This is a genomic window from Sphingobacterium faecale (genome assembly GCF_016746095.1).
In the GTDB taxonomy this organism is placed as follows: Bacteria; Bacteroidota; Bacteroidia; order Sphingobacteriales; family Sphingobacteriaceae; genus Sphingobacterium; species Sphingobacterium faecale.
Genome location: NZ_JAERTY010000002.1, coordinates 173,015 through 230,685, shown reverse-complemented (window position 1 = coordinate 230,685; position 57,671 = coordinate 173,015). Strand labels below are relative to the sequence as shown.

The 57,671-nt window shown below is 40.3% G+C and carries 58 protein-coding genes (1 of these 58 cut by a window edge); 29 read left to right on the top strand and 29 right to left on the bottom strand.

The window, feature by feature from the left end; all coding sequences use genetic code 11:
- Positions 1–75: 75 nt before the first annotated feature.
- The 4 genes from bshA (at position 76) to JKG61_RS03950 (ending at position 3,755) form a co-directional block, all read left to right on the top strand.
- Positions 76–1,209, top strand: coding sequence for an N-acetyl-alpha-D-glucosaminyl L-malate synthase BshA (gene bshA / locus JKG61_RS03965; protein ID WP_202101697.1), 1,134 nt, complete (start codon positions 76–78; stop codon positions 1,207–1,209).
- A gap of 143 nt (positions 1,210–1,352) precedes the next feature.
- Positions 1,353–2,057, top strand: a complete 705-nt coding sequence (gene pyrH / locus JKG61_RS03960; RefSeq protein ID WP_021068832.1) for a UMP kinase — start codon at positions 1,353–1,355, stop codon at positions 2,055–2,057.
- A gap of 18 nt (positions 2,058–2,075) precedes the next feature.
- Entirely contained in the window at positions 2,076–2,639 is a 564-nt protein-coding gene (gene frr / locus JKG61_RS03955) for a ribosome recycling factor (protein ID WP_202101696.1), read from the top strand.
- A gap of 132 nt (positions 2,640–2,771) precedes the next feature.
- Entirely contained in the window at positions 2,772–3,755 is a 984-nt protein-coding gene (locus tag JKG61_RS03950) for a sugar phosphate isomerase/epimerase family protein (protein ID WP_202101695.1), read from the top strand.
- Positions 3,756–3,791: 36 nt separating this feature from the next.
- Here the strand turns inward: JKG61_RS03950 and purE are convergent, their stop codons facing one another.
- The 9 genes from purE to JKG61_RS03905 form a co-directional block, all read right to left on the bottom strand.
- Complete coding sequence (gene purE, locus JKG61_RS03945) at positions 3,792–4,298, bottom strand: 5-(carboxyamino)imidazole ribonucleotide mutase (RefSeq protein WP_202101694.1); 507 nt, start codon at positions 4,296–4,298, stop codon at positions 3,792–3,794.
- 9 nt (positions 4,299–4,307) lie between these two features.
- Positions 4,308–5,450, bottom strand: a complete 1,143-nt coding sequence (locus tag JKG61_RS03940; protein WP_202101693.1) for a 5-(carboxyamino)imidazole ribonucleotide synthase — start codon at positions 5,448–5,450, stop codon at positions 4,308–4,310.
- A gap of 15 nt (positions 5,451–5,465) precedes the next feature.
- On the bottom strand, positions 5,466–5,969 hold the full coding sequence (locus tag JKG61_RS03935) for an NADH-quinone oxidoreductase subunit B (RefSeq protein WP_202101692.1): 504 nt from the start codon (positions 5,967–5,969) through the stop codon (positions 5,466–5,468).
- Positions 5,966–6,559 carry an NADH-quinone oxidoreductase subunit A gene (locus JKG61_RS03930; protein ID WP_202101691.1) on the bottom strand — a complete coding sequence of 198 codons (594 nt, stop codon included), beginning with the start codon at positions 6,557–6,559 and terminating at the stop codon, positions 5,966–5,968. Before JKG61_RS03930 ends, JKG61_RS03935 begins: the two co-directional genes overlap by 4 nt.
- 130 nt (positions 6,560–6,689) lie before the next feature.
- Positions 6,690–8,033 carry a signal recognition particle protein gene (gene ffh, locus JKG61_RS03925; RefSeq protein ID WP_202101690.1) on the bottom strand — a complete coding sequence of 448 codons (1,344 nt, stop codon included), beginning with the start codon at positions 8,031–8,033 and terminating at the stop codon, positions 6,690–6,692.
- 365 nt (positions 8,034–8,398) lie between these two features.
- Positions 8,399–9,085: a zinc metallopeptidase gene (locus JKG61_RS03920; protein WP_202101689.1), complete on the bottom strand. Its 687-nt coding sequence runs from the start codon at positions 9,083–9,085 to the stop codon at positions 8,399–8,401.
- Between the two features lie 313 nt (positions 9,086–9,398).
- Entirely contained in the window at positions 9,399–9,989 is a 591-nt protein-coding gene (locus tag JKG61_RS03915; protein ID WP_202101688.1) for an RNA polymerase sigma factor, read from the bottom strand.
- Between the two features lie 308 nt (positions 9,990–10,297).
- Positions 10,298–11,569 carry a serine hydroxymethyltransferase gene (locus tag JKG61_RS03910; protein WP_202101687.1) on the bottom strand — a complete coding sequence of 424 codons (1,272 nt, stop codon included), beginning with the start codon at positions 11,567–11,569 and terminating at the stop codon, positions 10,298–10,300.
- A 164-nt stretch (positions 11,570–11,733) separates the two neighbouring features.
- Positions 11,734–12,261 carry a DUF7935 family protein gene (locus tag JKG61_RS03905; protein WP_202101686.1) on the bottom strand — a complete coding sequence of 176 codons (528 nt, stop codon included), beginning with the start codon at positions 12,259–12,261 and terminating at the stop codon, positions 11,734–11,736.
- 103 nt (positions 12,262–12,364) lie between these two features.
- Here JKG61_RS03905 and JKG61_RS03900 point away from each other — a divergent pair, with 103 nt between their 5' ends.
- The 7 genes from JKG61_RS03900 (at position 12,365) to JKG61_RS03870 (ending at position 19,909) form a co-directional block, all read left to right on the top strand.
- The gene (locus JKG61_RS03900) at positions 12,365–12,718 is read left to right on the top strand and encodes a HesB/IscA family protein (RefSeq protein WP_202101685.1); all 354 of its coding nucleotides are present in this window, start codon (positions 12,365–12,367) and stop codon (positions 12,716–12,718) included.
- A gap of 215 nt (positions 12,719–12,933) precedes the next feature.
- Positions 12,934–16,347: an isoleucine--tRNA ligase gene (gene ileS, locus JKG61_RS03895; RefSeq protein WP_202101684.1), complete on the top strand. Its 3,414-nt coding sequence runs from the start codon at positions 12,934–12,936 to the stop codon at positions 16,345–16,347.
- A gap of 3 nt (positions 16,348–16,350) precedes the next feature.
- Positions 16,351–16,737: a TraR/DksA family transcriptional regulator gene (locus tag JKG61_RS03890; RefSeq protein WP_202101683.1), complete on the top strand. Its 387-nt coding sequence runs from the start codon at positions 16,351–16,353 to the stop codon at positions 16,735–16,737.
- Between the two features lie 61 nt (positions 16,738–16,798).
- A complete protein-coding gene (locus tag JKG61_RS03885; RefSeq protein ID WP_202101682.1) occupies positions 16,799–17,449 on the top strand; it encodes a lipoprotein signal peptidase in 651 nt (216 codons plus the stop codon).
- 76 nt (positions 17,450–17,525) lie between these two features.
- Positions 17,526–18,467, top strand: a complete 942-nt coding sequence (locus JKG61_RS03880) for a M20/M25/M40 family metallo-hydrolase (protein ID WP_202101681.1) — start codon at positions 17,526–17,528, stop codon at positions 18,465–18,467.
- 5 nt (positions 18,468–18,472) lie between these two features.
- A complete protein-coding gene (locus JKG61_RS03875; RefSeq protein WP_237249368.1) occupies positions 18,473–19,384 on the top strand; it encodes an SDR family oxidoreductase in 912 nt (303 codons plus the stop codon).
- Positions 19,385–19,909, top strand: a complete 525-nt coding sequence (locus JKG61_RS03870; RefSeq protein WP_202101679.1) for an acyl-CoA thioesterase — start codon at positions 19,385–19,387, stop codon at positions 19,907–19,909. It begins immediately after the preceding gene.
- A gap of 45 nt (positions 19,910–19,954) precedes the next feature.
- On the opposite strand, the gene JKG61_RS03865 is transcribed toward JKG61_RS03870, so the two are convergent.
- The 4 genes from JKG61_RS03865 to JKG61_RS03850 are packed head-to-tail and all read right to left on the bottom strand — an operon-like array spanning position 19,955 to position 22,306.
- Positions 19,955–20,362 (bottom strand): EVE domain-containing protein, encoded by a 408-nt coding sequence (locus JKG61_RS03865; RefSeq protein ID WP_202101678.1) that lies wholly within the window; start codon positions 20,360–20,362, stop codon positions 19,955–19,957.
- A 1-nt stretch (position 20,363) separates the two neighbouring features.
- Entirely contained in the window at positions 20,364–20,714 is a 351-nt protein-coding gene (gene gldC / locus JKG61_RS03860; RefSeq protein ID WP_202101677.1) for a gliding motility protein GldC, read from the bottom strand.
- Positions 20,714–20,953, bottom strand: coding sequence for a hypothetical protein (locus tag JKG61_RS03855; RefSeq protein WP_202101676.1), 240 nt, complete (start codon positions 20,951–20,953; stop codon positions 20,714–20,716). The genes gldC and JKG61_RS03855 overlap by 1 nt, the downstream gene beginning before the upstream one ends.
- Before the next feature lie 3 nt (positions 20,954–20,956).
- A complete protein-coding gene (locus JKG61_RS03850) occupies positions 20,957–22,306 on the bottom strand; it encodes a DEAD/DEAH box helicase (protein WP_202101675.1) in 1,350 nt (449 codons plus the stop codon).
- 113 nt (positions 22,307–22,419) lie between these two features.
- Here JKG61_RS03850 and JKG61_RS03845 point away from each other — a divergent pair, with 113 nt between their 5' ends.
- Both JKG61_RS03845 and JKG61_RS03840 read left to right on the top strand, forming a co-directional pair.
- On the top strand, positions 22,420–24,558 hold the full coding sequence (locus JKG61_RS03845) for a S46 family peptidase (RefSeq protein WP_202101674.1): 2,139 nt from the start codon (positions 22,420–22,422) through the stop codon (positions 24,556–24,558).
- A 120-nt stretch (positions 24,559–24,678) separates the two neighbouring features.
- Entirely contained in the window at positions 24,679–24,861 is a 183-nt protein-coding gene (locus JKG61_RS03840) for a hypothetical protein (RefSeq protein ID WP_021068808.1), read from the top strand.
- An 82-nt stretch (positions 24,862–24,943) separates the two neighbouring features.
- On the opposite strand, the gene JKG61_RS03835 is transcribed toward JKG61_RS03840, so the two are convergent.
- Positions 24,944–25,729 (bottom strand): GLPGLI family protein, encoded by a 786-nt coding sequence (locus tag JKG61_RS03835; protein WP_202101673.1) that lies wholly within the window; start codon positions 25,727–25,729, stop codon positions 24,944–24,946.
- An 8-nt stretch (positions 25,730–25,737) separates the two neighbouring features.
- Complete coding sequence (locus JKG61_RS03830; protein WP_202101672.1) at positions 25,738–28,443, bottom strand: outer membrane beta-barrel protein; 2,706 nt, start codon at positions 28,441–28,443, stop codon at positions 25,738–25,740.
- Between the two features lie 185 nt (positions 28,444–28,628).
- Between JKG61_RS03830 and JKG61_RS03825 the strand changes: the two genes are divergently transcribed.
- The 14 genes from JKG61_RS03825 to JKG61_RS03760 all read left to right on the top strand — a co-directional run bounded on the left by JKG61_RS03825 (position 28,629) and on the right by JKG61_RS03760 (position 41,514).
- Complete coding sequence (locus JKG61_RS03825; RefSeq protein WP_021068805.1) at positions 28,629–29,999, top strand: dipeptidase; 1,371 nt, start codon at positions 28,629–28,631, stop codon at positions 29,997–29,999.
- Positions 30,000–30,050: 51 nt separating this feature from the next.
- Complete coding sequence (locus tag JKG61_RS03820; protein ID WP_202101671.1) at positions 30,051–30,938, top strand: LysR family transcriptional regulator; 888 nt, start codon at positions 30,051–30,053, stop codon at positions 30,936–30,938.
- Positions 30,939–31,038: 100 nt separating this feature from the next.
- Positions 31,039–32,016 carry a c-type cytochrome gene (locus JKG61_RS03815; RefSeq protein WP_202101670.1) on the top strand — a complete coding sequence of 326 codons (978 nt, stop codon included), beginning with the start codon at positions 31,039–31,041 and terminating at the stop codon, positions 32,014–32,016.
- Positions 32,017–32,033: 17 nt separating this feature from the next.
- Positions 32,034–32,510, top strand: coding sequence for a DsrE family protein (locus JKG61_RS03810; protein ID WP_202101669.1), 477 nt, complete (start codon positions 32,034–32,036; stop codon positions 32,508–32,510).
- Positions 32,511–32,533: 23 nt separating this feature from the next.
- Positions 32,534–33,445, top strand: coding sequence for a substrate-binding domain-containing protein (locus JKG61_RS03805; protein WP_202101668.1), 912 nt, complete (start codon positions 32,534–32,536; stop codon positions 33,443–33,445).
- Between the two features lie 222 nt (positions 33,446–33,667).
- Complete coding sequence (locus JKG61_RS03800; protein ID WP_237249367.1) at positions 33,668–34,366, top strand: lysophospholipid acyltransferase family protein; 699 nt, start codon at positions 33,668–33,670, stop codon at positions 34,364–34,366.
- A 122-nt stretch (positions 34,367–34,488) separates the two neighbouring features.
- Positions 34,489–34,710, top strand: a complete 222-nt coding sequence (locus JKG61_RS03795; protein ID WP_002996718.1) for a DUF2795 domain-containing protein — start codon at positions 34,489–34,491, stop codon at positions 34,708–34,710.
- Positions 34,711–34,815: 105 nt separating this feature from the next.
- Positions 34,816–35,271, top strand: a complete 456-nt coding sequence (locus tag JKG61_RS03790; protein ID WP_202101666.1) for a hypothetical protein — start codon at positions 34,816–34,818, stop codon at positions 35,269–35,271.
- Positions 35,272–35,506: 235 nt separating this feature from the next.
- The gene (gene trpD / locus JKG61_RS03785) at positions 35,507–36,496 is read left to right on the top strand and encodes an anthranilate phosphoribosyltransferase (RefSeq protein WP_202101665.1); all 990 of its coding nucleotides are present in this window, start codon (positions 35,507–35,509) and stop codon (positions 36,494–36,496) included.
- A gap of 102 nt (positions 36,497–36,598) precedes the next feature.
- Positions 36,599–37,243 (top strand): phosphoribosylanthranilate isomerase, encoded by a 645-nt coding sequence (locus JKG61_RS03780; RefSeq protein ID WP_202101664.1) that lies wholly within the window; start codon positions 36,599–36,601, stop codon positions 37,241–37,243.
- Complete coding sequence (gene trpB, locus JKG61_RS03775) at positions 37,218–38,402, top strand: tryptophan synthase subunit beta (RefSeq protein ID WP_021068796.1); 1,185 nt, start codon at positions 37,218–37,220, stop codon at positions 38,400–38,402. Before JKG61_RS03780 ends, trpB begins: the two co-directional genes overlap by 26 nt.
- Before the next feature lie 75 nt (positions 38,403–38,477).
- Entirely contained in the window at positions 38,478–39,248 is a 771-nt protein-coding gene (gene trpA, locus JKG61_RS03770; protein ID WP_237249366.1) for a tryptophan synthase subunit alpha, read from the top strand.
- Between the two features lie 101 nt (positions 39,249–39,349).
- A complete protein-coding gene (gene asnS / locus JKG61_RS03765) occupies positions 39,350–40,795 on the top strand; it encodes an asparagine--tRNA ligase (RefSeq protein ID WP_031301323.1) in 1,446 nt (481 codons plus the stop codon).
- 98 nt (positions 40,796–40,893) lie between these two features.
- A complete protein-coding gene (locus JKG61_RS03760; protein WP_202101663.1) occupies positions 40,894–41,514 on the top strand; it encodes an L-threonylcarbamoyladenylate synthase in 621 nt (206 codons plus the stop codon).
- On the opposite strand, the gene JKG61_RS03755 is transcribed toward JKG61_RS03760, so the two are convergent.
- The 8 genes from JKG61_RS03755 to tilS all read right to left on the bottom strand — a co-directional run bounded on the left by JKG61_RS03755 (position 41,509) and on the right by tilS (position 47,342).
- Positions 41,509–41,970 (bottom strand): SRPBCC domain-containing protein, encoded by a 462-nt coding sequence (locus tag JKG61_RS03755; protein ID WP_202101662.1) that lies wholly within the window; start codon positions 41,968–41,970, stop codon positions 41,509–41,511. The two genes, JKG61_RS03760 and JKG61_RS03755, sit on opposite strands and share 6 nt — an antisense overlap.
- A 71-nt stretch (positions 41,971–42,041) precedes the next feature.
- Positions 42,042–42,635 carry a Crp/Fnr family transcriptional regulator gene (locus tag JKG61_RS03750; RefSeq protein ID WP_237249365.1) on the bottom strand — a complete coding sequence of 198 codons (594 nt, stop codon included), beginning with the start codon at positions 42,633–42,635 and terminating at the stop codon, positions 42,042–42,044.
- Entirely contained in the window at positions 42,605–43,516 is a 912-nt protein-coding gene (locus JKG61_RS03745; RefSeq protein WP_202101661.1) for an EamA family transporter, read from the bottom strand. Before JKG61_RS03745 ends, JKG61_RS03750 begins: the two co-directional genes overlap by 31 nt.
- 82 nt (positions 43,517–43,598) lie before the next feature.
- Positions 43,599–43,913 (bottom strand): DUF721 domain-containing protein, encoded by a 315-nt coding sequence (locus tag JKG61_RS03740; protein ID WP_202101660.1) that lies wholly within the window; start codon positions 43,911–43,913, stop codon positions 43,599–43,601.
- Positions 43,906–45,009, bottom strand: coding sequence for a DNA replication/repair protein RecF (recF, locus tag JKG61_RS03735; RefSeq protein ID WP_202101659.1), 1,104 nt, complete (start codon positions 45,007–45,009; stop codon positions 43,906–43,908). The genes JKG61_RS03740 and recF overlap by 8 nt, the downstream gene beginning before the upstream one ends.
- Positions 45,010–45,351 (bottom strand): DUF4834 family protein, encoded by a 342-nt coding sequence (locus tag JKG61_RS03730; RefSeq protein WP_021068789.1) that lies wholly within the window; start codon positions 45,349–45,351, stop codon positions 45,010–45,012.
- Between the two features lie 177 nt (positions 45,352–45,528).
- On the bottom strand, positions 45,529–46,014 hold the full coding sequence (locus JKG61_RS03725) for a hypothetical protein (RefSeq protein ID WP_202101658.1): 486 nt from the start codon (positions 46,012–46,014) through the stop codon (positions 45,529–45,531).
- Between the two features lie 2 nt (positions 46,015–46,016).
- Complete coding sequence (gene tilS / locus JKG61_RS03720) at positions 46,017–47,342, bottom strand: tRNA lysidine(34) synthetase TilS (RefSeq protein WP_202101657.1); 1,326 nt, start codon at positions 47,340–47,342, stop codon at positions 46,017–46,019.
- Between the two features lie 765 nt (positions 47,343–48,107).
- Between tilS and JKG61_RS03715 the strand changes: the two genes are divergently transcribed.
- Complete coding sequence (locus tag JKG61_RS03715; RefSeq protein ID WP_317192379.1) at positions 48,108–50,504, top strand: OstA-like protein; 2,397 nt, start codon at positions 48,108–48,110, stop codon at positions 50,502–50,504.
- Positions 50,505–50,577: 73 nt separating this feature from the next.
- On the opposite strand, the gene JKG61_RS03710 is transcribed toward JKG61_RS03715, so the two are convergent.
- The 6 genes from JKG61_RS03710 to JKG61_RS03685 all read right to left on the bottom strand — a co-directional run bounded on the left by JKG61_RS03710 (position 50,578) and on the right by JKG61_RS03685 (position 56,133).
- A complete protein-coding gene (locus tag JKG61_RS03710; RefSeq protein WP_202101656.1) occupies positions 50,578–51,561 on the bottom strand; it encodes a TapB family protein in 984 nt (327 codons plus the stop codon).
- Positions 51,562–51,581: 20 nt separating this feature from the next.
- Positions 51,582–52,328 (bottom strand): hypothetical protein, encoded by a 747-nt coding sequence (locus JKG61_RS03705; protein WP_202101655.1) that lies wholly within the window; start codon positions 52,326–52,328, stop codon positions 51,582–51,584.
- Positions 52,329–52,368: 40 nt separating this feature from the next.
- Positions 52,369–53,712 carry a hypothetical protein gene (locus tag JKG61_RS03700; RefSeq protein ID WP_202101654.1) on the bottom strand — a complete coding sequence of 448 codons (1,344 nt, stop codon included), beginning with the start codon at positions 53,710–53,712 and terminating at the stop codon, positions 52,369–52,371.
- A gap of 44 nt (positions 53,713–53,756) precedes the next feature.
- Positions 53,757–54,854, bottom strand: coding sequence for a hypothetical protein (locus tag JKG61_RS03695; RefSeq protein WP_202101653.1), 1,098 nt, complete (start codon positions 54,852–54,854; stop codon positions 53,757–53,759).
- An 88-nt stretch (positions 54,855–54,942) separates the two neighbouring features.
- Positions 54,943–55,572, bottom strand: coding sequence for a hypothetical protein (locus tag JKG61_RS03690; protein ID WP_202101652.1), 630 nt, complete (start codon positions 55,570–55,572; stop codon positions 54,943–54,945).
- Between the two features lie 15 nt (positions 55,573–55,587).
- Positions 55,588–56,133, bottom strand: coding sequence for a hypothetical protein (locus JKG61_RS03685; RefSeq protein WP_202101651.1), 546 nt, complete (start codon positions 56,131–56,133; stop codon positions 55,588–55,590).
- Positions 56,134–56,370: 237 nt separating this feature from the next.
- Between JKG61_RS03685 and JKG61_RS03680 the strand changes: the two genes are divergently transcribed.
- Positions 56,371–57,671: the 5' portion of a histidine kinase gene (locus tag JKG61_RS03680; protein ID WP_202101650.1), read on the top strand. The gene runs 256 nt beyond the window's last position; the window shows 1,301 of its 1,557 coding nt (coding positions 1–1,301); the start codon lies at positions 56,371–56,373; the stop codon falls past the right edge of the window.

Below are 57,671 nucleotides of genomic sequence, written 5' to 3'. Positions count from 1 at the left end.
TGAGTAAACCACGTGCTAAACACACGTCTGATACACTCCTGATAGCTTCGTCACGTTAAACTAAAGAGAAAATTGATGAAAATAGGAATAGTTTGTTACCCCACATTTGGTGGTTCAGGAGTAGTTGCTACAGAATTAGGGAAAGGGCTTGCTTCCGAAGGGCACCAAGTACATTTCATTACCTACAGCCAACCAGCACGTTTAGATTTTTTCTCAGAAAACCTGTTTTACCATGAGGTTGCTGTATCTCAATATCCGCTTTTCGATTTTCCTCCATATGAATCGGCACTCGCCAGCAAACTTGTCGATGTGGTTCGTTTCGAAAAACTGGATGTGCTACATGTTCATTATGCAATTCCACATGCTTCAGCAGCCTACTTGGCCAAACAGATACTACGTAGCTATGGCATCGATATTCCCGTAGTTACGACATTACACGGTACGGACATCACCTTAGTAGGCAAAGATAAAAGTTTCAAACCGGTAGTTCAATTCTCTATCAATGAATCAGATGGCGTCACTACTGTATCCGAAAGTCTAAAAAAGCAAACCTTAGAATTTTTTGATATCACGACAGATATTGAAGTTATCCCCAACTTTATTGACCTCGATAGATTCTACAATAAAAAGAGAGAACACTTCAAAAAAGCTATAGCACCAGACGACGAGCGTATCATGATACATACGTCAAATTTTAGAAAAGTTAAAAACACAATGGATGTGGTACGTATATTCTATCAGGTAAACCAGAAAATCCCGAGCAAACTATTGATGGTAGGCGATGGTCCGGAACGTACCAATGCCGAGGAGCTCTCCCGTCAACTGGGGATTTCCAATTGTGTACGTTTCCTCGGAAAGCAAGATGCTATCGAGGAAATCCTATCCGTTTCTGATCTATTCATTATGCCTTCTTCGTCTGAAAGTTTTGGACTTGCTGCTTTAGAAGCTATGGCCTGTAGTGTACCTGTCATTTCTTCCAACACAGGTGGCCTGCCCGAACTTAATGTTAACGGAGTAACCGGTTTTTTAAGCGATATAGGAGATGTCGATGATATGGCAAAAAATGCCATCTACATTCTAGAAGATTGTGCCCGTCTTGGAGAATTTAAAAAAGCGGCATATGCCCGTGCGAAAGACTTTGATATTAAGCAGATCTTACCCGTATATGAGAGATATTACCAAAAGGCAATTAACAAGGTTAAAAAGTAATCTTGATTCTAAATAATACTGTTTTTTTATCAGCTATAAGGACATGCACCTATAGAAAAAAGAAAACAAATCATTTTAAGTCCCTAATAGGCGGAAAAAAAATTATATCTTTGACTTTTGGAAGTATTCCAAAAAAATCAAGCATGAAATATAAACGTATCCTACTAAAACTCAGCGGTGAAGCTCTAATGGGAGAGCAGAATTATGGTATTGACATCAATAGAGTAGCTCAATATGCCAGTGACATTAAAGAAATTCATGAACAAGGTTTAGAAATTGCTATTGTCATTGGAGGTGGAAATATCTACAGAGGGCTGAGCGCGGAAAAAGCAGGGATGGACAGAGTTCAAGCGGACTATATGGGTATGTTGGCGACAGTGATCAATAGTATGGCGCTACAGGATGCCTTAGAAAAAGTAGGCTTAAAAACGAGATTACTTACAGCTATCAAAATGGAACAAATCTGTGAACCATTTATCCGTAGAAGAGCCGTCAGACATTTGGAGAAGGGCAGAATTGTAATCTTCGGTGCAGGTACTGGCAATCCATACTTTACAACAGATACCGCGGCTTCGCTAAGGGCTATTGAAATCAATGCAGACGCCGTATTAAAAGGAACCCGTGTAGATGGCATTTATTCCGCAGATCCAGAGAAAGATCCTAATGCAACTCGCTTTGACAATATTTCTTTCACGGAGGTCTATCAAAAGGGATTGAATGTAATGGATATGACGGCCTTTACGTTATGTCAAGAAAACAACCTCCCAATTATAGTTTTTGACATGAATAAACCAGGTAACCTGAAAAAACTAGCAGAAGGAGAGCACATTGGAACTGTCGTTAGCTAAAAACAAAACTACAAACATATGAACGAACTGATATCTATAGAATTGGATGACTGCAAAGAGAAAATGAAGAAAGCCGTGCAGCATGCCGAATCAGAACTCACAAAAATTCGCGCAGGAAAGGCTACGCCATCTATGTTGGATGGAATCCATGTAGACTACTACGGATCTTCAACTGCGCTTTCTCAAGTTAGTAACATCAATACTACGGACGCTCGTACCATCGTAATCCAACCTTGGGAGAAAAACATGTTAGGTCCAATTGAAAAGGCGATTATAGATTCGAACATCGGCTTAAATCCACAAAACGATGGCTCTATTATACGTTTGGTTGTGCCCCCTCTAACTGAGGAGAGAAGACGTGATCTTGTAAAAAAGGCAAAAGAAGAAGCTGAAAAAGGACGCGTAACAGTACGAAACATCCGTAAAGACACAAATGAATCCATCAAAAAATTAAAAAATGATGGTGCATCTGAAGATGAAATTAAAATTGGTGAAGCCGAAGTTCAAAAATTGACAGACAACTATATTGTAAAAGTTGATCAGCTGGCGGAACTTAAAGAAAAAGATATTATGACTGTATAGTCTTTATATCCTAATAACATTAAAGCCATCTTACCGATGGCTTTTTTTGTATCTCCCCCTATCATTCCTTGAACTTTCATTCGTATTTGTCAATTGCATTTCCTAAATTTATTACACTGTAAAACTTAAACTATGAAGACTACGAGACGCAACTTTATAAAAAAAACAGGTTTTGGGTTAGCCGGAGCATATTTCGGATCCTCACTCCTCCAGGCATGTACTGTGAGTAAACAAAAAGGAGATGGCCCCTTCGCCAATATAGGTCTACAGATATATTCACTACGTGATTTATTGATCCAAGATCCTAAACTGACTTTACAAACGGTTGCTAAAATAGGTTATAGTCACATCGAAACTTTTGGCATTGATCTCACCAACAATACTTTTTGGGGCCTTAGCATCCCTGAACTCAAGAAAATAATGGCAGATACAGACCTAAAAACCTATAGCGGTCACTATGATATGAGTAAATATTTAAGTCGACATCATACGGTAGATAAAGAAGATATTGAAAAATATATAGAGACCGCTCATGAACTTGGTCAGAAATACGTTATAGCCCCAGTTACTCCAATGGAAGATCTTAATAATTTAACAGTAGAAGATTATCAATATGCCGCAGAACAATTAAACAAAGCAGGAGAATTAGCTAAGAAAGCTGGTATTAATATAGGGTATCACAATCACTTTTGGGAATTTAGAAATTTTGCCAATGGGACAAAAGGACTAGATATCATGATTGCTTTTACAGAACCAGAACTAGTCTCTTTTGAATTGGATATATATTGGATCGAAAAATCGGGGCTGAATCCTCAATCTTATTTTCAAAAGTATCCTGGCCGTTTTCCAATGTGGCATATAAAAGATATGGACAAGAACTATGCAGAGCCAATAGTAGGAAAAGACTTTGACAGCTTACCATTCGACTCTATACAAAACCAAGTCCGTTTCACAGAAGTGGGAAGTGGACACATTGACTATATCAATATTGTGCAGGGTGCTAAACAAGCAGGATTGGAATTTGCATTTGTAGAACAGGATGACATTTATCTGCCCAACAAATTTGAAAGTGTCAAAAAGAGTTATGAATATGTTCAGAAATTCCTAACAAAGTGATTAAAAACAAAGGGCTATAAATATAGCCCTTTGTTTTTAAAACTTCATAGCCTCTACCTCTGAGGCTGTCTCTTCTACTTTATCTTTTAAGATCTTCTTAAAAGCCAATAGGTTTTCAGCTATTTCGGGATCATGTGTTGCGATAATCTGAGCAGCCAATATTCCAGCATTTTTTGCTGCATTCAAAGCCACTGTAGCAACAGGGATACCGTTAGGCATCTGTAAGATGGAAAGTACAGAATCCCAACCGTCTATAGAATTAGACGATTTTACAGGAACCCCGATTACTGGCAGATGTGTTATCGACGCTACCATCCCTGGAAGATGCGCTGCGCCGCCCGCTCCGGCAATAATGACTTTGATGCCTCTAGCTGCAGCCTCTTCCGCATATGAAAACATACGATGTGGAGTACGATGTGCTGACACAATCGTTACTTCAAACCCAACACCTAACTCTTTCAACACTTCTACTGCATCTTGCATAACAGGGAGATCAGACTTACTCCCCATGATAATTCCTACTTGAATTGATTGTACGTTCATTATTTCTATTTATGCTATTACTTTCAATATTTCCTGTACATTACGAGCATTACTTATAGCGATCTCCCGATCTACATTTACAATACAAACATGCCCCATCTTACGGAAAGGCTTTGTATATTTCTTACCATAAAGATGCAGATATACTCCTTCCATAGCCAGGATTTCTTCAATGCCCTCATATTTAGCCAGGCCTTCATACCCTTCCTCTCCCAACAAATTGATCATTACAGCATTTGAACGCGCTTCTGTATTTCCAAGAGGCAGATTGAATATCGCCCTAAGGTGTTGACCAAACTGTGATGTAAAATTACCTTCGATAGTCTGATGTCCAGAATTATGAGGCCTTGGAGCCAGTTCATTGACTAAAATATCGCCTTCCTCTGTCAAAAACATTTCAACAGCCAAAAGTCCGACAATCTGCAGGTCATTCGCTATTTTTTTAGCCAATTCTTCAGCCTTCTGCTGTATCTCAAAACTATAAGTCGATGGCGAGATTAAAAATTCCACCAGATTAGCTTGTGGATTGAACTCCATTTCTACCATAGGAAAAGTTTTCACTTCGCCACGGTCATTACGTGCTACAATAACGGCTATCTCTTTCTGAAAACGTACGATCTCTTCAATTATACTCGGCTCTTCAAAAGCCGCTAACAGATCATTTTCTGTGTGAATCATCTTAACACCTTTACCATCATATCCATCTTTACGGAGCTTCTGTACATAAGGTAACGAAAGATTGGCATTGCGAAGAGACTCCTTATTCGAAATAAATTGAAAAGCCGAGGTAGGAATATCATTCTGCTTGAAGAATTGCTTCTGCAACCCCTTGTCCTGAATCAAACGAATTACGCGTGATTGCGGATACACCATCACTCCTTTGTCTTCCAATGCTTCCAAAGCATCAACATTCACTTTCTCAATCTCTATAGTAATCATGTCTAGGTCTTTTCCAAAATTAAAGACCGTATCATAATCACTTAGCGATCCACATTCAAAATGATCACACAGTTTACGGCAAGGTGCATTTTTATCTGGATCTAGCACATGCACATTTACATTATAACTTATTGCTTCTTGAATTAGCATACGTCCTAACTGACCACCGCCAAGAATTCCTAATTGCAACTCACCATAAAAATCTTTTCCCATAATTCATTTATATGCTCAAACAACTTCTTCAAAGTACTTCTGATGAAGAATATGCTCTTTTTCTATCTTTTTTTGTAACTCTAAAAATGCACCAATAAGTGCCTCTGGCCGTGGAGGACATCCCTGAACATAAATATCCACCGGAATAATTTTATCAACCCCTTTCACAACATGATAACCATGCTGCCAATAGGGACCACCACAATTCGAGCAAGACCCCATCGAAATCACATAACGAGGTTCCGGCATTTGTTCATACAGTCTCTTAATTCGATCTGCCATTTTAAAAGTAACCGTTCCCGCAATAATCATTACATCCGATTGCCTCGGCGAAGGACGTGGAAACACCCCCAAACGATCAAGGTCATAAGTCGCTGCCATCGCTCCCATCATCTCAATAGCGCAACAAGCAATACCAAAACTGACAGGCCACATCGAAGACAATCTTGCCCAATTCAATAGATCATCTATCTTTGCAACAATAACACCGTCAGACCTTAACTGTTCTTCTATATTCATGACTTCTTGAATTTAGGTTTAAATCCAATGGACGGCTTAACTACATTTGTTTCAGCAGTATCATTATACTTCTCATCAACTATGGCTTTACTCTCCCGATAATCTCTAACAGCATAAACTGCATTGTTTAAATGTTCATACGCTTCTCTTGGTATATTCACACCAACAGTAGGTTTTATATGATTTGGCTTAATCCAATTGAGATCCCCTCTAGACCAGACATAGACCAGCCCGACGATTAGAATCGCTAAAAAGATAGCCATTTCTATCATAGTAAACCATCCCCATCGCTCGTCAGCAGTAATCAGTGCCTCATTTCCAAATATCACCGACCAAGGGAAAATAAAGATAAGTTCGACGTCAAAAAGCAAAAACACAAGTGCGATAACATAGAATCTTGGGTTAAATTGAACCCAAGCAGTCCCAATGGTTTCTTCACCACACTCATATGTACTCTCTTTGATGGAATTTGGTTTGTGGGGAGCGATTAATTTGGCTAGAAAAATCGTAACACCTACTAACAGAGCACCAATAATCCCCATAAGGAGAATGTATCCATAAACTGACAGTTGGGTGGGATGATCGTCCATAAACGCAAAATTAACAATAAATTCTATTCTTTCTAAAAATAAGCATCAAATTTCGATCTAAAAGCAAACGGAGGCTCAAGTAAAAAACATACTTGAGCCTCCGCTTCTCTATTTTTCTTATTGTTTCTTCTTAGAACGGTTTACCCGGCATTTTCGGCATATTACGCATCATTTTCGCTGCCATAGCCGGATTAGACATCTGCTTCATCACTTTCCGCATATCCATAAACTGCTTCAGCAACTTATTAACCTCATTAATATCAGTACCAGATCCCTTAGCGATACGCATTCTTCTTTTTTGATCGATCGCGTCTGGATTCTCTCGTTCAAAAGGTGTCATCGAATCGATGATAGCTTCAATCGGTTTGAATGCATCATCTTCAATCTCCACATCTTTAAGCGCTTTACCAGCACCTGGAATCATACCGATCAAATCCTTCATATTACCCATTTTCTTGATCTGTTGAATCTGGGATCTAAAATCATTGAAATCAAACTTATTTTTGCGAATCTTTTTTTGAAGTTCGGCTGCTTGTTTCTCGTCAAATTGTTGTTGTGCGCGCTCGACTAAGGACACTACGTCACCCATCCCTAAAATCCGGGATGCCATACGATCTGGATAGAAAACATCCAAAGCATCCATCTTCTCCCCTGTACCGATAAATTTGATAGGCTTGTTTACAACTGACTTTATAGACAATGCAGCACCGCCACGTGTATCACCATCCAATTTCGTCAATACGACACCGGTAAAGTCTAAACGATCATTGAAAGTTTTTGCTGTATTAACCGCATCCTGTCCAGTCATAGCATCTACTACGAATAAAATCTCATTCGGCTGTGTTGCATCCTTTACAGCAGTAATTTCTGTCATTAATGCCTCATCGATAGCTAGACGTCCTGCTGTATCGATAATAATCACATTATTACCATTTTTCTTTCCCTCTTCCACACCTGCTTTGGCTATAGCAATAGGATCGGTAGAGTTTCTATCCGTATATACCGGTACCCCTACCTGCTCAGCTAAGACCTCCAGTTGATCGATTGCCGCTGGACGATATACGTCACCTGCGACCAAAAGAGGCTTTTTACCTTTCTTATCTTTCAAAAAACTAGCCAGTTTACCTGTAAAAGTAGTTTTACCGGCACCATTCAAACCTGCGATAAGAATAACCGTTGGATTTTTCACCAAATCCAACTCAGTCACGGAGCCCCCCATGAGATTAGTCAGCTCATCATTCATGATCTTGGTAAGCAACTGCCCCGGAGAAATGCTACTTAACACATTTTCGCCTAAAGCCTTTTGCTTCACATCATCCGTAAACGTCTTTGCCGTTTTATAATTCACATCGGCATCCAATAATGCTTTGCGAATTTCCTTCATCGTCTCAGCGACGTTTATTTCGGTAATATTTCCCTGACCTTTTAATACCTTAAAGGCTCTATCTAACTTATCCTGAAGATTTGAAAACATAGTTAATTTTTTGAAATTCTTATGCTAAGTTGCAAAGTTAATAATATTTTGCTTTTTCTCAACTTATCCTACGTACGGAAATATCATCTTCTTTACAAATTGATACTTCCACTACCTCGTAAATCTAGGGGAACATGTTTTGAGCTATATAATAGGTTATAAGGATATTATTCGGACTTAACAGGGACTTTATTCGGACTTTGTTCGGAATAAAGCGAATAAAACACGAAGCATCTCCCTTTAATATTCGTTTATTATACATATAAAATAATAACCACTCACCTAGTTGATAATTATCAGGGGCACAACAAAAAAGCCGAAGCAGTAAAACTACCTCGGCCTATAATACTATATATTCTCTTTTCTTAGTCCCTCCGGCCTAAAAGAATCGAAGCGTAATAAAGCAAAGTAACAAGTGCAGACAAAGCGGCAATCACATAAGTCATGGCAGCCCATTTCAAAGCATCTTTAGCACCATCATGCTCCTCTAAATCATGCGTTACATTGGCTCTTTCTAACCAGACCAAAGCGCGCTTAGAAGCATCAAACTCTACTGGCAACGTAATAAAACTAAACACCGTAGTCACAGCTAAGGCCGCTACCCCAATCTGCAATAAAAGGTAGCTCTGTGAAAACACAGCCAACATGACACCAATCATCAAAGTAAAAGAAACAATCTTTGATGAAAAGTTAACAATTGGCACCATTGATGAGCGAAATTGCAACCAGGAGTAAGCAGTTGCATGCTGTACAGCATGGCCGCACTCGTGTGCAGCTACAGCAGCTGCCGCCACACTACGCCCATGGTATACTTCTGGGCTTAAATTGACCGTCCTATCCGATGGGTTATAATGGTCAGTGAGCTGGCCTTCCACCGACACAACATTGACATCGTAAATATTATTATCATGAAGCATCTTTTGTGCAATCTCCGCCCCAGACATTCCAGAGGTCAAGGGCATCTCCGAATACTTTTTAAACTTATTTTTAAATCTTGTCTGGACAATCATGCTGACAATCCCAATAAAAATCAATAAAATCCAAATTCCCATATTTTTTTATTTAAATTTCAATTACCATTATGTATTTCTTACTATCAAAACCAATTCCAAAGGTTTCACAGCAACAAATAAACATAAATTCCCTGTCATTTTGACAACAATTAAGACTTCAAAACTCACATTTCCGTCAAAAACACCTTAAGAACCTGGCAGCGCTTCTACCAAAACGTAGACAGTTCTAAAAAACATGGCAAATGAAAGATGGGCTTTGGCTATAAGCCCAAAGCCCATCAAACACATCTATGCTTAACCCCACATAAATCCTTGAATCCATATAGTTTTTTTTATAGCAGAGGTAGGGAACCTAATTAAACTGAAACGTCATATTATGATCCTCAATCATCTTGCGCAAATTACTCAGGGCATAACGCATACGCCCCAAGGCTGTATTGATACTCACTTCGGTGATCTCAGCGATATCTTTAAAACTCATATCGCAGAAATGACGCATGATCAATACTTCCTTTTGATCATCAGGAAGGAGCTGTATCAACTTTTTCAAATCTACATCTACCTGATTACGCACGAGTTTAGATTCCGCATTATCATCGGCGAAATTAAGCACTTCAAAAATATCATAACCATCACCATTAACTACCGAAGGGCCCCTTTTTTCTTTACGAAAATGATCGATAACCATGTTATGGGCAATACGAATCACCCAAGGTAAAAACTTACCTTCCTCATTATAACGACCAGCCTTAATAGTATTGATTACCTTAATAAAGGTTTCCTGAAAAATATCCTCTGCAAGGAACTCATCCTTAACGCGAACAAAAATAGAAGTATATATCTTAGTCTTGTATCGATCTATCAACAATTTCAATCCCATCTCATCGCCTTCAATGTAGGCACGGATTAACTCTTGATCTGTTTTGCTTTTCAATAGTTTCATAATAATTCCCCTAATATTTATAAGTATAGAGCATGTAAGCAATTCATTTTTAGAGTAACCGTGTTTCGATAGGCTTTAATTTTAATTGTTTTAAATCTTATTATTTAACCCAAAGTAGCTGAAAAAAATTGATCTTTCAAATTAACCACTTGACTTTTAACATTAATTCACAGTTATCTAATTACAATAACTATACCATAACAATGCACAGTAGAGAGATGATTAATCTAACCACGACACATTCAAAAAAATAAACAAGAAAGCCCCGAAACTACTTTCGGGGCCTTATCTCAAGATGATGAAAATTCTTATTTGTAAAGAGGAAACCGAGCCATCATAGCTTTCACTTTGTCATGAATCTTTGCTAATTGCCCTTCATTTCCACGGTTTTGCAACGCCTCATCAATTAATTCACCAATCTGTACCATCTCGGCCTCTTTCACGCCTCGACTTGTAATTGCAGCTGTTCCGAAACGAACTCCTGAAGTTACAAAAGGTGAGCGTGTATCAAACGGAACCATGTTCTTATTCGTTGTAATACCAGCCAGCCCTAATACTGCCTCCGCTTCCTTACCGGAAATATCTTTGTTACGCAAGTCAACTAACATCAAGTGGTTATCTGTCCCACCAGAGATAATCTTATAATCGCGATCCACAAAAAACTTAGCTAGAGCCTGTGCATTGCTCTGTACCTGCTTTATGTATGTCAGATAGTCATCCGTCAAAGCTTCACCGTAAGCAATTGCTTTTGCAGCAATAGTATGTTCCAAAGGACCTCCTTGAGTACCTGGGAATACCGCCAAATCCAATAATTGTGTGATGGTACGAATCTCTCCTTTTGGTGTCTTGATACCCCAAGGGTTTTCGAAATCTTTGCCCACCATAATCATGCCTCCGCGAGGGCCACGCAATGTTTTGTGCGTAGTGGTCGTTACGATATGACAGTGAGGAAGAGGATCGTTCAACAATCCTTTAGCAATCAAACCTGCTGGGTGAGAAATATCGGCCAACACTATAGCTCCTATCTCATCTGCTACCTTACGGATACGTGCGTAATCCCAATCACGCGAATAAGCAGAGGCTCCACAGATAATCATCTTTGGTTTTTCACGGAGTGCAGTTTCCTCTAATTGCTCATAATCGATCAAGCCAGTATCCTCTTTCACACCGTAAAACACCGGTTGATAGATTTTTCCCGAAAGATTGGCTGGAGAACCATGTGTCAAGTGTCCTCCATGAGACAAGTCAAGACCTAAAATCTTATCTCCTGGCTTAATCGTTGCCAGAAAAACAGCTGCATTAGCTTGAGCACCGGAGTGAGGTTGAACATTCACCCATTCCGCACCAAAAAGTTTTTTAGCACGTTCGATAGCGATTGTCTCTATTTCATCGACAACTTCGCATCCACCATAATAACGTTTTCCCGGAAGTCCTTCAGCATATTTATTGGTCAATACAGAACCTGCTGCTTCCATTACTTGTTTGCTCACAAAGTTCTCTGACGCGATTAATTCAATGCCTTCTTCCTGGCGTTTTAGCTCATCTGCGATTAGATTAAAGATAGCTTGATCTCTTTCCATTCTTGTGTATATTATTGTTGGGGTATTAGAATAATTTATTTTTGTCGCAAATATACGATTATCTTATCTTTTAAAGGAATTCTTTACCGTATCTTTTATAGAACAAAATGTATTTTAAATATTTATCAATATAAACAGTGTTCCAATACACAAAAAGCACAATACTAGTCTATAAGCTCTTTCTTCAGCAATGTCTGTGCTGCCTCATAAGGGTTTATATCCAGCCCTTTCATATGCTTTAGCACAGCTTCCACATAGCTATCGATAAGACTATCCTCATTCAATCCTTTTCCGGCATTGCGCAACAAGTCCATCGTATTATCCTTGAGGTCTTTTACGATTGTCCAGGCAGCATCCGAAACATACAATTGCTGCGTAAAGTTATGCTGAAACTCAGATTCAATATCAGCAAGAACAGCTTGCTTGAACTGCCCTGCTGTAATTCCAGCTACATGATGCCTGATCATAACTTGCTCTGGAGACAATCGATGCACAAATAGTAATAGCCTTTCATAAGCTGCAAATTGCAGTTGCCTCTTGTCTTTCACGAATTCTCTATTTTGGGCGATACTCCCCATTTTAAAAAAATGGTTCTCTATTTTTGGCCAAATAATGTAGAAAGCTAATACCAAAGCGCTAAACACGCCAAACGTTAAAACAAAAAGTTCTTTAAAAAATTCAATATACTCCATTCTTAAGTCTTGTTTATATAGTGTCAAAAAAAAACACACCATCTTATTTCGGCTAAAAATATGTATTTTTGTTCAACTATCAATAATAGGGAAAGGTAAGAAAATGAGTATCGAACATACAACTAACACAGCCCCCGTAAAAATGACAGACGGAGCTGTTACAGAATTGAGAAAACTGATAAGCCAACAAGAAATAAGCAGTGACTATGGCCTACGCATAGGTGTAGAAGGAGGTGGCTGTTCTGGCATGAACTATATCCTTGGTTTTGATCAGAAAAAAGAGGGTGACTCGGAATACGAAGTCGAGGGGATCCGTGTTTTCATGAATAAAGCACATGGGATGTACCTTGCAGGCATGGAAATAGATTTCAGAAATGGTCTAGATGCCAGAGGCTTTACATTCAACAATCCGAATGCCACCAGCACCTGCGGTTGCGGCTCTAGTTTCTCCGCTTAGATCAAACTAGCTGCCCTATATAACCTATTAATCAGCATAGTATGTAGGGCGGCTTTTCGTTTTTCAACTCGCCCTAGACTCCCCTCTTCTCTTTTTAATACCTTCCTCTGCCTCTTTAGAATACAGAGATCCTCAATATTATCTATCTGTGACTTTTACCTTTCCTTAATATTCGTTAAATTAGCGACCTTTAAAATTTGATTTATAAATACGTAATGTACAAGGAATATAAGCAGTTAAATTTACCCGAAATCGGCAAAGAAGTATTAAAACGTTGGGAAACAGAAAATATATTTGAAAAAAGTATTTCCAATCGTCCAGCGAGCAAGCCCTACACTTTTTATGAAGGTCCTCCTTCTGCAAATGGAACCCCTGGTATCCACCATGTGATGGCGCGTGCTATTAAAGATATTTTTTGCCGTTATAAGACTCTAAAAGGGTTTCAGGTAAAACGTAAAGGGGGCTGGGATACCCACGGTCTTCCGATCGAATTGGCTGTGGAAAAATCCTTAGGCATTACAAAAGAAGATATCGGCGTCAAGATCTCTGTAGAAGAGTACAATGATGCCTGCCGTAAAGAGGTAATGAAATATACGGACCTCTGGAACGGCCTTACCGAAAAAATGGGATATTGGGTAGATCTGGACAATCCTTATATCACCTATGAAAATGAGTATATAGAAACCTTGTGGTTTTTATTGAAAGATCTATACAAAAAAGGTCTTCTTTATAAAGGCTACACCATACAACCTTACTCCCCTGCAGCCGGCACAGGGCTGAGTTCGCATGAACTCAATCAACCCGGCACTTACAAGGACGTAAAAGATACAACTATTGTTGCGGAGTTCCGTTTGGACAAGAAACAACTCCACCCGATGGTCAATAGCCTAGTGGAAACCCCAGATGAAGATGTTGTTTTTATCGCTTGGACAACGACTCCATGGACCCTTCCTAGTAATACGGCGCTCGTGGTAGGCAAAAACATTGACTATGTCAAAATAAAGACATTCAATCAATACACAGGCGAGCCGGTCTCGGTCATACTAGCCAAAAATCTAATCAGCAAACATTTCAAAGCTGAGGGAGAAAATGCATCATTCCAAGAATATAAAACCGGAGATAAGATTGTTCCGTGGGAAAGAGCGGCTGAATTTAAAGGCGAAGAGTTAGTAGGTCTTCGTTACCACCAACTATTACCATATATCACATCCGAGGAGTTATTAGAAAAAGCATTCCGCGTTATACCTGGCGACTTCGTCACTACAGAGGATGGTACGGGTATCGTACACGCGGCTCCAACCTACGGAGCGGATGACTTTAGAGTAGCAAAAGAGAATGGAGTACCAGCCATCTTGATTAAAGACGAAAATGGCAAGGACGTTCCGACTGTGGACCGCACCGGCCGTTTTGTAAAAGAGATTACTGATTTTGCAGGTCGATTTGTAAAAGAAGAGTACTATACAGCTGAAGAGCGTGCAGACAAAGACTTTCGACCGACAGATGTTCTGATTGCTATCAAATTGAAGGAAGAGAACAAAGCCTTCGACGTAAAGAAATACGAACACACCTATCCACATTGTTGGCGTACAGACAAACCTGTATTATACTACCCATTGGATAGCTGGTTTATCAAAACCACTGCTGTAAAAGAACAATTGGTGGCCTTGAATAAAACCATCAACTGGAAACCAGAAGCAACAGGTACAGGACGATTTGGAAACTGGTTAGAAAACCTTGTTGACTGGAATCTATCCCGCTCTAGATATTGGGGCACTCCCCTGCCTATCTGGCGTTCGGACGATGAAAATGAAGAGATATGTATCGGTTCCATGTCAGAGCTAAAATCATATTTAGAAGCATCTCTTGCTTCCGATATTCTTACAACAGAAGAAAAAGCAGTAAACAAAGCCTATCTTGATAAATTTGGAACCGAAAAACTAGATTTGCACCGTCCGTATGTAGATCATGTCGTCTTAGTATCCGAAGCAGGCCAAAAACTGTTCCGGGAACCTGACCTTATCGACGTATGGTTTGACTCCGGTGCCATGCCTTATGCACAGTGGGGATTAGATTATGACAAACTTGCAAAAGGTGAAGCACTTCCATTTAAAAACGAATATAACAATGCCTTTCCCGCAGACTTTATCGCTGAAGGTGTAGATCAGACTCGTGGATGGTTTTTCACACTCCATGCGATCTCAACCATGGTTACAGGTTCTGTTGCGTTCAAGAATGTCGTTTCTAATGGTCTTGTCCTAGACAAAAATGGCAATAAAATGTCCAAACGCTTGGGTAATGGTGTCGACCCTTTCGCTACAATAGAAAAATACAGTGCTGATGCCACTCGCTGGTATATGATCAGTAATGCAGCACCTTGGGACAATTTAAAATTCAACGAAGAGAGCCTGGATGAGGTACGCCGTAAATTCTTCGGCACGCTATATAATACGTATGCCTTCTTCGCCCTTTATGCTAATATCGACAACTTTAGCTATGCGGAATCAGAAATAGAATTGGCCAATAGACCTGAAATTGACAGATGGATACTTTCGTTACTAAACAGCCTTAGCCAAGAAGTAGACGGTTATTATGCGGATTACGAACCGACAAAAGCTGCACGAGCGATTCAAAACTTTGTGGATGAACATCTGAGCAACTGGTACGTACGTCTGTGCCGTCGCCGGTTTTGGAAAGGTGATTATACGGAAGATAAAATTTCTGCTTACCAGACATTATACACTTGCCTGGATACGATTGCAAAATTAATGTCTCCGATATCGCCGTTCTTTGCTGACCAGCTCTATCTTGATCTTAATGCAGCTACGGGCAAAGAGTCATTCGAATCTGTCCATTTGGCTGACTTCCCTGTTTATCACGCTGATTTGGTAGATAAAGCACTCGAAGAGCGTATGGCTTTAGCGCAGGACATCTCTTCGCTTACACTATCACTTCGTAAAAAGACGAGCATCAACGTACGTCAACCATTAAGCAAGATATTGATACCGGTATTGGATACATCTTTCCAGACTAAGGTAGAGAAGGTAAAAGACTTGATCCTTTCTGAAACAAACATTAAGAATATTGAGTTTATAACAGATACGGCAGGCATCATCAAGAAAAAGATAAAACCTAACTTCAAAGCTCTGGGCGCAAAAGTAGGAAAAGACATGAAGACCGTTAGCGCTGCAATACTGGCTTTCTCTATGGAACAGATCGCAACACTGGAACGAGTAGGAACTATAGTATTGGAGGGAACTTCATATAGTATCGGCTTGGAAGATGTGGAGATCATTGCAGAAGATGTCGCTGGTTGGCAGGTAGCCAACCTAGGCAATCTCACGGTAGCTTTGGATATACAGATAAGCCCAGAACTGAAACAAGAAGGTGTTGCAAGAGAACTTATCAACCGTATACAGAACTTACGGAAAGAAAAAGGTTTTGAGGTAACCGACAGAATACGAGTTCAGTTGACACAAAATAATGAGATTGAAGAAGCCGTCAAGAATAATTTATCGTATATTTGCACGGAAATATTAGCTGATTCATTGAATTTTGAAAAACAACTGACAGAAAGTGACAGTATCGAAATCAATGATATTAAACTTGAGGTATTAATTGAAAAAAACTAGAGTATGGGAGAAAACACAGAAAAAACTCGCTATAGTGATGCTGAATTATTAGAATTCAAAGCCATTATAATGGAGAAGTTAAGAATAGCCAGGGAGGAGCTCCTAGCCTTAACAAAGACTTTGAGTGGAGGGAACGCTAATGGAACAGACGATACAGCTGGTACCTACAAAACACTAGAAGACGGTTCAGCGACATTGGAGAAAGAACAAACCAATCAATTGGCTGCCCGCCAAAAGAAGTTTATTGACAATTTAGAAGCTGCTTTGGTTCGCATCGAGAACAAGACGTATGGAATCTGCAGAGAAACGGGAAAATTGATCCAAAAAGAACGCCTTAAGGCTGTTCCGCATACGACATTGAGTATCGAAGCGAAAAACAAACAATACTAAAAAAAGTGACGAATAGCCTTTGCATAATTTTAACTTGTAAAGGCTATTTCATGAATTGACTATGAAAGGCTACACTAGACCTATTACATTAATTTTTATTGTTCTATTAATAGATCAACTTTCCAAATTTTGGATCAAATTGAATATGACGATCGGGCAAGACTTCAAAGTACTCGGTGATAAGTTCCTTATTCATTTTATCGAAAATCCTGGTATGGCTTACGGAATGGAATTTGGAGGAGAATATGGAAAACTCTTCTTAAGTGTATTTCGGATCATTGCAGTCTCAGGAATTGGCTATGGTCTTCATTACATGGTCAAAAACAAATATAATCGAGGTTTCATTTTGAACGTAGCATTAATCTTTGCTGGAGCCTTAGGCAATATTATAGATTCTGCATTCTACGGTCTGATCTTCAGTGAGAGTACATTTTACGAAAAAGCTGTTCTCTTTCCTGAAAGTGGAGGCTATGCCTCTTTCCTACATGGAAAAGTTGTTGATATGCTTTATTTTCCATTGATCGAAGGGAATTTTCCCGACTGGTTCCCAATATGGGGAGGAGAACATTTCTTGTTTTTCCGACCCGTGTTTAACATTGCGGACTCTGCGATTTCTGTAGGTGTCTTCTTAATTCTAATCTTTCAAAAGCGTTACTTTAAAGAAGAGCATAAAGAAAAAGATAGTATCCATAGCGAAGTCCTCGAAGACTAAAAAAGAGAAGAGCGGAATATTTCCGCTCTTCTCTTTTTATACTATTTTTGTAATTAACAATATCCTATCCATACGTATGAAGTTAGTCAAGTTCTTATTACTATTTATCTTTAGTATTTCCACAGTCTTTTGTAAAGCACAAGATATCAACCTGGACTACTTAAAAAAACACCTGTACTACCTCTCATCCGACCGAATGAAAGGACGGGCGACCGGAAGCAAAGAATTAAAGAAAGCAGCGGCTTATATTGAAAAAGAATTCAAAAAACACAAACTATCTCCAAAAGGGACCAAAGGATACCGCCAGGCATTTCAAGCCAAGATACGCCGTGTGGTTGTTTCCGACAGTATTCGCTATGCGGAGAATATTATTGGTTTTCTAGACAATGGAGCTCCCTATACTATAGTCATAGGTGCACACTACGATCATCTCGGCTTAGGAGATTTCGGAGGTTCTAAAGATCCAGATAACATAGGCAAAATACATAACGGAGCTGATGATAATGCATCAGGTGTCGCAGGCTTATTGGAGTTGGCTCGATATTATTCCAGCAATCAAGTTCAAGAGGATTTCAATATACTTTTTATAGCATTTAGTGCGGAAGAACTCGGTCTACTAGGCTCAAAATATTGGACAGAAAACCCAACTCTTCCACTAACAGATATTCATTGGATGTTGAATATGGATATGATCGGGCGCTACAATCCTAACAATGGACTCGCCGTTATAGGGTACGGCACCAGTCCACAGTTTCCTGCAATCTTTGAAGGCATACAAAGCGACATCAAATTCAACCTAAGTAAAGACGGGAATGGTGGTTCCGATCAGACCTCTTTTTATAAAAAGGACATTCCAGTCCTATTTTTTCACACCGGAGGTCATGAAGATTATCACAAAACCGGTGATGATGCTGAAAAAATTGACTATCCCGCTCTAAAGAGTATTCTCCAATTGGAAGTCAACGTCATTGACCGCTCTATGAAACAGAAAAAAATGGATTTCACCTGGACAAACTAATGAAGATGCGTATATTATTGACAGGTTCTAACGGCTTTGTAGCTCAAAAGTTCTGCGAGCAATGGTATGACAAGGAAATAGATGGAGCACTATTAGGAATATCAAAATCCACTAATAGGAACAGCTATCTCGCTACATCTTCTTTTGTACAGTGCGATTTAGCAGAACCAGTGCAGCTGGCAAAGCTGCTTGCTGAATTTAAGCCTACACATATCCTACATACTGCCGCACTAAGTAGCGTAGAGTCCTGCGGCAGTAATCCAGACTTAGCACAACGAATCAATGTTGATTTAACAAAATTTCTGGGAGAATATGCCGTAGAAAACAACATCCATCTAACCTTTCTATCAACAGATTTTGTATTTGACGGAAAAAATGGTCCCTACAGGGAAGATGATGCCACGGCACCTGTTAATGCCTACGGACAGAGTAAGATCAATGCTGAACAGCAACTTACAGCTCTAAATGGAAATATTGCAATATTGCGCACTATATTGGTCTATGGTTGTATCCCGGACACCGGTCGAAGCAATCTTATATTATGGGCGAAAAAACAATTAGAACAAAATCACCCCATACGCGTTGTCAATGACCAATGGCGTATGCCTACTTGGGTAGATGATTTAGCACAGGCTTGCCTATTATCTATGCAGACAAGAGCACAAGGAATATTCCATATATCAGGCTCCGAGATGTACAGCATTGAGGAGATCGTACACAAGGTCGCCGCTTATTGGGAACTTGACACGACCTTAATCAGTTCAATATCTGCTCAAGAGATCGGGCAAGCGATGAACCGTCCTGCCAAAACAGGGTTTATTCTTGACAAAGCCAAGACGGTTTTAGGCTTCACCCCTACTCCTTTTGTCGTATCTTTGCAAAGGATAAATGAACAGTTAAAACATTACGATCAATAGATGCAAGCAAAAATAGCAAAGGATTCCTACACGGAAATGAATGAATTAGTACTCCCCAATGACACCAATACCTTTGGAAACCTGATGGGAGGACGATTATTGTATTGGATGGATATCTGTTCGGCAATGGCTGCACAGAAACATTCAAACAGCCCTGTTGTAACTGTATCTGTAGATAATGTTTCTTTTACAAGACCCATTAAACTTGGTGAAGTTGTTACGATACAGGCCAAAGTTTCACGTGCCTTCAGCTCTTCGATGGAAGTGCGGATGGAGATTTTTGCCCACAACCTACCCCAAGGGACCAAGGTAAAAACGAACGAAGCCTACTATACCTTTGTTGCTATTGATGAAAACACAAAACCTCGACGGGTTGCAGAATTACTTCCCGAGACAGAAGAAGAGATGCTACTTTTTGAAGAGGCCTTACAGCGTCGCGAATTACGATTGATCTTAGCAGGTAAGATGGAAATGAAAGACGCAAAGAGTTTAAAAAAGCTCATAAACCATGCAAAGAATCATTAATAAAGCTTATAACAAAAAGGTTCCGCTTCTAGCGGAACCTTTTTGTTACCTATTACCCAATTCGAGTATCCGGTCAAATTCTTCCTGCTTCAAGGGCATAACCGACAAACGGCCTTGTCGTACCAAAGCAATATCCTGTAAAAACTCATCGGCTTTTACCATCTCCAATGTTACTGGCTTTTTTAATGTCTCGACAGGAGCTAGATCAACGACAACCCATTTCGGATCTTCTGTTGTTGGATCTTGATAGAATTCCTTGACGACCTTAGCAACCCCAACTACTTCTTTACCTTCATTGCTGTGATAAAACAGGACTAAATCCCCCATTTTCATCGCCTTCATATTATTCCGAGCCTGATAATTGCGCACACCATCCCAAAAGGTTTGGCCATCCTTATTAAACTGCTCCCAGCTATATTTAAAAGGTTCGGATTTCACTAAAAAATAATTCATACTATCCCTCCTCTTCCAGAACTTCCATTTTATCACCAAAGTGTGCACAATAATCACGGAGATCACCAATTACTTTTTCAGCCATTGGATCACCTCCCGATGCTCTCAAAAAAGAATCCCCCATCGTCTGCAAGGTCTCATAGAAGAAACGCTTCATTTCGTCATAAGGCATATCTTTAGTCCATAGATCAATACGTAAGGAATTCTTATATTGTGCATCCCATAGGGCTAAAAACATAGCCTTAGCTGGCAGCGCGTCCGATGTTTCTCCGTCTGTAGAGGACCAATGAATTACTTCTGGAACATTATTTTCGTCCAACTCGACGTTTAATTTTATTTCTGCTTTTTTCATTACTGTATTTTCAATATAACCATCAGTATACCTACAAGTAGTATAAAACCGATCTGTAGGATCCAAATTCTTTTTAAGTCTTTAAAAAATAAACGAAAACCAAGATCAATCAAAGCTAAGAAGATTGTCAGTGCAAGCAACCATGCCCAAGACATAATCTGCTCCTGCTCACTTCCCCACTCGGATATCACCCATACCAAGACGCATGCCAAAGCAATATTTAATGGTGTCAGTTTCACAGATTAGCTGTTTTTAAACTTCTTTCCTTTTTTCTTTGCCCCTGTCGGCTTGCCAGACGTCTTTTTGGACTTATATCCAGACTTTGCTGCAGCTTTCTGTTGAATAACGAACTTTTTCTCATGAAAAGCACCTTTAAAATCAGGATTATCCTTCTTCTTTTGGTTATCAATTTCACGGGCAATAGCCTGTCGTTCATCATAAGGCGTCTTTTCCACAAATACACCTTCAGGAACTTCGGTCACAGGTATAGATTGGCGAATCAACTTTTCAATTTTAGCCAGATAGTACTCCTCAGCAGGATTTGCAAAAGTGATTGCGTCCCCCTTACTAAAAGCCCGCCCTGTACGTCCTATACGATGCACATAATCTTCGATCACTATAGGAACATCAAAATTGACAACATGACTCACATTAGAAACGTCCAAGCCCCTCGCTGCAACATCTGTAGCCACCAAAAAACGGATATCACCAGACTTAAATGCATTAATAGAGTTGATACGTGTATTCTGCCCCTTATTCGCATGGATCACGCGAACATTATCTTCGCCATATTTTCGTTCTAGAAAACCAAAAACATTATCAGCGACCTCTTTGGTCTTGCAAAATACAATCACACGGTGAAAAGCTTCATCATCCATAAACAGATGTTGAAGTAAGTTAATCTTCGTCTTGAGATTAGGAACATGATACAACGTCTGCGTTACCGTCTTAGCCGGTGTTGCCTGCTCCGTAACTTCGATTACTGTGGGGAATGCCAAAAAATCACCTGCTATCTTACGGACCAACTCGCTCATTGTTGCCGAGAAAAGTAAGTTCTGACGTTTCCTTGGAACAACCTCCAAGATGCGGTGAATCTTGCTAATGAACCCCATATCCATCATCTTATCCGCCTCATCCATAACGAGAAACTTCAAAGATTTCGTATTAATATATCCCTCTAGGTAGAGATCTAAAAATCGCCCCGGAGTCGCCACGATGATATCACAGCCTTTTTCTAATTGTTCCTTTTGCGTCTTGGGTCCCAATCCTCCATACAGCAGAACAGTACGTAAGTCCAAATAGCTGGAAAAAATACGTATATGCTCCTCAATCTGTATTGCTAATTCTCGGGTTGGGCTCAATATTAATGCCCGGGCATCCATCCCTTGCGCATATTTTAGTTTCATCAGCATAGGAAGTACAAAGGCGGCTGTTTTCCCGGTTCCAGTCTGTGCAATCCCCATCACATCTTGCCCTGCAAGAATAGGTGTGATTGCCTTCTGCTGAATCTCAGTAGGCTTGTTATAACCTGCTTCCGCAATTGCGTCTAATATCTGCTTATTAAGTTTAAAATCTTCGAACGATGCCTGCATCTTACAAAGATAGGGAAAATAGATTGGAGTATTAATATTTACATATTCGCGGATTTACAGATTTGCAGATATGCATATTTTAAAGCAATTTTGTTGTAGAAAAAATGATTAGAATGAAGAAAATAGTATCGTTAATGGTGCTGTGTGTCGTCAGTTTGACAACCATGGCAGATGAGGGAATGTGGTTCCTCATGCATTTGAAGCGCCTAAATGAGGCCGATATGCAAAAAAAAGGTCTTAAATTGACCGCAGAAGAAATTTATAGCATCAACAACTCCAGTTTAAAAGATGCTATTGTACAGTTTGCCGGAGGCTGTACTGCTGAGATCGTATCTGGTTCGGGGCTCGTCATGACCAACCACCACTGTGGCTATGGTGCGATAGCAGAGCTGTCTTCACCAGAGCACGACTACCTTACCAATGGTTTTTGGGCTAAAAATCACAGTGAAGAATTGAAACCAAAATCTCTTTCAGTGCGCTTTTTCGTACGTATGGATGACGTTTCTAAACGCATACTCAGTTTAGTAAACGATAAGATGCCTGAAAAAGAAAGAGAAAAAATCATTAACCAGGAGATTGCTAAGATTGAGAAAGAAAACAGTGAAAATGGCAAGTACATTGTTTCCGTCAAATCATTTTACAACGGTAATGAATACTACTACTTCGTATATCAAGACTATGAAGACGTACGTCTGGTAGGAACGCCGCCAAATAGTATTGGCAAGTTTGGTGGAGATACCGACAACTGGGAATGGCCACGTCACACGGGTGACTTTTCTATTTTCAGAGTGTATGCAGACAAAGATGGAAATCCTGCACCATACTCCACAACAAATGTCCCGTTAAAACCTAAATACTACTTACCTATCAGCATAAAAGGCATCAAAGAAGGTGACTTTTCCATGATTTTGGGTTACCCAGGACGCACCAACCGCTGGATGCCGGCTGCAGGAATCGATCAAAATGTTAAGTACGCTTATCCTGCTTGGGTAGAAGCATCTAAGACAGGTATGGACGCCATGAAAAGATACATGGAGAAAGATCAGGCTGTCAACATCAATTATGCGTCACAATATTCGGGTGTTGCCAACTATTGGAAAAACCGTCAAGGTATGATCGATGCTCTATCGCAGCACCAAACAGCCAATGCAAAGCGTAAATTAGAAAACAATTTCGAAAAATGGGCCAATAAAAAAGAGAACAAACACAAGTATGGTGATGTGATCAAAACTATCAACGATTACTATACTGCGACCAATGCAAAGGCACGTCATGACAACTACCTTATTGGCATGCTACGCTCCTCTACTTTTGCAGCTCTACCTTTTAGTCTAGGGGGTGCCTTACAACAGTATGCAGAAGCCAATGAAGCGGCACGTCAGCAGATGCGTGTAAGATTTGAATCCGCCATTCAAGAGAACTATGAAAAAGCCTACATTCCACTAGAGATAGATGTATTGGCAGACGAATTAAATCTTTACAGTGCAAAAGCCGGACAGATTGCTCCTTACATCGCTGAATTAGCCAAACAGAATAACGGAAACTTTAACGACGTTGTTAAATCCGCGTTTGAAAACAGTATTTTTGGATCAGCATCAAAACTAGAAGCTTATCTGGCAAATCCAGTAGCGACACAAGTAAAAGAAGATCCTTTATTTAAGATCTCGGAAGCATTGATGACCAAGTATCGTGAGCGCACAGTGGAACAAAGTCAACAAGAAGACAATTTCCAAGCTGCATTCCGTAAATACATTGCAGGTTTCTTAGAAATGAATCCAAAAGGCAAATATTATCCAGATGCAAACAGCACATTACGCCTGACTTATGGAAGCATAAGAGGATTACCAGCAGACCCTAGAAACGATGCAAAAGTGAATAATTACACTACGTTAAAAGGTACTATCGCGAAGTATAAACCAAACGATGAAGAATTTGATTTACCAAAGAGACTCATCGAATTGTATAAACAAAAAGACTATGGTCGTTATGCAGACAAAGAGGGATACATGCCCGTCAACTTCTTAAGCGATCAAGATATTACAGGAGGAAACTCAGGCTCTCCAGTATTAAATGCTAAAGGCGAATTAATTGGCTTGGCTTTTGATGGTAATATTGAAGCTATGGCCGGCGATGTGATCTTTGACCCTAAACTGCAACGGACTATTTCTGTCGATATCAGATATGTCTTGTTTGTCATTGATAAATTCGCCGGTGCAAAAAATATCATAGACGAACTCACAATTGTAGAATAATCGCTATCAAATTGTTTTTTTCGACAAAAAAATAGGATTTAATTACTTTTGTATTTGTTGTTTTTGTATATTTATTACATCTTAGTGCAAATATTTAGAAACTAAATTATATTAATTAAAATGGAAAACTACACTAAATTAAAAGAACTAGTTGCTTCAATCGAAGCTGATGCTGAAAAATTCTTCAACAATGGTAACTCTGCAGCAGGTACTCGCGTACGTAAAGGATTGCAAGATATCAAAACTTTAGCTCAAGACATCCGTAACGAAGTTACTGCAAAGAAAAACGACGGAAAAAAATAATCTATACTAGATTATACAATAAAAAATCCCGTTCTGAATTGCTCAGAACGGGATTTTTTATTTTTGAGAACGTGTCCCCTAGCTACATCAGTGCCAACTTGATGACATAATCTATCGTCGCTTTATTTAAAAAACTACCGAAAGTTTCCGTCATCATTTTGGCGATATCAGTCCTATTCATCCGTTTTGTCTTCGCATTATTAAATAGCTTTTTATCTAACACTACATTGTCCATAAGCTCTACTTTCGTTGCAAAGTAAGAAACATGTTGGCTAGGTACGACCAGACCCAAGATCAGCCCAGGTAGACCATTAATAGATTCCGGCCCCCCGTCCGTCAAAAGCTCGTTACTATAATAACCAATTACATACGTCGAGTCTGGCGTGATGCCATTGGCTCGTCGACAATTGTAACCTGCAATCTCTCTATACTCATCGGTTACCTTCCATTCAATCGTCTTGACAGTGTCCTGTATAATTATCTTTTGTCCGATAATATCGTTGTATCGTTTATAGTCTTTTGTCTTCAAATCAGACAACGTAGTCGCGTCAAAGTCTAAAGCCAACATCATAATAAATTGCTTGATTTCCGCATCCAGATCCTGTTTAATAGGTTCGAACAAAGTTTCATCCCCATTAAATTTCAAGGTCTTTTTCAAAACTAGATTCTCAGGAGCATTGGGTATCATCGACTCAAACTGAGCTCTAGAACGATCATCCGATTTATCGAGGTACTGCTTACGCATGATGTTCTTAATGTACATGGTTTTATCATAAGTCACCACCCCTGATTTCCCAAACATGGCAAACTGTGCTGTCGCTGTACGCCCCAGTACAAAAAAGACCAACAGCATTATTATATTCTTCATAATCATCATTATTTCACAAACATTTTATTAAAATCCCAAGATAACTTCAACATGTAGTACCGTCTTATCGTATCAAATCGCCTTTGTGTGAACACAGAGTTTGATTGGGTTCTAGAATATCCTAAGTTCTGATTGAATACGTCGTTGACTGTAAAATCCAACATAAGCGATTCATTCTTAAAGAATTTCTTACTGACTCCTGGATGCACCAAAAATCTTTCTAACTTCTGGTCAAACGCATCCGTAGGTGCCTCGTAGGAATAGTCATAATTAGTGTATATTTTGAATGAGCTTGACAAGAAATACTCAATACCACCGGATACACCAAACACAAAACCACTGTTATCCCGTTCAGGACTCAAATTGGATGTCATCTGCCTATACTGAGGACTTATTTTCGTCGTAAAATTCAAGCCTGTCTTTGTCTCCCTTTTTATCTCATAGCTCAGCGTATAGTTCTGCGATTTCACTAGATTCGCTTCACTATTAAAGAAGTTATTATTTCTATTGACTCCCAAAACCAAGCTAACAGAATTCTCCAACATCAGTGCTTTGTTCAATCTAAAGTGATAACCACCATACATCGACGCTGAAAAATCCTGCTTACCATTCATATTATCCCAACGGTAATAATTGACCCCATTATTGGTCGTGATATTCTGTGTGATTGGATCTTTAGTCAATGTAACAGTTCCACCAAAATACCTGAATTGGTTTGACAATAGATTAAAACTATGATAAAATCCTTCAAATGTATTCGTAAAAGCCGGATTCAAATCCTCGTTACCATTGTAGATGTTCAATTGATCCGAGTTATTCATAATCGGCTGTATCTGATTTAGAGATGGCAGTTGGTTTTGTCCTGAATACGACAATCGCAACGCTTTAGCCACAGAGAACTTATAGGTCGTTGTCAATCTAGGGTTATAGGTAAAGAAATTCCTATTCAGCGACCTATTGTCATAATTATTGATTTGTTTCAATCGGTCATCATTAAACGTATTAGTAACGTTGGCTTCCCACTTCTCTCCCTGGTAAGCCACAGAGACATCGTAATTATTACTCAACCTATTAAAGTCATAACTACTACTATACTTCGGATCCAACACATCATATTTCCCACTAGTCCCCTTATTAAGAGACTCCAATAGCGAAGCATTCTTCACGCTGACGATACCATAAGCCACCGATAAATTCAATTCTGCTGTAAGAGGCTCTGTATAGGTAACCCTCCCCTCTACTTTATTGAAATCCTGTTTCGTGTTTTTGAATTGGTCTGTAGTCGGCAGTTGCCCTCCTGGATCCTTACTCAATTCAGAAAACAAAGTCCCCGTCCCAACAGTTTCACTCTTACTACCTGTTGCATTCAAAGAGAACACCCGTCCTTTTTTCAAGAACTTCTTCGTATATAATACATCGAAGTCATAACTGTTGACTTTATTGTCTATATCTTCTTCACTGTAGTTGTTCGTAACAGTGTCCGCATAGTTTTTAGAATTCGTGATTGTATTACTCCACAACTTCTTCCGGCTAGCCGATCCCGTGATTAAAATCTCGTTCAGTGAATCGATCTTTGTTTCCAACCGTAAGTTGACACGATGTTGATCATTATCCGTATCAACTTTCTTCGTAGTCTCACTATTGATAATACCGGACATTATCGTATTTTCCTCTCCATCCGCGGCAATCTTTCCATACTTATAGTTTAGATTCAGACGGTATCTATCGCCCTTCCATCTATCCGTAAAGTTCGCTCCTGTATTTATCACACGTGGTATCCCGGTCACTCCTTCTCCAGAAAATGGATCATTCACTTTCATAACTCCGCCTTCAAAAGAAGCGTCGACCTCTACCCCGAACTTCTGTGCATCTTCCCAATTCATCGTGGTAGTCCCATTATTTCCCAGCAAACCATACACCGATATTTTTTGAGGGCCTTTGAATTTATTGAACATCAGCTGCCCCATATAGTACTTATCCGTACCTCCACCAGCTAAAGTCTTTCCAAAGAAGCCATTCTTAGCACCATCTTTCAGTTTTACATTGATAGTCTGCTCACGCACCCCGTCATCTACACCTGTGCGCTCTGTCCGGTCAGATTTTTTCTCGTAGACCTGCACTTTGTCCACCATATCCGAACGGAGATTGCGGGTCACCAGTGTCGGATCATTACCAAAAAACTCCTCTCCATCCACTAGAACCTTTTTGACTGTCTTACCTTGCGCTGTAATCTTGCCCGAAGCGTCAACTGTAATACCAGGCAGTGCCTTAAAAAGGTCTTCTACTTTCGCATTTGCCTCCATCTTAAATTGGGATGCATCGTATTCTGTCGTATCCCCTTTGATCGTTATAGCGGTTCTTCGCTTTACTACAACCTCTTCAATCAGGTGAGCAACACTTGTCAACCCCAACTCACCAAGGTTCGAACTAGTCGTTCCACCCGTTACCGTCTCATAGAAATCAGCATACTTTGGATAGGAAACAATAACCAGGTACGAACCACTTTCGGGTCTTTTCAACTGAAACTTACCCCCAACATCCGCCCGTCCATAGTCGACCAATGTGGAATCTTGCGTTTTCAGCAACATAATAGTTGCATTCTGCAGGCTTTTCTTATCTGTCGCATCGACGACCTTACCTGTAACTACATTTTGGGAATATCCTTTAAAATACAACCCGGACATGAACATAAAACAAAGAAGTATACCTCTCATAAAAGGATCTAATAAAACTAAGTATCAACTATTTTTCAGTATTAGTTGTACAAAAATGGTAAATGTTACACTTTCTTCACTAAAAAGACAGAAAAGTCACCTTTTTATTACCGTTTAAAGAGCCTTCCAAAAAAGCAGGAATACCGTTTCAAAATACTTACCTTTGTAGTAAATCATTTTTTGACATGCAAAACATCAAAGATTATGTAGAAGCTAATAAAGAACGCTTCTTAAACGAACTATTTGAATTATTGCGCTTTCCTTCCGTCAGTGCTGATCCTCAGTACAAAGAAGGCGTATTAAATACGGCTGAATTCGTAGCAAAAAAACTTCAGGATGCAGGCGCTGATAAGGTAGAAATATGCCCTACAGCTGGGTATCCGATTGTATATGGAGAGAAAATATTCGATCCTTCATTACCGACCGTATTAGTATATGGTCACTATGACGTACAACCTGCTGATCCTTTAGAGCTTTGGGATACTCCTCCATTCGAACCTACAGTCCGTGATGGAAAAATCTATGCCCGTGGTGCTGCAGATGACAAAGGTCAGTTCTACATGCACGTAAAGGCATTTGAATACATGATGGAAAACAATCAATTAGCTTGTAACATCAAGTTTATGATTGAAGGTGAAGAAGAAGTAGGTTCTGAGAACCTAGGTATCTTCGTTGCAGCTAACAAAGAACGTTTAAAAGCAGACGTTATTGTTATATCCGACACCTCTATGATTAGCCTAGAAAACCCATCGATAGAGACAGGCTTACGTGGTCTTTCTTACGTTGAGGTCGAAGTAACTGGACCAAACCGTGACTTACACTCAGGAGTATACGGTGGAGCAGTAGCTAACCCAGCTACTATTTTATCCAAAATGATTGCTTCTCTACACGATGAGAACAACCATATCACTATTCCTGGTTTTTACGATGATGTCTTAGAATTGACAGCAGAAGAACGTAAAGCATTGAACGAAGCCCCATTTGACGTTGAAGAATATAAAACAGATCTAGGTGTGAGCGAATTGTGGGGAGAGAATGGCTATACGGCGATCGAGCATACTGGTATCCGTCCTACACTTGAAGTAAACGGTATCTGGGGTGGTTACATTGGCGAAGGTGCAAAAACAGTATTACCTTCTAAAGCTTATGCTAAAATCTCTATGCGTTTGGTTCCTAATCAAAACTCAGATAGAGTTACTAAGCTTTTCAAAGACCACTTTGAAGCTATCGCTCCAAAATCTGTAAAAGTTGAGGTAAAACCACACCACGGTGGCGAACCTGTAGTAACTCCAACAGATAGTATCGCTTATAAAGCTGCTGAAAAAGCGTTGGAAGTAACATTCAACAAAAAACCTATTCCTACACGCGGCGGTGGTTCTATTCCAATCGTTGCTCTTTTCGAAAAAGAATTAGGTATCAAGACAGTATTGTTAGGATTCGGATTAGACAGTGACAACTTACACTCTCCAAACGAGAAATACGGTATCGAAAACTACTTAAAAGGTATCGAAACAATTCCTTTGTTTCACAAATATTACGCTGAATTAAGTAAGTAATTCGGTATAAAAAAATAAAAGGGTTATTTTTAACGAAATAACCCTTTTTCTATGGATTTTGATTTTCGACTTAAGGTTTTCCACACTGCAGCTCAGCAACTCAATTTTACAAAGACCGCTGCTGTCCTTTACATCTCACAACCCGCAGTCAGTAAGAATATCTTAGAGTTAGAAAAGAAAATGGGCGTTTCTCTTTTTGAACGCAAAGGCAATAACCTCATACTGACCCAGGCAGGAGAAATCCTATTCCGCTACGCGGGACAGATTATACAGCTCTACAATAAAGCCGACCAAGAAATTTTTGATCTCCAATCCGATATGAAAGGACATCTGACCTTAGGTGCCAGTACGACCATTTCACAATATATCATTCCGTCATTACTGGCTAAGTTTTTAAACGAGCATCCCAATAGCCATATTGAGGTCTCCCAATATAATAGCCGGGCGATCGAAGAGCTCTTGATCGAAAAGAAAATCGACCTGGGTGTTACCGAAGGCGCAACAGACAATCGAGCTCTTAAATATATTCCCTTTATGAAAGATGAGATTGTACTCGTTACCAACAGCCAGAATACGTTCTTAAAACAACTCAAAAAACCAGATGTATTAGATCTCTACAAGATGCCATTGGTCGTACGCGAGCTCGGATCAGGCACACGCTCCATCATCGAAAATAAAGTGCGATGCTTAGGTATTGATTTTTCGAAGTTAAATATCGAAATGGTCTTAGCCTCAACCGAAAGTATCAAACGCTATATCCAAGAGCGAGATTGCTTTGCCTTCCTCTCGATTCATTCGATACAAAAAGAAATATTAGAAAACAAGCTCACTATTCTTGACCTGCCCGACTTGCATATCGAACGATATTTTTATTTCACCCATGTCTATGGCGGACTGACCGGCATTCCAAATCAATTTTTACAGTTCTGTATCAGGTAATTAACTTTTACAAATAACTTTTGGTTATACCTCATAATATTTCTTTTCTTTTTGAACAATTTGAAAGAAAGTTTATTTGTAGAAATAACTATTCTGAAAGATGGAGTACAAAAGATTAACCAATTATGTAAAAGCACTCGGTGGTATTGCCTTATTATCATTAATAATGTGTGTGTGTCTCTTTCTCTTTGCTTACGAACAGGGAAGAGGTAATATCGCTTCTGCGAAAGAAGTCTTAGATGACAGCACTATTGTTCACGTGGCGGACTATGTTCCTATCACTTTTAAAGATGATGCTGAGGGCAAGCTCGCAGCCTACGGCGAAAAACTAATAAAAAACACCTACGATTATTTTTATGAAGACGGCAAAAAGATAGGCAACAACTTAGCTTGTAGCAATTGTCACCTTAATGGCGGAACAAAAGCTTTTGCGGCTCCTTACGTAGGACTGCACCAAGTCTTCCCAATATATATCGGACGTGAGGACAAAGTAGAATCGTTGGAAGAGCGGATTAATGGTTGTTTTGAACGGAGTATGAATGGCAGAGCTATTGCTGAAAACAGCAATGAAATGCGAGCCATCATCACTTATATCAAACAAGTAAGCCAACGTACACACAACGATAAGCGTCTAGACGGTCAGGGGTTCGTCAAGATAGAAATCCCGGATCGCGCAGCAGATTTAAAACATGGTCAGGTTATCTATGCCAACCAATGCTCAAGCTGCCATGGCGAACAAGGTCAGGGCCAGAAGAATCCAAATGCAGGAGGTTACCTATACCCACCGCTTTGGGGGGCTGACAGCTACAATGACGGGGCTGGTATGGCCCGCATGCTGACTGCCGCTCGCTTTATCAAAGGGAACATGCCACTAGGTGCGACCTATGACGAACCTCTGTTGAGTGACGAAGAAGCGTATGATGTCGCTGCCTACATCAATTCCTTTGACAGACCTAAAAAGGCAAACAAGGAAAAAGACTATCCTAATTTGGCAAAAAAACCTAAAGACTGTGCCTATCCTCCTTATGCGGATGATATCAGCGCAGAACAACACAAATACGGACCATTTAATTTTTAATAACAAATTATATACATATGAACAATAGCATTATTACCGCCTGCCTAATCCTATTTACAATAGCATTCCAAGGACAGAGCTTTGCGCAGGACAGTGACCTTCTTGCCAAGAACAAATCATTCCAAGGAGCAGTTGCAAAAAAGAAAAGCTATAAAGCCATCTACCAACTCGACAGTGATGATCCTAAAACCATTGCCAAGGCATTCCGAAATATCAACAATGCCCTAAAAGACCCACGTCTGCAAGGTAAACTCGAAATTGAACTGATTGCATTCTCGGGAGGAACAGAAGCATTCAAAAAATCAAACAGCCAATATGAAGAAGCGCTGAAAGGTCTCATTGAAAAGGGCGTGCATGTCGTACAGTGCCTTAATACCCTTGAAGAACGAAAAATAGCCAAAAGTGAACTTTATGATTTTCTCGCTTATGTACCGAGTGGCAACGGCGAGCTTATCTTGCGCGCCAGCGAAGGTTGGATTATTGTAAAACCATAACGACACCCCATATACATTCAGATATGAATTTTAGAAACATACTACTAGGTTTATTCTTACTGGTTTCGACCTTAGGAAAGGCCCAAGACCATAGATTTGATCCACCTTGGAACACTCCTCCAGCATCTGCAGTACACTTTACTGTACCTGGTATCAATAATGTACCAGATCTTTATGGAGATATCGTGGATCCACAACTCACCATATTTTTCGCGGGCAATCAATTTATGGTCGTAGACGACTTATTAGCGGCATTTAAGAAAGAATATCCCCAGTACCAACGTATATTCGTAGAGACATTACCTCCAGGAATATTGGCCAAACAGATACAAGGTGGTTCCTTGACTTTAGGCAATCTTCGTATCACGCACCAGCCTGACGTATACACCGCTGGCAAAAGAACGATTACCGAAATGAAAGATTACTTCAGTCACACCCAGATCTATTGTTACAACAACATCTGCTTGATGGTTCCTGAAGGAAACCCAGCCAAGATAACTTCGCTCAACGACCTGGCACAAGAACATGTACGTATCGCTATGCCCAACCCATTATGGGAAGGTATTGGCGAACAGATACAAGCATCCTACAAAAAAGCGGGTGGAGAAGCTCTTGTCAACAAAATCATGAAAGATAAAGTGGAGAAAGGCACTACCTATCTAACAAAAATACACCATCGAGAAAGCCCTATGCGCATCCTATATGGCGATGCCGATGTGGCTCCCGTATGGAGTTCCGAAGTCGTATATCAAAAAATAAAGGGACATCCTGTCGATGTCGTCGAGATCCCTGATGAGCTCAACTCTACAGCTACTTACATGGCAGCCAAACTCAAAACAGCCCCCCATCCAAAAGCTGCAGATGACTTCCTTAAGTTTATGGAGACGAGTACAGCCCAACAAATTTATCAGAAATACGGTTTCAGTATAAAATAATGATATTTCGCGAAGCATAAACACCCATAGTCCGCCAGCTGACGGATGACAGATAAAAAACAAGTTATGCACATATGAAATAAAACTTTCAAGAAAAGGATATCTAGGTATCCTTTTTTCTTTTTAAATTCGATTTTCATTAATGTAAATCGTATGGTGCAAATCCTAAAAAAGCTACATAGACTCTGGTATTTCCTCTGTCTACTTATCTTTTTCATTTTATTGTTTCCACTATTATACCTTTTGACTCGGAACCCCGAAAAGAATTATGCCGCTATCGTACGGGTAAGACGTATTATAGCCCTACTCGCCACAACATGTTCAGGTATATTTTTCAAAGTCGAGTTTGAATCTGAAATAGATTGGTCAATACCCTACATCATCTGTCCTAACCATACTTCTATCTTAGATATCACTGCTATTATCTTCATGTGTCCACAACCGTTTTCTTTTATGGGCAAAGTCGAGTTATTACGTAATCCAGTCACACGAATTTTCTTCAAGACGATCGATATTGCCGTGGATCGAAAAAGCAAAATATCTGCATTCAGAGCGTTCAAAAAAGCAGACAGTCTTGTCAAAGAAGGCAAATCGATGGTCATATTTCCCGAAGGAAAAATTGACGACGAATATCCTCCAAAACTTCATGAATTCAAATCAGGATCATTCAAACTTGCTATTGACAACCAGATACAGATACTTCCTGTCGTTATACAAAACGCATGGCAGATTCTATGGGACGGCGGTGAAAAATTTGGCTCTCGCCCCGGTACCATTCAGATAAAAGTACTCACACCTATCAGTACACAACTGATGACTACACAACAATCCGACGAAATACAAACCTTGGTCTACCATCGGATGCAGTCTTACTGGACCCTAGGGAAAAGTCTCCAAAATGTAAAAAACATGGAAGCCTAAAAACATATAAACCTCAAAAACAGAGCTATAAAAAAGAAAAACCTATTTAATACATAATTAACTTGCTTATATAAAATATAATACTATTTTTGCGAAAAAAGTAGAACTTAAATTGTAATACTATGTATTGGACTCTAGAATTAGCATCACACTTAGAAGATGCGCCATGGCCTGCGACTAAAGATGAATTAATTGATTACGCAATTCGTTCTGGTGCTCCAGTAGAAGTAATCGAGAATCTTCAAGCTTTGGAAGACGATGGCGAACCTTATGAAAACATTGAAGAGATTTGGCCGGACTATCCTACAAAAGACGATTTCTTTTTCAATGAAGACGAGTATTAATCCATCATAAAAATCGCACTTTTCTAAGTGCGATTTTTATTTTGTTCCTTTGGAAACACAACCAACCTTTCCTATGGGTTGATCGTCATTAAAAATTAAATAAAGATGAAAGTATTAATTAGTTTCTTATTGCTTATTCTATCCACTAGCTTACGCGCTCAGGAGTCCATCCCTAAAGATTATAATAAGGATATTAGGTACATTCAATCTTTTATCGCTGATCTTTCTGATGAAAACAAAGCTATCGATATCATATTAAGCCAATACCTTATTGTCGAAAATCCTTCCGACGAAATTTACGATTATCTCGAAGTATCCTTACAGGAGGTACGAATAAATCTTATGGCTAAAAATCTAAAAGAAATAGAGTATATTCCCTATAACAAGATGCCAAAGAAAGAAATTCGCGATATTGATCCCGAAGATCTAGATACCGACAACATGTACTTTTTACAATATAGAAAAAGACAGATGCTCGCTGTATACTTAGAGAACGACAAAGTAGGCTCTCTCACCTTAGTTTCTAAAGGAAACAACCTAGCACATTTTGTACTTTATTAAAAAAATCGAAAAAAACTTGACATTTTTAAAAACTTATTTGATATTTGTTACCAACGACTAAGTAATGAACAATTTTGTAATCAATAACGCATGGTGGTGGCACGACAGTTAATGTTGTGGCAGACGTCTATTGCTTGAAATTGATACAATCAAAGAATAGTGGGCTTGCCATATCGGCAAGCCTTTTTTTTTGCTCTTTTTTGAACAACAATCATTGACCTTTTACCATAAAAAAATGAAAGAAATACTAAGACATCTATTTGAGTACAAGTCATTCAGCCGACAGGAGGCCTATGATATCCTGACTCATATCGCAACAGGAAAATACGACAGTCATCAAATTGCCGCTTTTATGACAACCTATGGCATGCGCAGTATTCGTGTTGAAGAACTTACAGGTTTCCGGGATGCTATGTATGATCTATGTCTAAAAGTTGATTTTCAGGGCTATGACCTTATCGACATGTGCGGTACGGGTGGCGACGGCAAGAATACGTTCAACATCTCCACCTTAGCTTCTTTTGTCGTTGCCGGAGCAGGATACCACGTAGCAAAACACGGCAATGTAGGTGTGTCTTCGGGCTGTGGTTCATCCAATGTGATGGAATACCTGGGATATCAATTCACCAATGATATGGACAGTTTGAAGCGCCAATTGGATGAAGCGAATATTTGCTTTCTCCATGCTCCTCTCTTCCATCCAGCGATGAAAACGGTAGCTCCCATCCGAAAAGCACTGGGCGTCAAAACATTTTTCAACATGCTCGGCCCATTGACCAATCCCGCCAATCCGACCTATCAATCCGTAGGGGTTTTCAGTCTCGAATTAGCAAGGCTATACAACTATCTCTGCCAGAACACGGATAAACAGTATAGCATCATACATGCATTGGATGGATATGACGAGATATCCCTTACAGGAGATTTTAAGCTTATAAACAACGCTGGGGAAAGCTACTATACAGTCGAAGAATTGGGTTTTGAGCCTGTGACATCCGGCGAACTGGCAGGTGGTGACACCGTTGAGGAAGCGGCCAACATTTTCAATAACATTATTCAGGGAAAAGGTACCAATTCACAAAACAATGTCGTATTGACCAATGCTGCTTTTGCGATAAAGACCTTCCATCCCGAAAGAAGTTTTGGAGACTGCTATTACGAGGCAGAGGCCTCACTTTTGGGATTAAAAGCATTGGATAGTCTGAAGAAATTAGTAAGGAGTTAACAAGTGAATGAGTTATCCAGTGAACGAGTTATCAAGATACTAGACAACTCCATAACAAGATCACACGATAACTTGATAACTCCATAACAACATAACTAAAAAATGAATAACAACATCAAAATAAAGGTTTGCGGCATGCGAGATGTGGACAACATACGACAGCTCGTACAGCTTCCTATTGACTATATTGGGTTTATTTTTTATCCAAAATCCCCACGCTTTGTACAAGACCAAGCCCCGCCAATTAACGCTGCTGACATTAAAAAAGTTGGAGTATTTGTCAATTCTACGTTTTCTGAAATTATGGACAAAGTCCATACTCACCAGCTGGACGCAGTCCAATTACATGGTGATGAAACACCACAGCTCTGCGAATCTTTAAAAAATCAAAAGCTGGAGATCATCAAAGCTTTTGGAATCGACTGCACATTTGACTGGTTTACTCTAGAAAGCTATCTTGAACACATCGATTATTTCCTCTTCGATACCAAAAGCACGCAATACGGCGGAACCGGAAAAACCTTTAGCTGGTCGGCATTGACAGAATATCCCTATAACAAACCTTACTTTCTCAGCGGAGGCTTAGGGCCGGACAACCTCCAAGATGCGTTTAACATCAACGATAACAGGCTGTACGCAGTAGATTTAAACTCCAGGTTCGAACAACAACCCGGAATCAAGAATATTGAAACATTAACACAAGCATTATCAATCATACGAAATGAGCAAATACCAAGTAAACAATAAAGGCTATTATGGCCCCTTCGGTGGCGCCTACATTCCAGAAATGCTGTATCCTAACGTTGAACAGTTGGAACAGCAATACCTTACGATCTTAAATGATCCTTCATTCAAAGAAGAGTTCGAGCAGTTGCTCAAGGATTATGTAGGTCGCCCCTCCCCCCTATATCATGCCAAGCGTCTATCCGAACGCTATGGAGCCAAGATATTCTTAAAAAGAGAAGATCTTAACCACACTGGGGCACATAAGATCAATAATACCATTGGGCAGATCCTATTGGCCGAGCGTCTAGGAAAAAAAAGAATCATAGCGGAGACCGGAGCAGGGCAGCATGGAGTTGCTACTGCCACAGTTTGCGCACTAAAAGGGTTAGAATGTGTGGTCTACATGGGCGAGATTGATATTGCCCGTCAAGCTCCAAATGTCGCCCGTATGAAAATGATGGGTGCCAAAGTAGTGCCTGCAACCTCGGGCAGCAAGACACTCAAAGACGCGACGAATGAAGCACTCCGTGACTGGATCAACAATCCTGTAGACACCCATTACATTATAGGCTCCGTAGTAGGTCCTCACCCCTACCCCGATATGGTAGCCCGCTTCCAATCGATTATATCTGCCGAGACAAAAAAACAACTGTTGGAAAAGACAGGAAAGTCAACCCCAGATATCGCCATGGCCTGTGTAGGTGGCGGCTCCAATGCAGCAGGTATGTTCTATAACTTTGTCGATGATGAAGATGTCCGTCTTATCGCAGTAGAAGCTGCTGGCCTCGGTGTCGATTCAGGAGAGACTGCCGCGACCACCGTGCTGGGCAAAGAGGGCGTATTGCACGGTAGCCGCTCTATCTTGATGCAGACCGACGACGGCCAAGTCGTCGAACCCTATTCTATATCCGCAGGACTAGACTATCCTGGTATTGGCCCCCAACACGCTTGGTTGTTCCAATCCGGCCGTGGAGAATATGTCTCTGCAACCGATGATGAAGCGATGCAGGCAGGATTACTTCTTACACAATTGGAAGGAATCATTCCAGCCATTGAGAGTTCCCATGCACTAGCCCACCTTGAAAAAATGAAATTCAAAGGAGACGAAGTAGTCGTCATCTGTCTATCGGGACGTGGAGACAAAGACCTGGACAATTATATGAAGTATTTTAACTTGTAGTATTCGTTATCAAGTGAACAAATTATCGAGTTAACAAGTCGTGAAGACTTCTCGGTAACAAGATCACTCGACAACATGTTAACAAACCATAACATGCAACTCAATAAACACGCCAACGGACTGTTGTCCATATATTTTACTGCGGGCTATCCTACATTGGACAGTACCGTCACCATTGCCAAAGCGCTGGAAGAAGCCGGTGCTGATTTTTTGGAGATAGGATTCCCCTATTCTGACCCTGTGGCAGACGGTCCTACCATACAACACAGCTCCGAAGAAGCGCTCAAGAATGGAATGACGCTCCATGTCCTTTTTGAGCAGCTGAAAGACCTACGCAAACATGTTTCTATTCCTGTATTTCTGATGGGATATGTCAATCCTGTCATCCGATTCGGCGTAGAGAATTTTTGTAAGGCCTGTAAGGAAGTGGGTGTTAACGGGACAATTATCCCAGATCTCCCCATGTACGAGTATGAAGAACTCTATCAGCATATCTTCGAAGAGAATGGCATCAGCAACATCTTCTTAGTCACTCCACAGACTTCAGAAGAGCGTATACGAAAAATAGACAAATTATCAACGAGCTTTATCTATTTACTTTCGTCCAATGCCACCACAGGCACAAATCTCGAAGTAAAAGATCAAGCCGAGAGCTATTTCAAACGGATAAAAGACATGGACTTAGACAGCCCTTTTATCATTGGTTTTGGCATATCTGATCAAGCGACATTTCGCAAAGCCACCGCCTATGCCAATGGAGCTATCGTAGGCACCGCTTTTGTCAAACTGCTGAGTCAGGAAGATTATTTGAAAAAAATCCCTGAATTCATACAAAAGCTACGCTAGCGATACTTAGAATCATTAACATTTTGCGCTTTTATTATCAATTAGCCAATAATATAGCGTATTTTTGTAGTTGAAAAAAAGAAAATATTTCTATTAAAAAAATGGAACACACACGAATTAAAGAATTATTACAATCGGAAGATTTTGGAAAAGAAGTTATTGTCAAAGGTTGGGTTAGAACATTTCGTAATAACCAGTTTATAGCACTTAATGACGGTTCTTCTATCAATAATATTCAAGCCGTAGTTGATTTTGAAAACACGCCTGATTCGATTCTAAAAAGAATCACTACCGGTGCGGCAGTTCGTGTAAAAGGTAATTTGATCGAATCGCAAGGAAAAGGGCAGCGTGTCGAAGTCAAAGCCACTGAGGTCTCCATTATTGGTGATTCAGATCCAGAGAAGTACCCGCTACAACCCAAGAAACACAGCTTAGAGTTTTTGCGCGAAATTGCACACTTACGTGTACGTACAGGAACTTTCAATGCTATATTTAAGGTAAGAAACGCCTTATCATTTGCTATACACAAATTCTTCCAAGAACGTGATTTTGTATACTTTCATTCTCCGATCATTACGGGTTCGGATGCAGAAGGAGCAGGTGAAATGTTTAGAGTGACAACGTTAGACCCGATAAACCCACCGTTGACGGAAGATGGAAAGGTCGATTTCAAAGAAGATTTCTTCGGTAAATCCACCAACCTGACCGTATCAGGTCAATTGGAAGGTGAGCTTGCGGCATTAGCTTTCAGCAACATCTATACTTTTGGTCCTACTTTCCGTGCCGAAAACTCCAACACCACCCGTCACTTAGCAGAGTTTTGGATGATCGAACCGGAGATGGCCTTCTACGAGTTAGAAGACAACATGGATCTCGCAGAAGACTTGTTGAAGTATGTCATTAAATATGCCTTAGAGCAATGTCCTGAAGAAATCGAATTCTTGAAGAACAGATTGTTGGAAGAAGAGAAATCAAAACCACAAGCTGAACGTTCAGAGCTTAACTTGGTGGAAAAACTAAACTTCGTATTAGAAAACAACTTCGAGCGTCTAACCTATACAGAGGCCATCGAGATCTTATTGCGCAGCAAGCCCAATCAAAAGAAACAGTTCAAATACCTTATCGAAGGATGGGGCGCAGACTTACAGTCCGAGCATGAACGTTATTTGGTAGAGAAACACTTCAAAAAACCGGTAATCCTTACGGACTACCCTAGAGAGATTAAGTCTTTCTATATGAAACAGAACCAACCTGATGCACAAGGCCGTCATACCGTACGCGCTATGGACATCCTGTTCCCAGGCATCGGAGAGATGGTAGGGGGGTCCCAACGAGAAGAAAACTTAGAAAAGCTTCTGACACGTATGGCCGAAGTTGGTATCGAAGCAGAAGAGATGGAATGGTTCTTAGATACACGTCGTTTCGGTTCTGTACCGCATTCCGGATTTGGCGTTGGCTTTGAGCGCTTGGTATTGTTTGCAACAGGAATGACCAATATCAGAGATGTAATCCCTTTCCCACGCACACCGAAAAACGCAGAGTTTTAACATAAAAAAACAGCAGCCAAAACAAATCATTTTGGCTGTTGTTCTTTTAAATAAAAGGGATTCATTTACATACACTGTATTAAACAATAACAAGCCACATGCTATTAAAAATATATAACGACAAGCCAAACGAGAAATACATCGACCAAGCAGTCGACATCCTACGCAAAGGAGGAGTTATCATCTACCCTACAGATACGGTGTATGGCATAGGCTGCGACATCACCAATCAAAAAGCGATTGAACGTGTATGTCAGATACGCGGACTAAAAACAGACAAAGCCAACCTTTCCTTTATCTGTTATGACCTTACCGATATCGCACAGTACACCAAACCATTTGACACCACCGTATTTCGAGTCTTGAAAAAAGCACTACCTGGTCCTTTTACTTTCATTTTCAACGCCAGTGGTCAGGTTCCCAAACTCCTAAGTTCAAAAAAGAAAACGGTAGGTATCCGTGTTCCAAACAACAATATCGTTCGAGAGATTGTCAAACAATTAGGCAACCCTATTGTAACAGCATCGATCCACGACGAGGATGATATCATCGAATACTCTACTGACCCCGAGCTTATCTATGAGAAATATCAAGATCTCGTCGACCTGGTTATTGACGGAGGTTATGGTGATAATGTGGCATCTACTGTTGTCGACGTTACGGAAGGAGAATTTGAAGTTATACGTGAAGGCAAAGGAGATTTAGAGCAATACCTATAGCTTGGGCTCTAATAATCCCATTTTTTTCTCGACGCGCAATTTTAACGCTTCATTAAAAAGCTGAAATCCCTTTTTCGTTTCCACATCAATCATCTTTTTGAGAAAGGGAATTAACAGTCCAGAAAATAGTTCTCCTTGTACAAGTCGAGTCTGTCCATTATCCAAGTCTTCTAAGATAAAATAATGTTCTCCATCAAAAACTCCATTGATAAAAAGTTTTCCCTTCCATCGAAGCTCACGATCCTTGTCTAGCTTCAAAAAAATCGGATTCATCGTTATGCTCGAACCATTCGGCTGTTGCAATAATACTTTAGTCCGTTTTCCAACCTGAGGAATATTTCCGAATTTCCGGATAGTTGGACTCCATAAACCATACTGCGAGAAGTCGCTTAAAACGGTCCATACAGCTTCCGCTGGGGCATGAATTAAAATTGAAGTTTCTATATTGCGTTTCATAACACAAAGTTATGTCGTTCAAGACTCAATGCTCTTGACATTTATCAAGAATACAAATTGTCGCTAAAAATTCAACTCCCTACTTTACTCCGTATACGACTCAATGTCTCGGGTGTCATACCTAGCACAGAAGCAATATATTGTAGAGGGACTTGATTAAAATAGGCTTTGTGTTGCTCAAAATAGTGTAGATAGCGTTCTTCAGCAGACAGTGATATAAAGTCAAACACCCTTTTTTCAAGAATCATGAAACATTTGGCTATAAAACGTTTTTCCAAGACGTTCCACTCGGGTATCAATGCTTCAAAATGCTTATAGTCATCTTTATATAACGAGAATATTTTTGCATCAGTAAGTGCCTGAATTTGCCATCGACCAGGTTGGTCAAACAGAAACGACGATAGATCCGTAATAAAATAGCCACTGCCACCGATCCATTGCGTTACTTCCTTTGACTCCGTCTGGGCAAATACACGGAATAAACCCGACGCTACGAAGCTCAGGCGATCTGCTCGCTGTCCTTGCCCAAGAAAAAACATTCCTTTAGCCATCTGCTCTTCAACAAAATAGGGACTTATTTTCCTTACCTGCTGAGGAGGCAGGTCAAATACCTGTTGCAACTGAGCCTCGATATTCATGCCGTTAAAGCCTCTTCTTTCTTCCATGTCCGCACAGATCGGATATATGCAATATTAAAGATAGCGACGGCCATAAAAATCAACGCATATGCAATAATCTGTACCCCATTAATAGCTTCATGAAAATAAAAAACAGCCAATAGAAAAGCTATAGTAGGATTGATATAAAGCAATATCCCCACGACCGAAGAGTCCAGTCCCTTTAAGGCATACATGTTTAAAAATAACGGAATAATCGTAAACAGCACTGCAATCAACAATACGTATACATAGAAATCAGTTCCATGCACCGTACCTTGAGGCAAGATATACAAGAGAGGGGTTAAAAGAACCGTACAGATAATAATATGCAGATTTAAAGTAAAAAATTTATCCAATCGATTGTTGCCTTTTTGAAGCACCAGATAAGTAGCATATGAAAATGCAATGACAAGACTATATATCATATCCATAAAATGCCCATAGGCCAACATGAAGCAAGCCAAAACACTAAGCCCTACCGCCAGCCATTGCCCCCGATTCAGCTTTTCTTTCAAAAACACACTGGCGAGTACAGTAGTAATAATCGGACATATCAGATAGGCGAGTGAAGTTGCATTGACACTGACATTATTCATGACGTAGATAAACAAAAACCAGTTTAACGCTAACATCATTGCGCTACACAGCGCATGCAAGAATACATTTCTTCTGTCCCGACTGGACATATCCCGAAGCAACTTTATATTGGCCTTGGTCACGGCAGGCCTGACAAGAAAACTAATCAATAAGATAGCTCCAGAAGCAAACAAGACCCGATACAACAGAATATCCAAAGAAGCATAAGCACCCAATGGCCGCAATACCAAGCTGAATGTTCCCCAGACAATAAATGAAAATAGTGCCGCAGCGTAATATTTGACTTGCATTTTAGGATGTTATTGAGTTATCCTGTTATCGAGTGATCTTGTTAACTTGTTAACTCGTTCACTTGATAACTTCTTAACTTCATCACAGAATAACGAGTTCTTCGACCAGAACCTGTCCCGCATGTTCGTTGACACGCCCGATAACCTGACGTCGCATTAGAGTCAACTCGTGCTTGACAACGGCAGACTCTACTTTAACATACAGTTTTTTATCTTTTACAAAAATCTTTAACGTACGTTTTTCGATATAAGGACCTATAATCTCACCCCAAAAGGAAGCCACAGAAGATTCATCAAATTTACGACGTAGACGATATACCTCCAACCACTTCTCCACCGCCTGCTTCATACTGATATCATCACGTGTGGGTATTTCATCAAACTTTTTCTTATACATGAACCTGACCTCCTTCAATATCAAAGATACGTATTGGTTGGGCGATTTCATCGAATATTTTACGAATTCTATCCGCATCCGTATCGGTTATGAATATCTGACCAAACTCCTCATCCGACACCATCTTCATCAGCTTCGTAGTCCGTCTGTCGTCCAACTTATCAAAGATATCATCCAGCAGCAATAATGGTCTGAACTTCTTCTGTTCCTGTAAAAAACTGTATTGCGCAAGCTTAAGAGCAATAAGAAAAGACTTTTGCTGCCCCTGTGACCCAAACTTCTTAAGCGGCATCTCTCCATGTATCGTAAAGAGCAAATCATCCTTATGCACTCCCAGAGTCGTTCTTTCCAGCGCCCTATCCTTATCTAAGCAACTATTAAGCAGCTCCAAAAAGTCATGATGATGCAGTGGCGACTCGTATACTAAGGAGACCTCTTCGGCTTGATCTGTAAGATAATTATAATGCCGTTGAAAAGAGGGAGTAAACTCTTCCATAAAGCGTTTACGGCGTGCATAGATGCGATCGCCGACTTCTACCAGCTGCATATTCAGCACCTCCAATAAGCCCACATCAAACACACCACGTTCTTTGATACCTTTCAACAACATATTCCGTTGTAGAAGTACCTTATTATACAATATCAATGTATCCAAGTACCGATTATCCGTCTGCGATATCACATTATCAATAAATTTTCGCCGTTCCTCACTGCCTTCCGTGATAATCTCACTATCATTCGGAGATATCATCACCAGTGGAAACTGGCCGATATGATCTGCCAATCTGGGATAATCCTTTTTGTTACGCTTGAATTGTTTTTTCTGATTACGTTTCAGACTACAGGAAATAGCATCTACCCGTTCTTCTCTTTCAAACTCCCCCTGCACCATAAACCACTCTTCCCCCTTCTTGATATGCTGCGAATCAATAGGATTAAAATAAGACTTGCATAAGGAGAGGTAATGGATAGCATCCAACAGGTTGGTTTTTCCTGCACCATTTTCCCCTGTAAAGGCATTGACCTCCGGCAGGAAGGTCAATGTAGATTCGGTATAATTCTTAAAATTTAATAGCGATAGTTGCTTAAGCCACATTTACTTTACTTCTTCAAAATCGATAAACTCACCAGCTGTAGCTGTTCCCTTTCGTTTGGCTTCCTGCGCAGGGACATAATCCACCTTCACCTTACCTTCTTTTGTTTTCGTATTGTCCGATCGATAAGATTGTTGCTCGTAGGCATTCCCAAAAGGGCTCCCACCGCCAAAGGGATTACCCGCACCACCGTAGTTATATTGTCCTTGTGATTGCTGTTGTTGTGCTTTTTTCATCATCCGTTCCGTCAGCTTACGCATTGCGAATGGCAGAAGCAAACGCATCGAAAACTTAAACACATAATAAAACGCAACAACAAATAATATAAAATATAATAAACCCATTTTCTTCTAATTCTAGTTATTCAAACCTACATAAATTTGTCCTTAAGCCCCAAAAACTGCCTCGATAACATATTTTAAGGTTCTACGCTGTCAATTGTAATTTTTAATAGAGTAAATATATCAAATTCAACTCCACATAAGGTCAAAGAAGTGTCAGACTGAAAACCTTAACACTTATTAAGATTTCTGTCGAGCTTTCGCAATAGCATTATATAGCTCTTCCTGCTTGTGGGTACCAATTATATATACCAATCCATCTCTATCGGTAAGCCAAACCGCATCTTTTCCGCCAGCGTAAAAACGAATCTTCCCATTTTTGTGCAGGTTATAAACGGGGTTATTAAACACAAATTTGCTGTAAGGCTTCTTTTCGACTTTGACCAAAGATGAGAGATCAATTTTAACCAGACTTGTTGTCCAAAGTCCACTCAGCGTCACGTTATGGGGAGTGACAGCGGTTTTGTAATGTACAAGATACATCATAATGACAGAGACAACAATAATACAGCTCCCCACTATAAAAAACAACTGACTCGACACCAGATGATCCATATTTAAATAATAAACTATAAAACAGAACAGGGCCAATACCATCCTGACACTAATCCAAGTCATATCCCTTCCAAGGTACTGACGCTCAATAAATAGGCTATTTGCACTCATACTTATCTAATATTGCAAACTAATTTAAGGACTTTTTGTGTATTTTCCGTTATCTTATATCGGTCGTCCAACTGATAAGTTGCGATCCAGAGCAATTCACCATTGCCATTCACCACAATCGGAATGTTTTTTTTATCGAACAGATTGATTTTCTTTTGGATAAAGAAATCAGACACCTTTTTTGTCCCCGTCATTCCTAGAGGCTGAAACACATCCCCTTCTTGCCAAGACCTCACTGTCAATGGGAATATCAGTTTATCATAGTCTAATAACGCTATATCAGGATTCCTATCTACAGAAATATCAGCAGAACAACGCGCTGTAAAAATATAATCACCCCACTCCACACGAGCCTCCCCGCCGCTCAGTTCAGATAATTCATCTGAATTCTCCTTTCTCCGGAGTCTAAGTATACGACGGTCCACGAGCAACTCGTAAGCTTCTGACAGAAAAACACGTCCAGACTCCGCATCCAACGCACGCAACATATCATCAAGCACAGATCTCGAAAAACCATAAGGTTCAAAAACATAATACAACAAACTTATGCCCTGTGCTTTTATGGCTTCTTTGGAAATCTCCCATTGCTGCTCTCCAATTTGCACAAACAGCTCATCCCGTTTTTGAGCAACGAGCAAAGACAATACACCTTGAGCATCTTGAAAACGAACAATATTATCCTCCATAATCGATACAAAATCAGGATTCAACTGTTCAAATTGAGGAATGATATCGAGACGTATTTTGTTGCGCGCATACTTGTTTGAAAAGTTGGATGAATCATCTCTATACGGCACATCTAACGACTCGACAACCGACAGGACTTCGGCTGCTGTCAAAAACAACAGCGGTCGTAAAACATTGTCCCTCTTAGGCAGAATCCCCTGCAGCCCCAGCAATCCCGTACCTCGAGACAGGTTCAACAGCACTGTTTCCACATGATCATTTTTATGTTGTGCCACCGCGATATAATCACAACCGACTTCTTGTCTCAACATCTCAAACCAATCGTAACGAAGTTCCCGAGCAGCCATCTGTATAGATATTTTGTGAGAATTAGCATAAGAAATGGTATCAAAGCGACGTATATGCAGAGGCACACCGAGCTGATCACAATAAGTACGGACGAGCCCTTCGTCTCCATCGGACTCCTCTCCTCTCAGCTCAAAATTACAATGCGCGGCCTCCACAGACACACCATACTGGGCCAATAAAGTCAACAACAGCATCGAGTCCTTACCTCCACTGACAGCCACCAGCAGCTTATCCTCTTTAGTAAACAGCTTATGATCTTCTATATACCGTTCAAAACGCACATCGATATCCATAGTTCAAACCTAAATAAATTCATTTTCATATGCAATGGGGACATTTCACAAAGTAGACTTTGTCGTTATTGCGAGGGACGAAGCAACCCCTGAAGAGTCCATCGTTGATAATCCCCCTATTAACTAAAGAGATTGCTTCATTTCATTACCAATGACGGGTTTGAAAACTATCTAATTCATTGTCATTAAAACTTCTCTGTGTTTGTTAAAAAAACTTACCTCTCGCAGTGACAGATTACCTACGGTGAACTCGCAAGCTCGGTTTGTAAACATGCCGTCCTCCCGACCGTAGTGGAGGGATCTAGAAGCTATATATTTAACCCTGTACAGTTTGTAGACCTCTCCACAAGGTCGAGGTGACGTTTACTCTTACTGTCATGAAAACCACGCTGTGTTTGTTAAAAAAACTTACCTCTCGCAGTGACAGATTACATGTGGTGAACTCGCAAGCTCGGTTTGTAAACATGCCGTCCTCCCGACCGTAGTGGAGGGATCTAGAAGCTATATATTTAACCCTGTACAGTTTGTAGACCTCTCCACAAGGTCGAGGTGACGTTTACTCTTACTGTCATGAAAACCACGCTGTGTTTACTACAAAAACTCACCTCTCAGTAACGGGATCGTTTAGACTTTATGATAGTTTCCCTTAATTTCGCCAACCGCATTTTCTTAGCAAAAAAAGCCAGTAATATTCATTAATTTTATTTAGCATTAATTTCATTCAATTAACATTTTTTTGCTATTAAAATCCATATTTTTGCCTGCGTGAGAAACTGGCTAATAATCATAACTTTTATCTTATCCTTAGCATCTGCTTTTGGACAAACTCCAATTGGGGCAACAACACAGCAAGGAGACCGTCTTAATCTAGTATCGTCCAACAGCGGACGTATCAATGCCAAGACTGGGCACATGGTATTTTACATTCCTGTCTATGAGCACAAAGGTAATACCCTGTCTGCAGACAGCGGTTACATCTATGAGGATGAGATAAAAAGACAATTCTTTGAAGCCTTTGGGAACGTAGTGATCACACAGCCTTCAGGCACTGTAATCTATGCCGACTATCTGCATTATGATGCTGCCGCTCAACATGCACTACTCACCAAAAATGTAAAGATGGTAGATAAAGGCTCTACATTGACAACGAACCACCTGACCTATAATATGCGTTCTAAAGTAGGAACATACACCGGCGGCGGGAGGATCATATCGCAGGGAGACACCATCACTTCAAAGAATGCCTATTATTTTGAAAATACATCCGATGCCTATTTTCGACACAAAGTAGTCGTACGAAGCCCCAATGTAAAGGTATATACCGACACTATGCGTTACAATTCTTTGAGTAAAATGACCTATTTCTTCGGCCCTACCAACATCAAACCCACCAGCAATGAAGAAGGAAAGAATGAAAATCTATACACAGAGCGAGGCACCTACAATACAGGGACGGGTATTGCCGATTTTAACAAAAACAACCTATACACCGAAGGATCCAAATTTCTAAAAGGTGACAGTTTACATTATGAACGTTCTAAAGGTGTGGGCGAAGCTTTTAGAAATGTTGTTTTTGTCGATACACTAGATAAGTTTTTCGCCTATGGCGGTCGCGGACTCTATACGCAGTCCGAAGAGTCGATCCTGATGACAGAAAAGCCCTATATCATAACCGTTGTCAAAGAAAATCAAGATTCAACGGCAGATAGCTCAGCTGCTCCTATAGCCCCTAAAGCTAAAGAAAAAAAGAAAAAAGAGGGTCAAGACGAGGTAAAGACCCAAGAAGAGATAACCGACAAAGAGAAGAAAAAAGCAGAGGGTATAGATCCTAAACCAAAAACCGCACCTCGCGACAGCACATTACACGAGGCAAAAATGGATTCTGTCTACATGACTGCAGACACTCTGTATTCACGTATGATTCTGGTAAAAGACTACAAGCCCTTAGAGCTCAATCTGAGCAGAGACGGCGGTAAACTAGAAGCTGATGAAGATGTCGACTATGGCGATGATGAGGGTACGGAAACCACAGACTCTACCAACGTAAATATAAAAGACAGCATACAGCAGCAGTTACAGATTGTTGAAGAAGTTGCACAACAAGAAGTAGTTTCCCCAGCCAAGCCCGTAATCAAAAAGGACAGCATTAAAACGCCCGTCCCTCTCAAACCCAAAAATGCTATTATCGAACCCAATCGGATCGGCGATCGGCAAAATATCGGTAGCACCTTAAAAGCAGATTCTATTCTAAGACAAAAAGCCGTAGTACCTACCGCGAATCATGCTGACACATTAATTAATCGTGCCCTGCGTACGGCACAGGCACCAGATTCGATCAGCAAAGCGCCCGACAGCCTTAATACCGCTCAATTGGATACCGCCAGAACGAGGATCGTACGTGCCTATTATAACGTTAGATTATTTAAGTCCGACTTACAGGCTGTTGCCGACTCCGTCTATTATGGCATGGTCGATTCGATGTTCCGTTTTATGGGCCGACCAATGATCTGGTCTCAAGGATCCCAGATATCAGCCGACACCATATACATGCAGATCATCAATCAGCAGATGGACAATGCGCTCCTAAAAGACAATGCATTCATGGTGAATGCCGTTTCCGATTCGATCAAATTTAACCAACTAAAGGGGCGTAAGATCACCGCATTCTTTGCAAACAATAACATTGATAAACTATTCGTAGATGGCAACGCAGAGAACTTAGTATTCACCGAAGACGAGAAGACAAAACTTATCAAAGAGATGTTTCATGATCGAGGAGGTCGAATCAAAGTCAAGATGGAGGGAAAGAAAATTATCGACTATACCACGATACGAAAAGTCGATCAAAAGGTATACCCTTTTGTGTTAATTACTCAAGAGAATGAGATCTTACCAGGTTTTATCTGGCGTCCACAGGATCGACCAACCTCCAAAGAGGATCTTTTGAACAGAAAACGAGAGACACCAAAAGTTGTTGAGACAAAAGAGGGAGAAGGTAATGCGCAAGGAACCCCTCTAGAAAGTAAGTCAAACAAAGAGAGAGCTGAAGATACCACCGAAAAAGAAGAGGAAGAAAAAGATCAAAAATCAAGCAAAACAACCGATAAAGATATATCGGCTAATACTGAAATAAACAAGGAGGAGGATAGAACTCAAAAGTGACAATAGCTGGTTTTTTCCAAGCGGAACCCAATTATAAAGAAGATGCCTAAGTCTTGAAGGACCTAGGCAATTCTTACATTTTATACATTTTTAGTTCCATGGCTGTCTTTCCCGTTTTAGCATGCGATTCTTGCTTTATCATGCCTATTTTTGGTGCAAACCACAGGTATTCAGTACTGGCGGGCATTTTCTTGTTCATCCCCATCACTTTAACAGAAGTATTGATGGATGATTTGACCTTTAAACATTCAAAGCTTCCCGCTTTAGTCGTAACAAGCTCTTTGCCGACCACCTGCCTATCGGTCACCACCGTTTGAAAGGACATCTCGTTTGAACCTGCTTTTGTTTTAAACGAAAAATTCAGATCTTCCAGTTTCATACCTGGATACATCTTTTTCGGAAACGAAGCAAAGCCCTTATCTACGTCGATCGTCGTATTTTTTAATACGTTCTGTACCGCTTCAGTTTTCATTTCTGGGTTGTTTTCCATCATAGCCTGCATCATAGAAGCAATATCCATATAGATCATGTCGCCATCGCAAATGTAGTTCATGGTATAGCTCAAAGCACCAAAATGTGGTGTCGTCATATCAGCTTTAACCTCCGCAATAGTAGCTGTACCTTTGGTCTTCAAATCGTTTATGGTCATCTTTAATTCCGCATCCTCTCTTCCTTTATCGTCAGTAGACTGATAGATCAATACCGTTCCCTTTTTGAACCAGCTGAAGTCTGTACAGCCGTTTCCAACCAATACTAATGCCTGATCGGGGCGTGCCTCTACGGTTGTGATTACACTACCTATCGGCTCTGTTTTACCTGGCTTTTTGTCGGAAGCTTCTGTTTTGGATTTACTGAATGCTCCTTCTATAGATTCATCACTTTTCTTATCCGCCTTATCCAATACTTTATCTACCTGCCGATCCGCCTTCCGCTCAATCCGCTGCTCAATTTTCTTTTCAAGTTTTTGACCAAACCCTTTCAGTACCTGCCCTTTCACTGTAGCTCCACCCATCAACAGGTACAGCAACATACTGCTTGTTATTAATATATTTTTCATTTTTTTGCTTATTTAAATTATTAATCGTTGTCCCTTGATACCCTGCCACACTTCGCCAATACTTCTTTGGCCAATTTGACCGCTACGGGCAATGTCCCTCTGGCTTCTGTACTAAGCTTCGTTTCAATGGTAAAGCGAGCAGAACCTGCCAAGACCACCAGCTCCAATCCATAGGTATCATTCCATTTCCAATAGGCTCGATCCCCCAGATCTTCAACGGGCTGAAAAGCAAAGTTCTTTCGAGCATCCAGGAGACCTTTAGCTTCTTCATAGCCTTTTGGATCGCCGGCATATTCTTTTTTTAGATTAGCCAAAAGCATCTCATATTCCGACGGGTTCAGCTTTTTATAAGCCTGATCGAATAGCGCAAGGGCAGAGGACTGGCTATACAGTTTGAGTTCGCTATCAGTATAAAAATCCAACTTTGTAAGTTTTACCATATCCATATCCGGCCCTTTGATGATTTGTCCGGATATTTCTATTTCTAAGTCGGGGCGATTGCTAAGCCACTTGTATTCACAATAGCCATACACTCCCTTGGTAACCGATATTTTTTCTTTGTAAGTAGCCTCATTTATAGCAACATGCTTAGCAACATCACTTTTGGTCAGCAATTCTTCGTATTTATAATCAAACTTTTCAAAGCAACTAGCCCTTTCCTTCTTCCCTTCGCTCTCTTTATCGCAAGCGAAAAACAAAAGGGAGGCACCTAGTACCACCCCTGTCCAACTAACATGTGAAACAAAATGTTTAATGATTCTTTCCATGACTTTATTTTCTACTAACATGATTGAGTAAATTGTATTTCTATTTCGACCTCTTTACAGCGATACCACTTGGTAAGGCTCTGCGGTCACCTTCCGTCAACGCATAGAGGAGCTTATCATTCTTCCATACTTTGACAACAGGCTTTCCTTTGCTATTACTCTCATACCCTGCGGTATACACATCCTTTCCTCCGACAGCTATAGCCACCGCTGCGCTATTGGACGTCCCTTCCGTCAGTTTATACAAGCGCTTTCCGTTTTTCCAGACAACCGGCACTAAATGGGTAGTGGTTCCGTCATTCCATAGGCCACATACATAGACCACACCACCCTGCACCGCTATATCTCCCCCCACTAATCCAACAAAAGTCGTCGGATCTTCATCCAACAGTGTGACTTCTCCATTCTTCCAATACCGACCGATTTCCTGCCCTCCCTGCTCATTCAGACCTTTGCTGTTTTCGTCGCCCAACACATAAACATCTCCACCCTCCACGGTCACATTCAGAGCTCTACCTGCTTTAACACCATTAGTGAGATGGATCTCCTGACTGTTTTCCCACAGTATGGCCACGGAAGGATTATTAGCATAGCTTGAGGAGTTTCCTACGATATATATGTCATTACCTGAGCTAGCAATAGCGCGTGCATACCGGCCATCATTGGTAGCGGCAACCGTATAGGCAACCTCATTTCGCCACAAAACAGGCTTATGTGGATTATTATCAGTTCCTATAACATATACGTCACCCCTATGATCGACCGCTATATCTGCAACGGTTGCGCTACTAGTGCCATCAGTAAGGATATGAGCAGTATTATTTTTCCAATATTTTGCCACGCGGGCATAGCCTCTTGTCTCGGTTCCACCTACGTATACATCATCGTTGTGCAGGGCTATTCCAACAGTCGCCGCAAAGGAAGTACCGTCCGTCAGTTCATATAATAATTTCCCATTTTTCCAAAGCATGGCTTGTGTAGCAGAAGCATCATTGGCGGTTGTATTTTGAGACCCCGACACATAAACGTCTATTTTATAAACTTCGACTACAGCTTTATCGCTATCTTTATAATTGTTTTTCTTGGCAATAACTTCATAATCCCCCGCCTTTGCAAAAACATGTTTGCTGTTGTTTATTTTTTCGTTATTGACGTATACATCCGCTTCAATCGGTTTGTCATCCACCATGACCGTAAAGGTCACCTCCTCATTTTCGTCGATATCTGTCGCCGAAGCTATCAGGACTAACTGTCCGTTTTGCGTGGGTTCCAAAGGAACTGGTTCTTCTCGCGGCACTTCACTCTTCGAGCAGGCAAAGAGTAGCGAAATACTAAATAGCACTGCTCCTGTGTATTTTAAGTAGGAATAAAGTCGTGTTTTCATGATACGTTTTTTAAGCTTTATACCGTGTCATCACGTACGGCAATTTAACGTTCCACTATAAACATGGACGTTACTGTGGTATAATTATCTTTTTTAGCTGTTTCAAGGGCATGCCATTTTCCATTCTTCCAATAGCCGCCGATGTCCCAATCTCCATCGTCGTTAGAAACCGTACCTGCAATATATACATCATCGTTGTGCACCGCTATGGCATTAAAAGAACCATAACCTTTCCCTTTCATTTCTAACGGTTTCTCCTTTCCATTTTTCCAATAAAGAGGCATGGCGCCCTGACCACTTCCGATCACATGTACATTACCATTTTTTACATAAATATCATATGCCCTTCCACCGCTGACATTCTCCGTCAGTGTATATTCCTCTTTATTTTTCCAGTACTTAGCCCAGCCTATTCCTCCAGAATTTTGATAATTCCCCGCAATATATATGTCTTCACCATCTACAAAAAGGCCGCCAACATGACCGAAATGATGCTTAACTGGCGAGGTGACGATGTGTTCCACATTATTTTTCCAGTATTTAACCACCTGTACTTTATCGTCAATATGTGGTACTGATTTTGTCACCATTGCTGCGATATAGATATCTTCTTTATCTGTCACATGGATCGCAAAGTATGGAGATAATGTATAGTCATCACTTGACGGCAGCCTATGGATCGCACCATCTACCCAATATACAGCATCAGCATTCTCTACACCTGCTACATAAACCTTACCCTTAGCTACGCCGATAGCACTTGCTCGCGTGTAGACACCTTGGTCTTCTGCGAGATCCATCCGCTGCCCATTTTTCCAATATACTGCCCTTTCCCCCTTGCCCGTTATCGTGATTGTTCCGGCAACGTATACATCACCTTTCTCGACAAAAATATCGTTTACAATAGCACGGGTAGAGCCATCCGTTAGTTTGATCAGCTCCCCATTTTTCCAATATTGCGCGGTGAAGGGACCGTTTAGCGGGCCTGTATATCCTACTACATAAATATCTACCTGTTTCTCTTGAATAGGGTCGTCGCCTATTCCCTTCGATTTAGAACATGCAAAAAACAGGAGTGAGGCGCCTAGCGCCACCTCGGCCAAACCAACATATGAAACAAAATATCTTGTTGTTATTCTCATGATCTTATTTTTTTAATTTTTGTCCGTACCGTATATTCGTATACCGTACGGACAATACTTGAGCATTCGCCACGAAACGGTATAACTACTACTTAAAATCAAAACCCAGCCCCGATTTCAGATTGAATTTCCCTTCGGTAATCTTCGCTACCGATCCTCTATTCTCTTCTATTGGATATACATTCATTTTGAACGTCCCTGATAACTTCGTATACCCCTGCTTCCCAGTAGGGTACCCAACTACTCTCTGTTCTCCTACTTCAAAGCCTGTTATCTCTACTGTACCTACTGCTTGTGTGGGATTTGCCGGATCATAAGAGGCATACCAAGTTTGACCTATCTCTGAACTCACGATATATGAGGCTGTAGCTTGACCTATATTTGCCTCAGCGTCTTTTAGAAGCGGGTAAGTCCCTTTGGGACTATTCAATCTAGATTTTGGGATAGCAATATGCATACTTATGGAACTTACATCATCCTCGCCTCCGCTAGGTGTTATCCGCTGTCCTCCTACCAGAACGAGGTAATATTCAGTACCTTCATATTCATGTTCTTCGGTAAAAAGGTTATTGATGGTTGTTGCCCAGATCTCTCCATCTACTTTCATCGTTAAGCTAGCATTTTCGCTTTGCTCCTCGCCTTCGTTATCTTTGGAGCAGGCTGAAAAACCTACACCAAGAACGATTGCTGAAAAAAAGGTTATATAAAATCTTTTCATGTTCTTTTTTTTAATTTAATTGCCCAATGAAAAATTATATCCGATACGTAGGCCCAAAAAATTAAAGCTATCCACAATCTGGAACCTCGCTCCAAAATCAAGCTTACCCATGGCGTACCCTCCACCCAAGCCGAAGCTCACTTTGGTGGTAGATCCGCTACCGTTGGCACCTATTCCTCCAAATAAGTCTCCGAAATCACCTAGGTCCATCTTAATTCTAGATTTAACCATCGTAAGGCCCAATTGTGGTTCGCCATACAGCCCGCCAAAATCATGGCGATATCCAAACATGATAGGAATCATCCCCATACTTCCGCTCACCATTGCACTGGATTCTTTCATTCCAAAACGTATATAACCTAACGTACCGGTAATATCCCCCTTCTCCGTAATACCATAGAAAGCCTTACCTGTAGCACCATAGCCTATTCCATAAGCTTCACCAAAATTACCTAATGGCAATGCGCCTTCTATTCCTACCCCGACCGAATGGAAACCTTGTTGTGCAAATGCCATACTACAGAATAATGTTAACGTGAAGGCGTAAAAAAGTCTTTTCATAATGTTCATAGTTTTATAAAATAATCTATTTTTTGTTTGCAGCAAAAGAACTAGTCCCTCAGAAGCTTTACAATACAGAATTATTATCTGGCTGCTTCAGGTTAGTATTTGAGCAACGAAACCCTGATTTTCAAATAATCAATCAAACGCATTGAATACTCAACAATTCATACCAAAAACTAATTATGCTACTTAAAAGGCATTGATATACTTTATTTTAGCTATACTTACGGACGTATGATAAAAGACACGGTCCAATATTTCACTATATCTGATGCTATAGGTTTAGTTTTCTGTGGCGCAATCACCTTATTGCTATTTATCGTATCGTTTGTATACTTCAAGATGCATAAGCCTATATATATCTACTATTCATTATTCCTACTGTTTAGCCTGCTATATGCCCTGACTGTACTACGTGAGTCCGCAGCGCTAGACGGTCTTTTTTTTGACTTTTTACGAGGCAATAGGCGCTATACGGAATCCTCTACCCTATTTTCTTTTTCATTTTATATTTTCTTTTCGATTCCATTGATTGACCTAAAGGCACAATCTCCACGTATCGCACGACAATTACGTATTTTTGCCATCGCCTGCCTATCCTATGCGCTGACCTATTACATAGCCTTTGCTTATATCCACTCCTATCACCTGATTATCTTTATAGCTTCCCGTATTCTTATCTTCGGACTATCTGCTTACTATTTGATAAAATTATACCAGCATACGCAATCACCGGTCAAAAACTTCTTCATTCTCGGTAGCCTTTGCTATTTTTTAGGTTCGATAGTCGCATCTATACGCTTTAGCACGGATGAAATTCCGAATTACTCTTTCTATCTGCTAGCAGCACCTGCCTATTTTCAATTGGGTATTTTGCTCCAGGCTTTATTTTTTGCGTTGGCCATGGGCGAAAAAGTCGTTGTACAGCATAATGAACTGGACAACGAACAACGCTCTATTATCCAACAACTTGCTTTAGAGGATCAAGGCACCAAGGAGGCTAATAGACGTCTAGAAGAAGAGATTGAGGCACGCGTAAAAGAGATGATCAAGATACGGGAGAATCTCGAAGAACAGGAACGCAGACGTGTTTCAGCAGAACATGAGCATAGCCTCTTAAAATCAGAAATACAAGCTAAACAGGCGCAGATTAACCCCCATTTTATCTTTAACAGCCTCAATGCGATCAAATATCTTATACTACAAAATGAATCCGCAAAAGCAATCAAATACCTTATTACTTTCAGCCGCTTTATCCGTAGTATACTGGACCAAGCTAATACAGAAAGCATCTCATTGACCGATGAGATAGCTATTGTACGTAACTACATAGACTTAGAGAAAAAACGATTTGATGACAGTTTCAACATCTGCATTACCAATAATCTACCTAGTGATATGCCTTATTTTCAAACCCCTCCTTTCCTACTCCAACCTTTTGTAGAAAATGCCATCTGGCACGGGCTATTACCAAGCACTAAACACGAAAAACGACTTTCCATTGTCTTGGATCAAACCGAAGAAGGCGTAAAAAT

What these genes read in the sequence shown, in the direction of transcription:
- JKG61_RS03725 (WP_202101658.1), bottom strand. Translation starts at nt 46,014, where the DNA reads ATGAGTGCAAATAGCCTATTTATTGAGCGTCAGTACCTTGGAAGGGAT.
- ffh (WP_202101690.1), bottom strand. Translation starts at nt 8,033, where the DNA reads ATGTTTTCAAATCTTCAGGATAAGTTAGATAGAGCCTTTAAGGTATTA.
- trpA (WP_237249366.1), top strand. Translation starts at nt 38,478, where the DNA reads ATGTTAACAAACCATAACATGCAACTCAATAAACACGCCAACGGACTG.
- JKG61_RS03865 (WP_202101678.1), bottom strand. Translation starts at nt 20,362, where the DNA reads ATGAATTATTTTTTAGTGAAATCCGAACCTTTTAAATATAGCTGGGAG.
- JKG61_RS03875 (WP_237249368.1), top strand. Translation starts at nt 18,473, where the DNA reads ATGCGTATATTATTGACAGGTTCTAACGGCTTTGTAGCTCAAAAGTTC.
- JKG61_RS03920 (WP_202101689.1), bottom strand. Translation starts at nt 9,085, where the DNA reads ATGGGAATTTGGATTTTATTGATTTTTATTGGGATTGTCAGCATGATT.
- tilS (WP_202101657.1), bottom strand. Translation starts at nt 47,342, where the DNA reads ATGGATATCGATGTGCGTTTTGAACGGTATATAGAAGATCATAAGCTG.
- JKG61_RS03885 (WP_202101682.1), top strand. Translation starts at nt 16,799, where the DNA reads ATGAAAGGCTACACTAGACCTATTACATTAATTTTTATTGTTCTATTA.
- JKG61_RS03830 (WP_202101672.1), bottom strand. Translation starts at nt 28,443, where the DNA reads ATGAGAGGTATACTTCTTTGTTTTATGTTCATGTCCGGGTTGTATTTT.
- recF (WP_202101659.1), bottom strand. Translation starts at nt 45,009, where the DNA reads ATGTGGCTTAAGCAACTATCGCTATTAAATTTTAAGAATTATACCGAA.
- trpB (WP_021068796.1), top strand. Translation starts at nt 37,218, where the DNA reads ATGAGCAAATACCAAGTAAACAATAAAGGCTATTATGGCCCCTTCGGT.
- JKG61_RS03825 (WP_021068805.1), top strand. Translation starts at nt 28,629, where the DNA reads ATGCAAAACATCAAAGATTATGTAGAAGCTAATAAAGAACGCTTCTTA.
- bshA (WP_202101697.1), top strand. Translation starts at nt 76, where the DNA reads ATGAAAATAGGAATAGTTTGTTACCCCACATTTGGTGGTTCAGGAGTA.
- gldC (WP_202101677.1), bottom strand. Translation starts at nt 20,714, where the DNA reads ATGAAAAAAGCAGAAATAAAATTAAACGTCGAGTTGGACGAAAATAAT.
- JKG61_RS03915 (WP_202101688.1), bottom strand. Translation starts at nt 9,989, where the DNA reads ATGAAACTATTGAAAAGCAAAACAGATCAAGAGTTAATCCGTGCCTAC.
- JKG61_RS03805 (WP_202101668.1), top strand. Translation starts at nt 32,534, where the DNA reads ATGAATTTTAGAAACATACTACTAGGTTTATTCTTACTGGTTTCGACC.
- JKG61_RS03850 (WP_202101675.1), bottom strand. Translation starts at nt 22,306, where the DNA reads ATGCAGGCATCGTTCGAAGATTTTAAACTTAATAAGCAGATATTAGAC.
- pyrH (WP_021068832.1), top strand. Translation starts at nt 1,353, where the DNA reads ATGAAATATAAACGTATCCTACTAAAACTCAGCGGTGAAGCTCTAATG.
- JKG61_RS03710 (WP_202101656.1), bottom strand. Translation starts at nt 51,561, where the DNA reads ATGAAAAATATATTAATAACAAGCAGTATGTTGCTGTACCTGTTGATG.
- JKG61_RS03940 (WP_202101693.1), bottom strand. Translation starts at nt 5,450, where the DNA reads ATGGGAAAAGATTTTTATGGTGAGTTGCAATTAGGAATTCTTGGCGGT.
- ileS (WP_202101684.1), top strand. Translation starts at nt 12,934, where the DNA reads ATGTACAAGGAATATAAGCAGTTAAATTTACCCGAAATCGGCAAAGAA.
- JKG61_RS03685 (WP_202101651.1), bottom strand. Translation starts at nt 56,133, where the DNA reads ATGAAAAGACTTTTTTACGCCTTCACGTTAACATTATTCTGTAGTATG.
- JKG61_RS03930 (WP_202101691.1), bottom strand. Translation starts at nt 6,559, where the DNA reads ATGGACGATCATCCCACCCAACTGTCAGTTTATGGATACATTCTCCTT.
- JKG61_RS03750 (WP_237249365.1), bottom strand. Translation starts at nt 42,635, where the DNA reads ATGGAAGAAAGAAGAGGCTTTAACGGCATGAATATCGAGGCTCAGTTG.
- JKG61_RS03935 (WP_202101692.1), bottom strand. Translation starts at nt 5,969, where the DNA reads ATGAATATAGAAGAACAGTTAAGGTCTGACGGTGTTATTGTTGCAAAG.
- JKG61_RS03795 (WP_002996718.1), top strand. Translation starts at nt 34,489, where the DNA reads ATGTATTGGACTCTAGAATTAGCATCACACTTAGAAGATGCGCCATGG.
- JKG61_RS03700 (WP_202101654.1), bottom strand. Translation starts at nt 53,712, where the DNA reads ATGAAAACACGACTTTATTCCTACTTAAAATACACAGGAGCAGTGCTA.
- trpD (WP_202101665.1), top strand. Translation starts at nt 35,507, where the DNA reads ATGAAAGAAATACTAAGACATCTATTTGAGTACAAGTCATTCAGCCGA.
- JKG61_RS03755 (WP_202101662.1), bottom strand. Translation starts at nt 41,970, where the DNA reads ATGAAACGCAATATAGAAACTTCAATTTTAATTCATGCCCCAGCGGAA.
- JKG61_RS03790 (WP_202101666.1), top strand. Translation starts at nt 34,816, where the DNA reads ATGAAAGTATTAATTAGTTTCTTATTGCTTATTCTATCCACTAGCTTA.
- JKG61_RS03690 (WP_202101652.1), bottom strand. Translation starts at nt 55,572, where the DNA reads ATGAAAAGATTTTATATAACCTTTTTTTCAGCAATCGTTCTTGGTGTA.
- JKG61_RS03910 (WP_202101687.1), bottom strand. Translation starts at nt 11,569, where the DNA reads ATGGAAAGAGATCAAGCTATCTTTAATCTAATCGCAGATGAGCTAAAA.
- JKG61_RS03705 (WP_202101655.1), bottom strand. Translation starts at nt 52,328, where the DNA reads ATGGAAAGAATCATTAAACATTTTGTTTCACATGTTAGTTGGACAGGG.
- JKG61_RS03820 (WP_202101671.1), top strand. Translation starts at nt 30,051, where the DNA reads ATGGATTTTGATTTTCGACTTAAGGTTTTCCACACTGCAGCTCAGCAA.
- JKG61_RS03745 (WP_202101661.1), bottom strand. Translation starts at nt 43,516, where the DNA reads ATGCAAGTCAAATATTACGCTGCGGCACTATTTTCATTTATTGTCTGG.
- JKG61_RS03870 (WP_202101679.1), top strand. Translation starts at nt 19,385, where the DNA reads ATGCAAGCAAAAATAGCAAAGGATTCCTACACGGAAATGAATGAATTA.
- JKG61_RS03845 (WP_202101674.1), top strand. Translation starts at nt 22,420, where the DNA reads ATGAAGAAAATAGTATCGTTAATGGTGCTGTGTGTCGTCAGTTTGACA.
- JKG61_RS03810 (WP_202101669.1), top strand. Translation starts at nt 32,034, where the DNA reads ATGAACAATAGCATTATTACCGCCTGCCTAATCCTATTTACAATAGCA.
- JKG61_RS03695 (WP_202101653.1), bottom strand. Translation starts at nt 54,854, where the DNA reads ATGAGAATAACAACAAGATATTTTGTTTCATATGTTGGTTTGGCCGAG.
- JKG61_RS03730 (WP_021068789.1), bottom strand. Translation starts at nt 45,351, where the DNA reads ATGGGTTTATTATATTTTATATTATTTGTTGTTGCGTTTTATTATGTG.
- frr (WP_202101696.1), top strand. Translation starts at nt 2,076, where the DNA reads ATGAACGAACTGATATCTATAGAATTGGATGACTGCAAAGAGAAAATG.
- JKG61_RS03780 (WP_202101664.1), top strand. Translation starts at nt 36,599, where the DNA reads ATGAATAACAACATCAAAATAAAGGTTTGCGGCATGCGAGATGTGGAC.
- JKG61_RS03905 (WP_202101686.1), bottom strand. Translation starts at nt 12,261, where the DNA reads ATGGAGTATATTGAATTTTTTAAAGAACTTTTTGTTTTAACGTTTGGC.
- asnS (WP_031301323.1), top strand. Translation starts at nt 39,350, where the DNA reads ATGGAACACACACGAATTAAAGAATTATTACAATCGGAAGATTTTGGA.
- JKG61_RS03835 (WP_202101673.1), bottom strand. Translation starts at nt 25,729, where the DNA reads ATGAAGAATATAATAATGCTGTTGGTCTTTTTTGTACTGGGGCGTACA.
- JKG61_RS03815 (WP_202101670.1), top strand. Translation starts at nt 31,039, where the DNA reads ATGGAGTACAAAAGATTAACCAATTATGTAAAAGCACTCGGTGGTATT.
- JKG61_RS03900 (WP_202101685.1), top strand. Translation starts at nt 12,365, where the DNA reads ATGAGTATCGAACATACAACTAACACAGCCCCCGTAAAAATGACAGAC.
- JKG61_RS03880 (WP_202101681.1), top strand. Translation starts at nt 17,526, where the DNA reads ATGAAGTTAGTCAAGTTCTTATTACTATTTATCTTTAGTATTTCCACA.
- JKG61_RS03840 (WP_021068808.1), top strand. Translation starts at nt 24,679, where the DNA reads ATGGAAAACTACACTAAATTAAAAGAACTAGTTGCTTCAATCGAAGCT.
- purE (WP_202101694.1), bottom strand. Translation starts at nt 4,298, where the DNA reads ATGAACGTACAATCAATTCAAGTAGGAATTATCATGGGGAGTAAGTCT.
- JKG61_RS03760 (WP_202101663.1), top strand. Translation starts at nt 40,894, where the DNA reads ATGCTATTAAAAATATATAACGACAAGCCAAACGAGAAATACATCGAC.
- JKG61_RS03890 (WP_202101683.1), top strand. Translation starts at nt 16,351, where the DNA reads ATGGGAGAAAACACAGAAAAAACTCGCTATAGTGATGCTGAATTATTA.
- JKG61_RS03950 (WP_202101695.1), top strand. Translation starts at nt 2,772, where the DNA reads ATGAAGACTACGAGACGCAACTTTATAAAAAAAACAGGTTTTGGGTTA.
- JKG61_RS03740 (WP_202101660.1), bottom strand. Translation starts at nt 43,913, where the DNA reads ATGTATAAGAAAAAGTTTGATGAAATACCCACACGTGATGATATCAGT.